General features: G+C 65.6%; 56 protein-coding genes, 1 tRNA gene and 1 pseudogene (2 of these 58 running past the window's edge). 27 read left to right on the top strand and 31 right to left on the bottom strand.

Annotation, left to right across the window (positions count from 1 at the left end):
* The 3 genes from J6500_RS02920 to J6500_RS02910 form a co-directional block, all read right to left on the bottom strand.
* Positions 1 to 992, bottom strand: partial view of a serine hydrolase gene (locus J6500_RS02920; RefSeq protein WP_225711163.1) — the 5' portion only. The gene continues 52 nt to the left of window position 1, outside the view; 992 of the gene's 1044 nt are visible here — the first part of the coding sequence; it begins with the start codon at positions 990 to 992; the stop codon falls past the left edge of the window.
* 533 nt (positions 993 to 1525) lie between these two features.
* On the bottom strand, positions 1526 to 2029 hold the full coding sequence (locus J6500_RS02915; protein WP_225711162.1) for a DUF417 family protein: 504 nt from the start codon (positions 2027 to 2029) through the stop codon (positions 1526 to 1528).
* 363 nt (positions 2030 to 2392) lie between these two features.
* Positions 2393 to 2587, bottom strand: coding sequence for a hypothetical protein (locus tag J6500_RS02910; protein WP_225711161.1), 195 nt, complete (start codon positions 2585 to 2587; stop codon positions 2393 to 2395).
* 227 nt (positions 2588 to 2814) lie between these two features.
* Between J6500_RS02910 and J6500_RS02905 the strand changes: the two genes are divergently transcribed.
* Together J6500_RS02905 and J6500_RS02900 are read left to right on the top strand one after the other, a co-directional pair.
* On the top strand, positions 2815 to 5043 hold the full coding sequence (locus tag J6500_RS02905; RefSeq protein WP_225711497.1) for a TonB-dependent siderophore receptor: 2229 nt from the start codon (positions 2815 to 2817) through the stop codon (positions 5041 to 5043).
* A 329-nt stretch (positions 5044 to 5372) separates the two neighbouring features.
* Positions 5373 to 6376 (top strand): annotated as a pseudogene (locus J6500_RS02900) (PepSY-associated TM helix domain-containing protein).
* Positions 6377 to 6449: 73 nt separating this feature from the next.
* Here J6500_RS02900 and J6500_RS02895 read toward each other — a convergent pair.
* On the bottom strand, positions 6450 to 7193 hold the full coding sequence (locus J6500_RS02895) for an SDR family NAD(P)-dependent oxidoreductase (protein WP_225711160.1): 744 nt from the start codon (positions 7191 to 7193) through the stop codon (positions 6450 to 6452).
* A 106-nt stretch (positions 7194 to 7299) separates the two neighbouring features.
* Between J6500_RS02895 and J6500_RS02890 the strand changes: the two genes are divergently transcribed.
* Entirely contained in the window at positions 7300 to 7926 is a 627-nt protein-coding gene (locus J6500_RS02890) for a TetR/AcrR family transcriptional regulator (protein WP_225711159.1), read from the top strand.
* Positions 7927 to 7989: 63 nt separating this feature from the next.
* Here J6500_RS02890 and J6500_RS02885 read toward each other — a convergent pair whose 3' ends face one another.
* Both J6500_RS02885 and J6500_RS02880 read right to left on the bottom strand, forming a co-directional pair.
* Positions 7990 to 8193 carry a hypothetical protein gene (locus tag J6500_RS02885; protein ID WP_225711158.1) on the bottom strand — a complete coding sequence of 68 codons (204 nt, stop codon included), beginning with the start codon at positions 8191 to 8193 and terminating at the stop codon, positions 7990 to 7992.
* A 1184-nt stretch (positions 8194 to 9377) separates the two neighbouring features.
* Positions 9378 to 9454, bottom strand: a tRNA-Pro gene (locus J6500_RS02880).
* A 67-nt stretch (positions 9455 to 9521) separates the two neighbouring features.
* Here J6500_RS02880 and J6500_RS02875 point away from each other — a divergent pair.
* From J6500_RS02875 to J6500_RS02860, 4 genes are read left to right on the top strand one after another with little or no spacing between them, the layout of a single operon-like run.
* On the top strand, positions 9522 to 10511 hold the full coding sequence (locus tag J6500_RS02875) for an L-threonylcarbamoyladenylate synthase (RefSeq protein ID WP_225711157.1): 990 nt from the start codon (positions 9522 to 9524) through the stop codon (positions 10509 to 10511).
* 31 nt (positions 10512 to 10542) lie between these two features.
* Positions 10543 to 11970, top strand: a complete 1428-nt coding sequence (locus tag J6500_RS02870) for an FAD-binding oxidoreductase (RefSeq protein ID WP_225711156.1) — start codon at positions 10543 to 10545, stop codon at positions 11968 to 11970.
* A gap of 14 nt (positions 11971 to 11984) precedes the next feature.
* Positions 11985 to 12422 (top strand): GNAT family acetyltransferase, encoded by a 438-nt coding sequence (locus J6500_RS02865; RefSeq protein ID WP_225711155.1) that lies wholly within the window; start codon positions 11985 to 11987, stop codon positions 12420 to 12422.
* 19 nt (positions 12423 to 12441) lie between these two features.
* Positions 12442 to 13023, top strand: coding sequence for an NUDIX hydrolase (locus tag J6500_RS02860; RefSeq protein ID WP_225711154.1), 582 nt, complete (start codon positions 12442 to 12444; stop codon positions 13021 to 13023).
* A gap of 493 nt (positions 13024 to 13516) precedes the next feature.
* Here the strand turns inward: J6500_RS02860 and J6500_RS32060 are convergent, their stop codons facing one another.
* Positions 13517 to 14359, bottom strand: coding sequence for a hypothetical protein (locus tag J6500_RS32060; RefSeq protein WP_312018190.1), 843 nt, complete (start codon positions 14357 to 14359; stop codon positions 13517 to 13519).
* On the opposite strand from J6500_RS32060, the gene J6500_RS02850 reads away from it, so the two are divergent.
* Together J6500_RS02850 and J6500_RS02845 are read left to right on the top strand one after the other, a co-directional pair.
* A complete protein-coding gene (locus J6500_RS02850) occupies positions 14339 to 15106 on the top strand; it encodes an SDR family NAD(P)-dependent oxidoreductase (protein ID WP_225711152.1) in 768 nt (255 codons plus the stop codon). The two genes, J6500_RS32060 and J6500_RS02850, sit on opposite strands and share 21 nt — an antisense overlap.
* Positions 15107 to 15278: 172 nt before the next feature.
* Positions 15279 to 15542, top strand: a complete 264-nt coding sequence (locus J6500_RS02845) for a helix-turn-helix domain-containing protein (RefSeq protein ID WP_225711151.1) — start codon at positions 15279 to 15281, stop codon at positions 15540 to 15542.
* A 3-nt stretch (positions 15543 to 15545) separates the two neighbouring features.
* Here J6500_RS02845 and J6500_RS02840 read toward each other — a convergent pair whose 3' ends face one another.
* Positions 15546 to 16538, bottom strand: coding sequence for a hypothetical protein (locus J6500_RS02840; protein ID WP_225711150.1), 993 nt, complete (start codon positions 16536 to 16538; stop codon positions 15546 to 15548).
* Positions 16539 to 16657: 119 nt separating this feature from the next.
* Here J6500_RS02840 and J6500_RS02835 point away from each other — a divergent pair, with 119 nt between their 5' ends.
* Positions 16658 to 17176: a collagen-like protein gene (locus J6500_RS02835; RefSeq protein ID WP_225711149.1), complete on the top strand. Its 519-nt coding sequence runs from the start codon at positions 16658 to 16660 to the stop codon at positions 17174 to 17176.
* Positions 17177 to 17188: 12 nt separating this feature from the next.
* On the opposite strand, the gene J6500_RS02830 is transcribed toward J6500_RS02835, so the two are convergent.
* Positions 17189 to 17404, bottom strand: coding sequence for a hypothetical protein (locus J6500_RS02830; protein ID WP_225711148.1), 216 nt, complete (start codon positions 17402 to 17404; stop codon positions 17189 to 17191).
* 86 nt (positions 17405 to 17490) lie between these two features.
* Positions 17491 to 17757 (bottom strand): DUF2277 domain-containing protein, encoded by a 267-nt coding sequence (locus tag J6500_RS02825; protein WP_225711147.1) that lies wholly within the window; start codon positions 17755 to 17757, stop codon positions 17491 to 17493.
* Between the two features lie 132 nt (positions 17758 to 17889).
* Between J6500_RS02825 and J6500_RS02820 the strand changes: the two genes are divergently transcribed.
* Complete coding sequence (locus tag J6500_RS02820) at positions 17890 to 18135, top strand: DUF2188 domain-containing protein (RefSeq protein WP_225711146.1); 246 nt, start codon at positions 17890 to 17892, stop codon at positions 18133 to 18135.
* A 161-nt stretch (positions 18136 to 18296) separates the two neighbouring features.
* On the opposite strand, the gene J6500_RS02815 is transcribed toward J6500_RS02820, so the two are convergent.
* Positions 18297 to 18986 carry an ArsR/SmtB family transcription factor gene (locus tag J6500_RS02815; RefSeq protein WP_225711145.1) on the bottom strand — a complete coding sequence of 230 codons (690 nt, stop codon included), beginning with the start codon at positions 18984 to 18986 and terminating at the stop codon, positions 18297 to 18299.
* A gap of 140 nt (positions 18987 to 19126) precedes the next feature.
* Between J6500_RS02815 and J6500_RS02810 the strand changes: the two genes are divergently transcribed.
* From J6500_RS02810 to J6500_RS02785, 6 genes are all read left to right on the top strand, one after another.
* Positions 19127 to 19528, top strand: coding sequence for a nuclear transport factor 2 family protein (locus tag J6500_RS02810; RefSeq protein ID WP_225711144.1), 402 nt, complete (start codon positions 19127 to 19129; stop codon positions 19526 to 19528).
* Positions 19529 to 19856: 328 nt separating this feature from the next.
* Positions 19857 to 20912, top strand: coding sequence for an alpha/beta fold hydrolase (locus J6500_RS02805; protein WP_225711143.1), 1056 nt, complete (start codon positions 19857 to 19859; stop codon positions 20910 to 20912).
* Between the two features lie 17 nt (positions 20913 to 20929).
* Positions 20930 to 21274 (top strand): MmcQ/YjbR family DNA-binding protein, encoded by a 345-nt coding sequence (locus J6500_RS02800; protein WP_225711142.1) that lies wholly within the window; start codon positions 20930 to 20932, stop codon positions 21272 to 21274.
* A 158-nt stretch (positions 21275 to 21432) separates the two neighbouring features.
* Complete coding sequence (locus J6500_RS02795; protein ID WP_225711141.1) at positions 21433 to 21786, top strand: hypothetical protein; 354 nt, start codon at positions 21433 to 21435, stop codon at positions 21784 to 21786.
* A 67-nt stretch (positions 21787 to 21853) separates the two neighbouring features.
* Positions 21854 to 22459 (top strand): MSMEG_1061 family FMN-dependent PPOX-type flavoprotein, encoded by a 606-nt coding sequence (locus J6500_RS02790; RefSeq protein WP_225711140.1) that lies wholly within the window; start codon positions 21854 to 21856, stop codon positions 22457 to 22459.
* A 142-nt stretch (positions 22460 to 22601) separates the two neighbouring features.
* Positions 22602 to 23015: a hypothetical protein gene (locus tag J6500_RS02785; protein ID WP_225711139.1), complete on the top strand. Its 414-nt coding sequence runs from the start codon at positions 22602 to 22604 to the stop codon at positions 23013 to 23015.
* A 94-nt stretch (positions 23016 to 23109) separates the two neighbouring features.
* Here the strand turns inward: J6500_RS02785 and bfr are convergent, their stop codons facing one another.
* Complete coding sequence (bfr, locus tag J6500_RS02780) at positions 23110 to 23598, bottom strand: bacterioferritin (RefSeq protein ID WP_225711138.1); 489 nt, start codon at positions 23596 to 23598, stop codon at positions 23110 to 23112.
* 135 nt (positions 23599 to 23733) lie between these two features.
* Complete coding sequence (locus tag J6500_RS02775; protein ID WP_225711137.1) at positions 23734 to 24003, bottom strand: (2Fe-2S)-binding protein; 270 nt, start codon at positions 24001 to 24003, stop codon at positions 23734 to 23736.
* Positions 24004 to 24348: 345 nt separating this feature from the next.
* Between J6500_RS02775 and J6500_RS02770 the strand changes: the two genes are divergently transcribed.
* Both J6500_RS02770 and J6500_RS02765 read left to right on the top strand, forming a co-directional pair.
* Complete coding sequence (locus tag J6500_RS02770) at positions 24349 to 24654, top strand: hypothetical protein (RefSeq protein ID WP_225711136.1); 306 nt, start codon at positions 24349 to 24351, stop codon at positions 24652 to 24654.
* Between the two features lie 298 nt (positions 24655 to 24952).
* Complete coding sequence (locus tag J6500_RS02765) at positions 24953 to 25237, top strand: hypothetical protein (RefSeq protein WP_225711135.1); 285 nt, start codon at positions 24953 to 24955, stop codon at positions 25235 to 25237.
* 194 nt (positions 25238 to 25431) lie between these two features.
* On the opposite strand, the gene J6500_RS02760 is transcribed toward J6500_RS02765, so the two are convergent.
* The 3 genes from J6500_RS02760 to ettA form a co-directional block, all read right to left on the bottom strand.
* A complete protein-coding gene (locus J6500_RS02760; protein ID WP_376707747.1) occupies positions 25432 to 26661 on the bottom strand; it encodes a lytic murein transglycosylase in 1230 nt (409 codons plus the stop codon).
* 109 nt (positions 26662 to 26770) lie between these two features.
* Entirely contained in the window at positions 26771 to 27349 is a 579-nt protein-coding gene (locus J6500_RS02755; RefSeq protein ID WP_225711134.1) for a TIGR00645 family protein, read from the bottom strand.
* Positions 27350 to 27514: 165 nt separating this feature from the next.
* Positions 27515 to 29164, bottom strand: a complete 1650-nt coding sequence (gene ettA, locus J6500_RS02750; protein WP_225711133.1) for an energy-dependent translational throttle protein EttA — start codon at positions 29162 to 29164, stop codon at positions 27515 to 27517.
* A gap of 274 nt (positions 29165 to 29438) precedes the next feature.
* On the opposite strand from ettA, the gene J6500_RS02745 reads away from it, so the two are divergent.
* Positions 29439 to 29678: a hypothetical protein gene (locus J6500_RS02745; RefSeq protein WP_225711132.1), complete on the top strand. Its 240-nt coding sequence runs from the start codon at positions 29439 to 29441 to the stop codon at positions 29676 to 29678.
* Positions 29679 to 29802: 124 nt separating this feature from the next.
* Positions 29803 to 30765, top strand: coding sequence for a D-2-hydroxyacid dehydrogenase family protein (locus tag J6500_RS02740; RefSeq protein WP_225711131.1), 963 nt, complete (start codon positions 29803 to 29805; stop codon positions 30763 to 30765).
* Between the two features lie 100 nt (positions 30766 to 30865).
* Here the strand turns inward: J6500_RS02740 and J6500_RS02735 are convergent, their stop codons facing one another.
* Complete coding sequence (locus J6500_RS02735) at positions 30866 to 32128, bottom strand: L,D-transpeptidase (protein WP_225711130.1); 1263 nt, start codon at positions 32126 to 32128, stop codon at positions 30866 to 30868.
* Between the two features lie 328 nt (positions 32129 to 32456).
* Between J6500_RS02735 and J6500_RS02730 the strand changes: the two genes are divergently transcribed.
* Entirely contained in the window at positions 32457 to 33323 is an 867-nt protein-coding gene (locus J6500_RS02730; protein ID WP_225711129.1) for a hypothetical protein, read from the top strand.
* A 180-nt stretch (positions 33324 to 33503) separates the two neighbouring features.
* Here the strand turns inward: J6500_RS02730 and sseA are convergent, their stop codons facing one another.
* The 3 genes from sseA to J6500_RS02715 form a co-directional block, all read right to left on the bottom strand.
* A complete protein-coding gene (sseA, locus tag J6500_RS02725) occupies positions 33504 to 34361 on the bottom strand; it encodes a 3-mercaptopyruvate sulfurtransferase (protein ID WP_225711128.1) in 858 nt (285 codons plus the stop codon).
* A gap of 94 nt (positions 34362 to 34455) precedes the next feature.
* The gene (locus tag J6500_RS02720; RefSeq protein ID WP_225711127.1) at positions 34456 to 34869 is read right to left on the bottom strand and encodes a rhodanese-like domain-containing protein; all 414 of its coding nucleotides are present in this window, start codon (positions 34867 to 34869) and stop codon (positions 34456 to 34458) included.
* A gap of 130 nt (positions 34870 to 34999) precedes the next feature.
* On the bottom strand, positions 35000 to 36175 hold the full coding sequence (locus J6500_RS02715; protein ID WP_225711126.1) for a vWA domain-containing protein: 1176 nt from the start codon (positions 36173 to 36175) through the stop codon (positions 35000 to 35002).
* Between the two features lie 323 nt (positions 36176 to 36498).
* Between J6500_RS02715 and J6500_RS02710 the strand changes: the two genes are divergently transcribed.
* Both J6500_RS02710 and J6500_RS02705 read left to right on the top strand, forming a co-directional pair.
* Positions 36499 to 37341 (top strand): AAA family ATPase, encoded by an 843-nt coding sequence (locus J6500_RS02710; protein WP_225711125.1) that lies wholly within the window; start codon positions 36499 to 36501, stop codon positions 37339 to 37341.
* A 79-nt stretch (positions 37342 to 37420) separates the two neighbouring features.
* Entirely contained in the window at positions 37421 to 38923 is a 1503-nt protein-coding gene (locus J6500_RS02705) for a flavin-containing monooxygenase (protein WP_225711124.1), read from the top strand.
* A 152-nt stretch (positions 38924 to 39075) separates the two neighbouring features.
* Here J6500_RS02705 and J6500_RS02700 read toward each other — a convergent pair whose 3' ends face one another.
* The 6 genes from J6500_RS02700 to J6500_RS02675 form a co-directional block, all read right to left on the bottom strand.
* Positions 39076 to 40719, bottom strand: a complete 1644-nt coding sequence (locus J6500_RS02700) for a GMC family oxidoreductase (protein ID WP_225711123.1) — start codon at positions 40717 to 40719, stop codon at positions 39076 to 39078.
* Positions 40720 to 40746: 27 nt separating this feature from the next.
* The gene (locus tag J6500_RS02695; RefSeq protein WP_225711122.1) at positions 40747 to 41340 is read right to left on the bottom strand and encodes a GNAT family N-acetyltransferase; all 594 of its coding nucleotides are present in this window, start codon (positions 41338 to 41340) and stop codon (positions 40747 to 40749) included.
* Between the two features lie 102 nt (positions 41341 to 41442).
* Positions 41443 to 42369, bottom strand: coding sequence for an SMP-30/gluconolactonase/LRE family protein (locus J6500_RS02690; RefSeq protein ID WP_225711121.1), 927 nt, complete (start codon positions 42367 to 42369; stop codon positions 41443 to 41445).
* A gap of 155 nt (positions 42370 to 42524) precedes the next feature.
* A complete protein-coding gene (locus tag J6500_RS02685) occupies positions 42525 to 43412 on the bottom strand; it encodes a 4-(cytidine 5'-diphospho)-2-C-methyl-D-erythritol kinase (RefSeq protein ID WP_225711120.1) in 888 nt (295 codons plus the stop codon).
* A gap of 256 nt (positions 43413 to 43668) precedes the next feature.
* Positions 43669 to 45456 (bottom strand): tetratricopeptide repeat protein, encoded by a 1788-nt coding sequence (locus tag J6500_RS02680; protein ID WP_225711495.1) that lies wholly within the window; start codon positions 45454 to 45456, stop codon positions 43669 to 43671.
* A 373-nt stretch (positions 45457 to 45829) separates the two neighbouring features.
* A complete protein-coding gene (locus tag J6500_RS02675; RefSeq protein WP_225711494.1) occupies positions 45830 to 47491 on the bottom strand; it encodes an electron transfer flavoprotein-ubiquinone oxidoreductase in 1662 nt (553 codons plus the stop codon).
* A gap of 192 nt (positions 47492 to 47683) precedes the next feature.
* Here J6500_RS02675 and J6500_RS02670 point away from each other — a divergent pair, with 192 nt between their 5' ends.
* A complete protein-coding gene (locus tag J6500_RS02670; protein ID WP_225711493.1) occupies positions 47684 to 48508 on the top strand; it encodes a uracil-DNA glycosylase in 825 nt (274 codons plus the stop codon).
* A 98-nt stretch (positions 48509 to 48606) separates the two neighbouring features.
* On the opposite strand, the gene J6500_RS02665 is transcribed toward J6500_RS02670, so the two are convergent.
* From J6500_RS02665 to J6500_RS02650, 4 genes are all read right to left on the bottom strand, one after another.
* On the bottom strand, positions 48607 to 50112 hold the full coding sequence (locus J6500_RS02665; protein WP_225711119.1) for a glycosyltransferase family 39 protein: 1506 nt from the start codon (positions 50110 to 50112) through the stop codon (positions 48607 to 48609).
* 251 nt (positions 50113 to 50363) lie between these two features.
* Positions 50364 to 51143, bottom strand: a complete 780-nt coding sequence (gene rnhB, locus J6500_RS02660; RefSeq protein ID WP_225711118.1) for a ribonuclease HII — start codon at positions 51141 to 51143, stop codon at positions 50364 to 50366.
* Between the two features lie 154 nt (positions 51144 to 51297).
* Complete coding sequence (locus J6500_RS02655; RefSeq protein ID WP_225711117.1) at positions 51298 to 51681, bottom strand: VOC family protein; 384 nt, start codon at positions 51679 to 51681, stop codon at positions 51298 to 51300.
* Between the two features lie 53 nt (positions 51682 to 51734).
* Entirely contained in the window at positions 51735 to 52901 is a 1167-nt protein-coding gene (locus J6500_RS02650) for a PA0069 family radical SAM protein (RefSeq protein WP_225711116.1), read from the bottom strand.
* 160 nt (positions 52902 to 53061) lie between these two features.
* Between J6500_RS02650 and J6500_RS02645 the strand changes: the two genes are divergently transcribed.
* Together J6500_RS02645 and J6500_RS02640 are read left to right on the top strand one after the other, a co-directional pair.
* Positions 53062 to 53631: a glycosyltransferase family protein gene (locus tag J6500_RS02645; RefSeq protein ID WP_225711115.1), complete on the top strand. Its 570-nt coding sequence runs from the start codon at positions 53062 to 53064 to the stop codon at positions 53629 to 53631.
* A 56-nt stretch (positions 53632 to 53687) separates the two neighbouring features.
* Complete coding sequence (locus J6500_RS02640; RefSeq protein WP_225711114.1) at positions 53688 to 54611, top strand: bifunctional helix-turn-helix transcriptional regulator/GNAT family N-acetyltransferase; 924 nt, start codon at positions 53688 to 53690, stop codon at positions 54609 to 54611.
* A 269-nt stretch (positions 54612 to 54880) separates the two neighbouring features.
* Here J6500_RS02640 and moaB read toward each other — a convergent pair whose 3' ends face one another.
* Positions 54881 to 55097: the 3' portion of a molybdenum cofactor biosynthesis protein B gene (moaB, locus tag J6500_RS02635; protein WP_225711113.1), read on the bottom strand. The gene runs 344 nt beyond the window's last position; the window shows 217 of its 561 coding nt (coding positions 345-561); the start codon falls outside the window, past its right edge; it ends in the stop codon at positions 54881 to 54883.

The following is a 55097-nucleotide window of genomic DNA, read 5'->3' as shown; positions in this document are numbered from 1 at the left end:
TATTCGCCGCGGTTGGCGAGCAGCACGATGCCGAGCCGCCGCGCCGGCACCAGCCCGACATAGGCCGAGGCGTTGTTGAGGCCGCCGGGCTTGTCGATGACGGTGACGCCGTCGAGCCGTACGTGCTCCCACGCCATCGCCTGCCCGAACCTCGCGTCGATGCGAAAGCTCTCGCGCTCGGTCATCTCCAGCGCCGTGCGCAGGTCGGGATCGATCACGGCGCCGCCGAGCAACGCGCGAAGCAGAATGCCGAGGTCGCGTGCCGAGGAGAACATCTGGCCGGTGCCGGGAAAGTCGTAGTAGCTCTGCTGGCTGCCCGGCGCACCGATCGCCATGCCCTGATCCGAATAGCCCTGCACCACGCGCTGCATGATCTCGGGCGGCAGGATCGCGCGATGGTCCTCGCCGCGCGCCGGAACGAAGGTCGAGGTCATGCCGAGCGGCTGCAGGATGCGGCTCTCGATCAGCGCTGCGATCGGCATCTGGTAGCGCCGCTCCAGCACGAGTTGCAGCAGGACGTAGCCGGCATGGGTGTAGATGCGCTGCTTGCCCGGCTCGACGTCTGCCGGCGGCGTCCAGGCATTGAGCATGGCGACAAACTGCTCGCGCGTAAAACTGTCGTTCGGCCACGGCGGATGATCGGTCGGCAGCAACAGCCCCGACGTATGCGTCAGCAGTTCGCCGATGGTGACGCGGCTGATATAATTGCCGTGCAGCTCCGGCAGATATTTGCTGACGCGATCATCCAGCCGCAATTCGCCGCGCGCGGTGCCGAGCGCGACCAGCGTCGCCTCGAAGATTTTCCGCAGCGACGCGAGATTGAACAGCGTGTCCGGCGTCACCGGCCGCTTCGCGGCGGCATCGGCAAAGCCGTAGGTGAAGAACGTGACCCGGCCGCCGGCATAGACCGCCGCCGCCAGTCCGCCCGGATCGGACGCCGTCGCGGTCGGCGCGAGCTCGCTGCTCACGATGTCCCTGATCTGCGCATCCATGTCGGAATCCGCGTGGGCGAACGGCAGCATGCCGAAGCAAATGGCAAGCAGGACCGCTGCGTGCCGGAGCAAGGACCGTGGTTGCATGAAGTTCAGGGCGATGCGCGATGCAGCCGGTTAAGCGAGCCAGACGGGTGATCGTGATGCAATCGATCGGAGTCTAGCCCCGCCACCCGACCTTCCGAATTCACGATTGCGCGCCTCGCGCGTTACCGTGCGCATGATGGGCGGCGCGGCGCCGCAACGGCGAGCAGAGCCGTCACGGCGACCGCAGCCGCCCTCCAGCGCACCAGCCACGGGGTGCCGGAACCGCAATCAGTTCAAGATGATGCACGATGGTCCGGGGGATGGGAGATGCCGGCCAAGGCAAAGCAACCCGGGCGCCTGCGAGGCCGGCCATCGGTATTTCGGGCGTGGTCACATTCAACTCCCAACCGGGGATGTTTCTCAGTAGCAACAATTCGTCAATCGAAGGTTGCATAGGTCAGTTGCATTCGATCAACAGTCGGCGGAGCGCGCCAGTTAGGTCTGCGTTAACCATCACCTCGCGCGGTTGCGCGCAGCCGAATGGCAGAGCGCGGCAGGGAGGCCAGCAGCAGCAAGATGCAGACGCAGAGCAGGACGATGTCCTTGAACAGGAATTCGCCGGCCAGGTTCCAGGCCATCGGATCCCACGACACGCTCCATGTCACGACGCCCGGCGTCGTGAAGAAGAACGACCAGGTGATGGCAAAGGTCACGACGCCCATGAAGGAACCGATCGCCGACAGCAATGGGCTGAATGCGCCGGCGGCCAGCAGCACGGCGATACCGAGCTCGGCGACGCCCAGCACATAGGCCTCGCCACGCAGGCCGAACACCGACAGCCACGAGATGAACGGGCTGTTGGTGATGAATTGGGCGATGCCCTGCGCCGACTGCGGCGTGAACTTCTGCATGCCGAACGACACGAAGATCACCACCATGACCCAGCGCAGGATCGCCAGTGGACGATAGGAGCCCTCGCCGCGTTCGGCGATGTTGAACGACAGATTCATTGCGGACGATTCTCCCCTTGCTGCAACCCCGGCCTCCGCGCCCTGGCGCGCTCATGGCGGGTCTACGCAAGGGCATGCGTCCGCGTTACGCGAAGGATGATCGGCGGCTTTCACGATGGTGTGCGTGCGACGTGCACGCACCGCAACGCTGAGATTGCCGCCGCCGGTTCCATGCTGTGTTGAATCCCGGCAACACACTCGAACAAAACGCACGATCAGGCCGATTGCCTCTTTTGAATCACGACTGCGCCGCATCGCGCTTCCAATCCTTGGCGCGGGCGGCCAAAAACACGTGATTGGGGAAAACTTCATGCAGCAGGGACCGTTGGGCGCAAGGCGCGCAGACCAATCTGGTTACGTTCTTCACTTCCAGCTCGCCAGCAATGGCACCAGACGCGCGTGCAGCCTGACGATCCATGCCGACAGCGCCGGCGAAGCGGCGCGGATCTTCCGCGAGAACTGGACCGAGATCGAATCGATGGCGCGCGGCGGCATCAGCACCGGCACGGTCGGCTCGGCATCCGTCAGCCTCGCAATGTCCTGACGCGCACGCAACACTGGAAAATCTAGAGCGATTCAAGATCGAGCCCGGTTAGAGCGATTCAAACTGGGCGCGGTTCTTTTTGCGCGCTGCGGCTGCTAGACGCGCCGGCGTGGACGAACGCCTGCGTGGAAAGTAAGACGTGATTGATCTGGTTGATGGACGGCCTGTCGGACTCACTCGAAATTCCGCCGACAGAAGGCGCAGCCGTCTCCTGATCGGCGCCGCATTCCTGTTTGCCGGCATGTCCTTCTCGGTAGCGTCAGCGCGCGCTCAATCGAATGTCGCGCTGCCGCCCGTCACCGTCGAGGCTGTGCAGAAGCGCAAGCCGGCAAGCGCGGCGTCACCTGCCGCGAAGCCCAGGCGGGCAGCCGCCGCCGCCCGCCAGCGCAACGCCGAGCCGGCACCGCCGACAGCGTCGCAGCGCGCCGCGGCGGCGGCCGCGGTGCTCAACGAGGCCAAGCTCCACTACCGCGCAATGCCAAGCTCGACCACGCTGCGCAGCGGCGCCTCGCCGCTCGACACCTCGCAAACCGTCAACGTCGTTCCCGAGCAGGTGCTGAAGGATCAGCTGCCGCGTAACCTCGACGACGCGCTCGCCAATGTCTCCGGCGTCACCCAGGCCAACACGCTGGCCGGTACCCAGGACGCGGTGATGCGCCGCGGCTTCGGCGACAACCGCGATGGCTCGGTCATGCGCAACGGCATGCCGCTGGTGCAGGGCCGCAGCCTCAATGCCGCGGTCGAAAGCGTGGAGGTGCTGAAGGGGCCGGCTTCGCTGCTCTACGGCATCATGGATCCCGGCGGCATCGTCAACACCATCAGCAAGCGGCCCGAGCTCTATCAGCACGGCTCGGTCACGCTGCTCGGCTCGAGCTACGCCAACTCCAGGACCGGCGCCGACGGCACCATCGACATTACCGGCCCGATCGGCGAGCGCGGCCTCGCCTATCGCTTCATCGGCTATGGCGTCAGCGAGGACTATTGGCGCAATTTCGGCCGCCACCGCGAAATGCTGGTCGCGCCGTCACTGGCCTGGTACGGCGAGAATACGACGGTCCAGCTCAATTACGAGCACCGCGAATTCATCACCCCGTTCGACCGCGGCACCGCATTCGTCAACAACGCGCCGCTGGCGATTCCCAAGACGCGCCGGCTCGACGAGCCCTTCAACAACATGTGGGGCACATCCGACCTGATCCAGGCCTCGGTCGAGCACTGCCTAAACGAGAACTGGAAGCTGTTCGCCGCCTACAGCTACAACACCGAGACCTTCAGCGCCAACCAGCTCCGCATCACCGGCGTCGATGCCAAGACCGGCATCGAGAAGCGCAGCAACGACGGCACCTGGGGCTCGCTCAGCAATGCCAGCTACGGCACGTCCTATCTGCAGGGCAATGTCTGGCTCGGCAACATGCGCAACGAGATCCTGTTCGGCGGCGACGGGCAGTATCGCACCATCTATCGCGACAACCTGATTCGGCAGGCGACGCCGAACTTCAACTTCTACAATCCGGTCTACGGCCTGATCACGCCCGGTACGACGATCTCGGCCGCCGACAGCGCCCAGACCGACAAGCTCGGCCAGTGGTCGCTGTTCTTCCAGGACACGCTGCATGTGACCGAGCGCTTCGCGCTGGTCGGCGGCATGCGCTACATGGATTACGACCAGCTCGCCGGCAAAGGGCGACCGTTCGTCACCAACACCAACGTCTCCGCCGACAAGGTGCTGCCGCTCGGCGGCATGATCCTCAAGCTCACCGACGAAGTGTCGCTCTATGCCAGCTATACCCAGTCGGCGAAGCCGAACTCGACCATCGCGGCGCTCGCCAATGGCGGCGGCGTGGTGCTCGGCTCCAACATCGCGCCGGAGGAAGGCACGCAGTACGAGACCGGCGTCAAGTTCGATCTCAACAAGCGGCTCTCCGGCACCGTCGCGGTTTACGACATCGAGAAGCGCAACGTGCTGGTCAGCCAGCTCGATCCTTCGACCGGCCTCAACGTCTACACCGCGGCCGGCAAGGTGCGCTCGCGCGGCGCCGAGGTCGACGTCACCGGACGGCTGACCGAGAATTGGAGCATGATCGGCAGCTATGGCTATACCGACGCCCGGGTCACCGAGGATCCGACCTTCGCCGGCAAGCAGCTGCAGAACGTCGCGCTGAACACCGCCTCGCTCTACCTGGTCTACGATTTCGGCACCGCCCTGCCCGGCCGGCTCCGGCTTGGCGGCGGCGCGCGCTATGTCGGCGACCGGCCCGGCGATGCCGCGAACACGTTTGTGCTGCCGTCCTATACGGTGGCGGACATCTTCGCGACCTATGAGACCAAGGTCGACACATTCCCGGTGATCTACCAGTTCAACGTCAAGAACCTGTTCGACAACGTCTACTATCCCTCCGCCGTCAGCAATCTGAACGTCGCGCTCGGCGACGCGCGGCGCTTCTCGCTCTCGGCGACGGTGAAGTTCTGACGGCGTCCGCGGGATAGGCATTCGCTCGGGCGGCGAGGCCGCCACGAAGGTCGGCCGAGCGCCCACATGAAGGTATTGTGAACGCTGCCGCCCCGGTCGTTGCGAGCGCAGCGAAGCAATCCATGGGTGCGCGCATGAGGAGGGATGGATTGCTTCGCTCGCAATGACGGAGATGGAGCAACGCCCCTTCGACAGCAAGCTGGATCGATTCCAAACTAGCCCTGTGGCATCGCGGCGCGCCGTTGGGTAGGGTCCCGGCGCGCTGTTGAAAAGGCGGCGACTGCAACGAGCCCGCTGGTTCCAGTGCCCTCCCCAATTCAGTCCCCGTCATGAGCAAATCCGCGATCAAGGCCGCGTTGCTGCAGGTCCATTCCGTCGTCGGCCTCGTGCTCGCGCTGCTGTGGGCCGTGGTCGGGATCACCGGCGCAACGATGGCGTTCGAGGATGAGATCCAGGCCAGCCTGAACCACGACATCATGCGCGTCGATTCGAGCGCAACGCCACGGCTGACGCCGGACCAGCTGATCGCGCGGCTGCGCACGGCCGGGGACTTCGGCAAGGCATCCGCCGTGACGATGTCGAGCGATCCGGCGGCCGCGGCGCGCATACGATTTGCCCGCAGCGAGGACGGCACGCGGCCATCCTCGGTCTATGTCGATCCCTATGACGGGCACGTGCTCGGCTCGCCGCGGGCCGAGGATTTCTTCGCCACCGTCCGCAAACTGCATCGCTGGCTGCTGCTGCCCGGCGACGGCAATGGCTGGGGCCGCAAGATCACCGGAACGGCCGCGATCTGCCTGATCGTGATGTTGATTTCAGGACTCGTGCTGCGCTGGCCGCACCGCGTACGCAGCGTCAGGATGTGGCTGAAGCCGAATCTGGCGCTGCGCGGCCGCGGCCTGCACCGCTCGCTGCACGCCGTGATCCCTTCGATCGCGTCTGGTCGGCATTTCTGCAGCAGGAGGGCGGCAGCTACGGCCGGGCGCTGCTGACGATGCCGGGCGGCGACGGCACCATCGTGCGCGTCAGGTCATGGGCGCGCGATGCGTCGCTCGACAGCGTGCGTGACGAATTCCGCATCGATGCCGTGACGGGACGCGTGATCTCGGCGGACCGCTACGCCGACAAGACGTTCGGCGAGCGCGTCCTTGCCGGCGTGCTCGACATCCACCGCGGCGCCATCCTCGGCTGGCCGGGCAAGCTCGCCTTCATGCTGGCCGCTGCCACCATGCCGCTGTTCACGGTCACCGGCTATCTGCTCTATCTGTCGCGCCGCCGCCATCGCCGCCTCGCGCAGCGGCCGCCGATCGGCCACCTGGTTCCGGGCGAATAGGGCGCAGCAGCGACTGCGGTTGCCGTTGCCAGTGCGACAAGCGCGTAACAACGCGCCTGTCGCGGCAGCAGCGTCACGCGTTGGCGCCGCCGTCGATGGTCAGGCCGGCACCATTGACCGAGCCGGCTTCAGGCCCGGCGACGAAGGCGACCAGCGCCGCGACGTCCTCGGCCTTGCCGTAGCGCTTGATCGCCATGCGGCCACGCTGTGCCTCGGCGCCCGGTCCGTCGACCGGATTCATGTCGGTGTTGGTCGAGCCGGGATGCACGATGTTGACGGTGATGCCGCGGCCGCCCAGGTCGCGCGCCAGCCCCTGGGTCCAAGCGATCAGCGCCGACTTGCTCATCGAATAGAGGCTCATGCCGGCATCAGGCACGCGGGTCGCGAGGTTGCTGCCAATATTGATGATACGGCCGCCCTCGCCCATATGCGCGGCTGCGGCCTGCGAGGCGACCACCACCGCCCGCACGTTCACCGCGAGCGTGGCGTCGATGTCCTCCAGCGTGAGGTTTTCGATCGGCCCGCCGCGGAAGATGCCGGCATTGTTGACGAGGATGTCGAGACCGCCGAATGCCTTGGCGGCGGCTTCCACCGCGCCGCGCACGGCCGCGGCATCGGCGCTGTCCGCCTTGAGCGCCAGCGCGCGCCGGCCCTGCTGCTTGATCTCGCCGGCGACCGCTTCGGCACGGTCGGCCGAACGTTCATAGGTGATGGCGACGTCGGCGCCCTCGGCCGCGAGACGCTTTGCGATCGCGGCGCCGATGCCGCGGCTGCCGCCGGTGACGAGGGCGCGTTTTCCTTGCAGTGACTGGGTCATGGGAGACTCCCTGGTTATATCTGTAACGATTGACACATAAATAAGAACCGTTGCGCCGGGACGTCAAGTGAATTATTTAATGAATGACACAGAAATGGAGGGAACCATGGCCGACCGTGGCCGTCCCCGAAGTTTTGACAAGGATGCCGCGCTGGCCCGCGCCATGGAGGTGTTCTGGCTGAAAGGCTATGAGGGCGCCTCGATGGCGGACCTGACCACGGCGATGGGGATAGCCTCGCCGAGCCTCTACGCCGCGTTCGGCGGCAAGGAGGAGCTGTTCCGCCAGGCGCTCGATTATTACGTCAGGAACGAGGGCGACCTGATCTGGGGCGCAGCGATGCGCGCCCATACCGCCTACGACACGGTGGAAACCTTCCTGATGCAGACCGCCCGTGTCTTCACCCGTCGCTCGCGTCCCCCGGGTTGTCTCGTCGTGCTGTCGGCGCTGCATCCGGGGGAGCATTCCGAGACGGTGCGCCGCGAACTCGTCGAGCATCGCGCACAGACCGTGAAGGATCTGCGCGAGCGATTGCGCCAAGGCGTCGCGCGCGGCGAGATCTCGCCCGCGGCCGATCTCGATGCGATCGCCAAATATTACGTGACGGTGCAGCAGGGCATGTCGATCCAGGCCCGCGACGGCGCCAGCCGGCAGCAGCTCGAGCTGATCGCACGTGCCGCCCTCGCCGCCTGGCGCCCGCTCACCGCGCCGGCAGAGGTCGCGGCCAGCGGTTGAGCACCACTTATCCTGTATGCTGCGGCGATCTACTATGAAGGCATATCTGTTTGAGTTGCCCCTTCAACCCGTGAGTTGGCCTGATATTCTCTGGGCAAAAAACGGCGTCTTTTCTGCCTTCAGACTTGCCTCACCAACGCGAATTCTCTTGTGCTGGCGATGGGGCGGCATCAATTTTCCGCCATCGACTATGACGCCGGTTATTTCGGCGGGGCGCTCCACATAGAGGTTTTCCTTGTGATAGCGAAGACCGGCGCCACGGATCACCCGTCTGATCCGAGGGCCACATCGATCTTCGGATCGATGCATGATGTCGACGTCCGCAGCGCCCGCCCCCTGTGAATGCTCGCTCCGGCCCCGACAGATGCGACAAAGTAACCCGACGGGCAACCCGGCTTAGCTCCACAAGCCACCCAGTCACCCATTCTTATTTTCCGAATTTCCTCTTGACGCGCTCCCCAACTCAGATGTTCAATGTGCCCGTCTCACCCGATCGAGGGGCGCTGCGCATCGTCACGGTGTTGCGGTGAGATGCGGTGGACGTCGCGCGTGTCAGTGACGACAGCACGCGAGGCGGACGGTGAAGTCGTGCAGGCCGGACGCCCTGGTGGCAGGTGTCCTCTCGCTCGATGCAATTGCGTCTTGCGAGGGCGGTGACAACAAAGCCCAGTCTCGCCGGGGTAAGCACGTATAAGCCGTAACCCATCGCGCAGGGAAAGCCGGGTTGTTTCCGGTTACACCTGTGGTCCTACCCCCGAGCTTACTACCCATCGCTCGGGGCCCATGGGTGCGATCGGCACCCGGCTTTCCCTGCGCCCTCTGCTCTCGGAGCGGCGAAACGAAATGCAAAACTCGGGCAATTCATGTCGCGAGAACGTGGAATTATGGCTCAGCAGTTACGGCTCACGATCAGCGCGCATCTTTCTTCAACTCGATCGCGACCTGCGAGAGCCACGAGCCAGGCGCATCCATGACGAACGACTGGTGGCTGCCTTTGGTCTTGATTTTCACCAGCGCGGCAACGTCTCGCCTTCAATTCGCGCCTCGATCAGCCCGTCATCGGTGCTGGTCCCCGTGATCTTGCCGCCCTGCCGGTACTCGCTCTCGAACCCAGTTGCCCGAGAGCTGCGCACCGTTCTGAACGATGTTGGCCGACAACGTCATCTTGTAAGCATCGCTGGCGCATCTGAGATCCCGGCTGGACGCCCTGCCCGTTTTGGTGACGCCGTAAGGAGAGCGGATACTGAGCATGACGAACGGCCGTTGCCCACCCAGCACCAACGCCTTTACGAATTCGGCCGGGACGCCAGGAACCGGACGCGTCGCAAATCCCGCGCGACCGCTGCAGCAGAAGCTGCTATGACAACGAGGTGAAGCAGCTGGTGAGATCGAACAGGCGTTGGCGATTGACTTGGGAACCGCCGGCAATCAAAAAACGCCTGAAAAATGAATGGTCGGAGTGGCAGGATTCGAACCTGCGACCCCTGCGTCCCGAACGCAGTGCTCTACCGGGCTGAGCCACACTCCGACTAAGAGCCGGGCTTATAGCGTCGGGTTTCAGGGACTGCAAGGCACCCTTTGAGGATTTAGTCACCGTGGATACAGGTCTGAAAACGCACGTTTTGCCCGCTGGCGCCGCCGCCACTGCCACTGCGGCAGGGGTGCTGGCCGAGGGCGGCCTGGTGGCATTTCCGACCGAGACGGTCTACGGCCTCGGCGCCGATGCCGGCAATGCCGGCGCGATCGCCCGCCTCTACGAGGCCAAGGGCCGGCCGGCCTTCAATCCGCTGATCGCCCATGTCGCCGACCTCGCCGCCGCGCGGAGGATCGCGCTGTTCGACGGCCAGGCGCTGCGGCTCGCCGAAGCCTTCTGGCCGGGACCGCTGACCCTGGTGCTGCCGAAAGCCCTTTCCTGCCCGGTGGCGGAGCTGGCTACCGCCGGGCTCGACACGGTCGCGATTCGCGTCCCCGCCCACAAGGTGGCCCGCGACATCATCAAGACCTTCGGCGGCGCGGTGGTGGCGCCCTCGGCGAATCTCTCCGGCCACGTCTCGCCGACCACGGCGGAGCATGTGAGCGGCGACCTCGCCGGCCGCATCGACCTGATCATCGACGGCGGCCCGGTCGAGGTCGGCGTCGAATCGACCATTGTCGGCTGCTTCTCCGATCCGGTGCTGCTGCGGCCCGGCGGGCTGACGCGCGAGGAGATCGAGCGCGTGCTCGGCCATCCCTTGCAGTCGCCGCCGCAGGACGCCGAGAGCGAAGGCCAGCCGGTCGCGCCCGGCATGCTCGCCTCGCATTACGCGCCGCGCACCCCTGTTAGGCTCAATGCCAGCGACGTCCATGTCGGCGAGGCGCTGCTGGCGTTCGGGCGCAGCAAAGTCGCGCGCAGCGAATGCGCCTCCGTGGTGATGAACCTGTCGGAGAGCGGCGATCTCGCCGAGGCTGCCGCCAATCTGTTCGGCTACCTTCGTACGCTCGACAAGCGAAACGCCGATGCGATCGCAGTGGTGCCGATTCCCGAGGACGGTCTGGGCGAAGCCATCAACGACCGCCTGCGCCGTGCCGCGGTCGGACGGAGCTAGATTTCTGCGTGAGTGAAAGACCAAGAACAAGATGAACATCGCAAAGCCTGCCGTGCCGCCGCTTTCGCCCGACCTGATCGAGAAATTCCGCGCCATCGTCGGCGCGAAATACGCGGTCACCGACGCCGCCGACATCAAGCCCTACGTCACCGAGGAGCGCGACCTGTTCCATGGCCGCTCGCCGCTGGTGCTGCGTCCCGGCTCGACCGCCGAGGTCGCGGCGATCTGCAAGCTCGCCAGCGAGCACCGGATCGCGCTGGTGCCGCAGGGCGGTAATACCGGCCTGGTCGGCGGCCAGACGCCGCACAATGGCGAAGTGGTGGTGTCGCTGCGACGGCTGGACAAGATCCGCGACATCGACGTCGAGTCCAACACCATGACCTGCGAAGCCGGCGTGGTGCTGCAGATCGCGCAGCAGAAGGCGGCCGACGTCGACCGGCTGTTCCCGCTGTCGCTCGGTGCCGAAGGCAGCTGCACGATCGGCGGCAACCTCTCGACCAATGCCGGCGGCACCGCGGCGCTCGCCTATGGCGTGGCGCGCGAGATGGCGCTCGGGCTCGAAGTAGTGCTGGCCGACGGGCGGGTGCTGAACGCGCTGTCGAAGCTGAAGAAGGACAACACCGGTTACGATTTGCGCAACCTCTTCATCGGCGCCGAGGGCACGCTCGGCATCATCACCGCAGCGACGCTGAAGCTGTTTCCGAGGCCGCGCGCGGTCGAGACCGCCTATGTCGGACTGCAATCGCCGGCCGCGGCGCTAAAACTGCTGTCGATCTCGCGCAACGAGGCGGCAGGCGCACTGACCAGCTTCGAACTGCTCGCCGACATCGCGGTCGACTTCTCGATCCGCCACGGCATCGACATCCGCGATCCGCTGACCACCAAGTATCCCTGGTACGTGCTGATGGAGCTGTCGTCGTCGCGCGACGACGCCCGCGACACGCTGGAGGCGATCCTCGCCAAGGGGATGGAGGAGGGCATCGTCGACGACGCCGTGATCGCGGCCAATCTGAGCCAGCGCCAGGCGTTCTGGAAGCTGCGCGACGAGATGTCGGCGGCGCAGAAGCCGGAGGGCGGCTCGATCAAGCACGACATTTCGGTGCCGGTCGCGGCCGTGCCCGCCTTCATCGAGGAGGCCAATGCGGCCGTGGTGAAGCTGATCCCGGGGTCGCGGCCGGTGCCGTTCGGCCATCTCGGCGACGGCAACATCCACTACAATGTCAGCCAGCCGATCGGAGGCAATGCCGCCGATTTCCTGGCGCGCTGGCACGACGTCAACGCCGTGGTGTTCGAGATCGTGCTGCGAATGGGCGGCTCGATCTCGGCCGAGCACGGCATCGGCGTGCTCAAGCGCGACGAGCTGCCCGACGTCAAGGACAAGGTCGCGATCGAGCTGATGCGCTCGATCAAGGCGATGCTCGATCCGCTCGGCATCATGAATCCGGGCAAGGTGCTGTGACGGCGCAGGCGACCATGACGCCCCTTTCGATTGCTCCGATCACCGACGACGACGTCGCCGATGTCGTCGCGCTCTGGCAGGCGTGCGGCCTCACCCGGCCGTGGAACGATCCCGCCGCAGACATCGCGCTGGCGCGTCGCGGACCGGCCTCGGCCGTGCTGGTCGGCCGCGACGACGGCAAGATCGTCGCGACCGCGATGGTCGGCCATGATGGCCATCGCGGCTGGGTCTACTACGTTGCTGTCGATCCTGGTCGCCAGGGCAAGGGCCTTGGCCGCATCATCATGTCCGCGGCCGAGGACTGGCTGCGCGCGGCCGGCGTGCCGAAGCTGCAACTGCTGGTCCGCCGCGAAAATGCCAAGGCTGGCGCGTTCTACCAGTCGCTCGGCTATGAAGAGTCGACCTCGGTGATGCTCGCCAAATGGCTCGACGGCCGCGACCCGACACCGTGAGCAGCGTTGGGGTTTCCGCATGAGCATTGCCGACCGCGTTCGCATCAAGGATGTCGAAACGCTCGCCAAGGGCCGCTACGAGCTGAAGCGCGCGCGATTCGATTATCGGCGCGCCAACGGCGAATGGCAGACCCAGTTGCGCGACGTTTTCGAACGCGGCAGCGGTGCTGCGCTGCTGCCCTACAATCTCGCTCGCCGTACCGTCGTGCTGGTGCGCCAGTTCCGCTTTCCGGCCTTCGCCAACGGCTATGACGGCCTCCTGATCGAGGTTGCCGCCGGCATGCTCGAGGACGCCGAGCCGGAGGCGCGGATTCGTGCCGAGGCCGAGGAAGAGATCGGCTACCGGCTGACCCACGTGCAAAAGGTGTTCGAGGCCTTCACCAGTCCGGGCGCGGTGACCGAGAAGCTGCACTGCTTCGTCGCCGAATACGACGCTGCGATGCGCATTGGCGACGGCGGCGGACTTGCCGACGAGGGCGAGGACATCGAGGTGCTGGAGCTCGGCATCGACGAGGCACTCGCGATGATCGCCGACGGGCGCATCGTCGACGCCAAGACCATCATGTTGCTGCAATACGCAGCACTGCATCTGTTCCGCTGAGGTTTAGCGCATTCGTGATGGCAAGGCCGCTCAGATCGGCGTTCGCCATCAAGCCGACCTCGTGACCGGTCCGGAGCCGCCGATGATCCAGCCCGCCTTGTAGATCGTGAGCGTACGAAACCGCTGTCGGCCCGCGCCGCCGAAACGAAGGCCCGCGAACACCGTCGCGAATCGCAGTTCGCGGACTGTAGCGCTAGCATGTTCGATCGCGCAATTTGGGACGTTCACGGCCGCAACTGGCACCTCATCCGCGTTGAACCTGTTCGCGGGAATGCAACACTCACTGCATGTCCGGGGCGATCGGCCCCAGAGCTCCGACATTGCCTTGCGGAGCGTACCATTTTCAAACCGGAGATTTCCCCATGCGCCGCCTTACGATTGCCTGTGCCGCCGTTGCCGTCACTGTCTCTGCGCTCGCCGCAGCGAGCCCTGCCAGCGCCTCGCCCTATCACCTGATCCGCTGGCAGGACACCGGCTTCTGCCAGATCTGGGATCAGGGCATTCCGACCACGCCGTGGCCGGCGAATTTCTCCGTCGTCAGCGTCGAGCTGCCGACCTTCGATGCCGCGTTCGCGCTGAAGACCGGCCTGCTAAGCAGCGGCACCTGCACGTTCTGAGCCGCATTCGACATTGGTGAGCGTGATGCGGGCAAAGCACCAGCCTTGCCCGCTTCGCGCTTGTCGCGAGGGAGAACCGTTTCGCAGTTTTCCGGATCATGCTTTAGCGATGCTTCATCAGCGCATCGCGCGCCGCGGCAAGCTCGCGGAACGCGGCGCCGTTGCCGCCGCCGTCGGGATGCACCGTCTTGGCGGCGTGCTTGAACGCCTGGTGGATCTCCGACGGGCGCAAGGTGGCGATTGAGCGGCAGGCCGAGCAGTTGGCGGTATTGGTCTTCCTGCGTCACCCCCCTCGGCATCAGGCCGCGACGGCCGAACCGCGGCGCGGCCAGCATATGCAGCGCATCGCTGATGAGACCGAGCCGGCGCAGCGCCATCGCGCGGGTGCGGCGGTCGGCGGATTTTGCCGCCGCCTGGCGCAGGATCGGCAGCACCTGTGCGGCTGCTTGCCGCAGCGTCTCGTCGACATCGGTGGCGGCGATCTCGGCCACCATTCGGGCCATCTGGCCATAATCAGGATCGCGCGCCTCGCAAAAGCGCTCGATCGCAAGTTTCCACTGTCTGACATGCGGGTCCATGTGCTGAACCTGTGTTATCCGAATCCGGATGACAGCAACGCGCAAACGCGGCTTGGCGTTTCGCTTGGCGCAGTTTTGAATAGTGTTGTCGACAACGCTCCAATCAAACGAGGAAACGCCATGCCCCTTCTCGACAACCACATCGCCGTCATCACCGGTGCGGGCTCCGGGATCGGGCGCGCCATCGCGATCGGCTATGCACGCGAGAGGGCGCGCGTCGTGCTGCTCGACCAGAACGGCGACGCGGCGGCGGAGGCGGCGAACGAGATCCGCGGCAATGGCGGCAAGGCGGAAAGCTTTGCGCTCGACGTGACCAATCGCGACGCCTGCATCGCGATGGCCAGGCAGGTGGCCGAGAAGGTCGGCGCGGTCTCGATCCTGGTCAACAATGCCGGCATCGCCCGCCGCAACGGCATGCTGGGCGCGGACGAGGCCGTGATCAAGGATTGGGAAGACATCATCTCGATCAATCTCACCGGCGTTTTCAACGTGACGCACGCCTTCCTCGCGCCGCTGCGCAAGAACAAGGGACGCATCGTCAATATCGGCTCGATCCAGTCCTTCGTGCATCTGCGCACGCCGAGCTCGCCGGCCTACACCGCCTCCAAGCATGGCGTGCTCGGCTTCACCAAGGCACTCGCCGCCGAGCTCGGCAAGGACGGCGTGCGCGTCAACGCGATCGGCCCGGGCTTCATTGAGACGCCGCTGAACGAGAAGGTGCGCGCCACCAATCCCGATCTGGTGAAGGTGTTCATGGACCACACCCCGCTCGGCCGCCCCGGCAAGGCGGAGGACATCGTGGGTCCTGCGATCTTCCTCGCCTCCGACATGTCGGCCTACGTGTCGGGCTCGATCGTGATGGTCGACGGCGGTTATCGGACTCTATGATGCCGCAAGCCGCAATCGTGGCGATTTCGGGGTATTTTTGTTGACCCACAGCGAGGTAGGGACGCGTTAAGGAGCTGTTAACCAAACTGGCACACCGTGAAACCACCGGCTTGGGGTAGTTGGGTACTCGATCCGCTTCATCGATGAAGCGGGCGTTGGTCGGGAGGTTATCATGTCCTACGCGTTCACCCTGGCTTCGCGAGAAGCGGCGCCGCCATCGCTGGCGCCAAATGAAATCGTTCCATTGCTGATCGGCGCGACCGTCGAGGAGGTCGAGCGGGAACTCGTGCTGCAAACCCTGGCGCGCTGCGACGGCAATCGCACCCGCGCCGCGCGCGTGCTCGGCCTGTCGGTCCGCACCCTGCGCAACAAGATCCGCGAGTATTCCGCCGACGGCATCGACGTGCCGCCGTATTGCGAGAACGCGGCGAGCTAACGGTCAGATCGACAGGTCGATCGCAAGGCGCCGCCAGCGCGACAGCAGTACGCTATCAGCGGGATTGAGACAGGGCGCGAGGGCCACGTCGGCCGCCGCGCTCTGTCGGAGCGTCCGCGCGACCAGCGACGCCGCATAATGCCAATAGCCGCGCCGGCCAGACGGCTCCTCGGCGACGAGCGACTTGGCGAGGATCTCGACATAGATCGCCTCGACCGTCGTCTGCCACAACTCGCCTGCGCTGACCGCCGCAGGCGATGCGTTGCTCCGCGCCTGCCAGATCAGCCAGTAGTCCTCTTCTGCACCGGCCCACGCCACATGCGGCAGCGAGGCATCGAGACATGGCGAACGGCAAGAGAGCGGCCGCGTCGTGCGCGCATCGCAGAACACCGAATGGCCGAGCGTGTCGTACCAGCGCAGCCGGAGGAATCTGCGGATTGCAGCCTGCTCATTCGCCGCGAGCTGCCGCCTGCCGGTGCGTTCGAGATCGCAGATGATCGCGTCCAGATGATCGCGATCGAACGGCTCGACCTCGAGCGCCACGCCGGCATTGTCCGGAAACAGCTCATCGAGCATGCCGACCATCTCGCGATAGAAACTCCGCGCCAGTCCGCCGCCGCGCCACGCCTTCGCCACGCCGACATAGTTGCAGAAGATCAGGCGGCTGGCGTGGTCGTAGGTGAAGAAGCCGAGCCCGATCGCGCGCTCGGCGGCGCGCAGAATGAAGCAGCGCGAGTCGAGGCAATATGAGATCTCGCGGCCGTCGAGCACGAACTGCTCGCGCCGGCCGACGTCCTCCGACAAGACCCAGCGTACGATGTCGTCGGGACTGTCGCGCTCATTCGCCGGAAACAGCTCCTGGTAAAGATCGAGCACGCCGGTAGCGCGAAAGCTCGCTTCGTCGCGTACATCGTCGCGCGTCACGACGATGTCGAGCGTCTGCGGCCGCGATTGTCCGCCCACAGCTTCGCCGCGCGTGTCCATCAGCAGCCGCAACGCGCTCTCCCTCGCCGCCGGCCTGTCACATTATGACTGTTGATCGCGCGGGCGGGCCGAATTGAAGCCGTCATCCAACCTCTGTTACAAGCGACTCCGCATTTCGACGGAGCATATCAGTGGCTGACGACACAATTTCGCGCGCCCGCGGCCCGCAAGGGCCGCAGGGCCGCCAGGGCGAGCCGGGACGTCCGGGTCCGCAGGGACATCCGGGACGGCCGGGACCGGAAGGCCCGCGCGGCAAACCGGGTCCGATCGGCAAGCCCGGTCCGGTGGGCAAGGCCGGCCCCCCAGGCAAGCCGGGAGCGCCGGGCAAAGCGGGTCCGCAGGGCCCGCGCGGCGAGCCTGGTCCGCAAGGGCCGCAGGGACCGGCAGGTCCGCGCGGCGAAGCCGGCCCACCCGGCGAGTTGCCGTCGATCGACCAGGTGATGCCGTGGCTGCACATGATCTTCGACGCTTGGGAGGACTACAAGCGGACCAAGGAGCGCGAAGCCGCCGAGCAGGCCGAGCGCGATGCGATTGAACGCGCCGCAGCGGAGGCGATCGCCCTCGACGTCGATGCCGATGGCTTCGACGACGATGACGACGCGGACGATCACAAGAAAAAGAAGAAGCACCGAAAGAAGGACAAGAAGTAACCCTTCGCGCGCTCAGCGGTCCGCGCCGGGATCGCCGGGCGGACCGAGCTGGATGTGCTGCAGCACCCAGCGCATCGCGTAGTGCCAGCCGACGCCGGCGAATGCCCCGCAGATCGACAGGACGATGACGTTGTCGCTGTCGATCGCGCCGCTCGACCACAGCATGCCGCAGGTCCACAGCACGGCGAATGCGATCGAACAGAGCGCGAGCGGGACGGCGGACTTCATTGCGGTGCTCCGGAGCCGGGTGAATGGCGACCATGCCCGTCGCCGCGCCGCCGCACCGTGAGCCGGCTCACGGATCGCCAACGGCCTCAGCCGAAACGCAGCCGCGAACGCTCCTTGGCCTTTTCCGCTTCGACCTCGCGGTCGCGCGCCGGCGCGGTGGTGTGCAACGAGGTGAGCAGCCGCCGCGCCGCCGCGGAAACTTCGGTCACGGCGAGGTTGAAGGCCGCCTCATTGGCCTGAGACGGCTTGTTGAAGCCGGACAGCTTGCGCACGAATTGCAGCGCCGAGGCGTGGATCTCGTCCTCGGTGGCGGGCGGCTCGAAATTGAACAGCGTCTTGATGTTGCGGCACATAATGGTCTCCCTCCGTCCCCGGCTGCCGGGGCGGCTTTCCGGATCATGCTCCAAGGACGATCGGCTGCTGCAAAATACGACATCGTGGTCTATTCTGGCAGCCCCATGGTCCACGGCGGAGCGAGGTTCCCGATGAGCCACGTGACCTACAAGGTCGTCCAGCACGACGGCGGCTGGGCCTATACCGTCAACGGGGTGTTTTCAGAGCCGTTTCCCACCCATGCAGCCGCGCTTGCCGCGGCGCGGCGCGTCGCGGCCGAACAGCGCGTGCCCGGCCGTACCGAGGCGATCCAGTACGAGACAGCGGACGGCAAGTGGCTGACCGAGACCGCCGACGGCAATGACCGGCCGGAGACCGAGGTCGAGGATGGGCGCTAGAGTTCCCCATCGCAAGTGCGCTTTGCCAAATCTCGAAAAACAACCCCATGCAAAGGAGCCGGCGCTGGCGGCGCTCGACAAAGCGACAGGACAAAGCGACTTGATATGTCGGGCAGCTCAGGAATATTCTTCCAATATTCCGAAATTGCCCCCGCGCCAGACTAGAACGGCACCCGCACGCCAAGCCGGTCGAAGAAGGCGCGTCCTCGATCCGTGATCCGCAATGCACGCGGGATGCGATGCGGCGCAACGCAGCGCGTCTCGATCAGGCGCGCAAGAACGGCGTTGGCGAACGGGCCGGCGAGATGCGGAACGCGCTCGGTCCAGTCGTTGCAGAGCCGGCAATGCGGCTGCCGCGCGGGATCGAAATCGATCTGTTCGGCGCGGCACCAGGCCAGCCCCTGCCCGGTCACCTCACCGCTGCGGCCGTCGACGAGGACGAGCCGGCGACGGATCAGCGCATTCGACAGCAGCACGCCGAGCTGGCCTGCCAGATGGCGATAGCAGGTGCGCGATTGCCTGAGCTGCTCGGCCGGCAGCGCACGCTTGCGCGTGGCGCTGGACTTCGCAGCCAGATCGACCAGGCTCTCGATCAGCGCCGCGACGTCGTCGTCCCGGATCCGATAGTACCTGAACCGGCCCTGCGCCCAGACAGAGAGCACGCGCGCATCGACCAGCTTCTGCAGATGCGCGCTCGCGCTCTGCGGCGAGATGCCGGCCACCGCGGCAAGCTCGCCCGCCGGCAGCGCCTTGCCGTCGGCCAACGCGCTCACCATCGCCTCGCGTGCCGGATCGCCGAGCGCCTCGGCGATCCGGGAGAAGCCGGTCTGCACCGATCGGGATGACTCCATGTCAGCGTCCTCCATACCGACCGCAACGTCCTATCCGCATTCGCCAACTAACGAAACTCATTTCAGCTTTTCCTGAAACAACGAGGCCTCTTCATGGGCTGCAATCCGCGCCTATCCGACAGAAGAGAGAAGGAACCGCCATGACAAGCAGCAGCAACGACGCGGAACGCATCTACCGGCTCTGGGACGAAGCGCTCGGCAACAAGGACCTTGAGGGCGCTCTGGCGCTCTATGCGCCCGATGCGTCGATCGAGAGCCCGCTGGTTCAGCATCTGATGCAGACGCGCGAGGGCATCGTCCGCGGCACCGACGCACTGCGCGTATTCATCACGCGGGTGTTCCAGACGAACCCGCCGCAGCGCCGGCGCTTCAAGCAGGGCTTCTTCAGCGACGGCCGGATCCTGACCTGGGAATATCCGCGGCAAGCGCCGGACGGCGACCAGATGGACCTCGTCGAGGTGATGGAGATCGAGGGCGGCCTGATCCAGCGCCACCGGGTCTATTGGGGATGGTATGCGCTGAACGTGCTGAGGGAGAGCTAGAACGGGATGAAGTTTATGTTCAATCGATTTGACCGCGGCTTCGGTCTACCTCTCCCCGACGGGAAGAGGTCGATTTGCGTAAGCAATCGGGTGAGGGGCCGCGGCTCCAACGAGAGACCGTACCCCCCACCCGGCGCTGCGCGCCGACCTCTCCCAAGGGAGAGGTGAACCAACACTGCCGTTCCGACCGAACCTAGTCTCATTAGGCTCTAGCTAGCAGAACACGTTTTCGCCAGCCGCGTCGCGCGCCTCTCGGACGGCTCGCGCCGTCATGCTAGGCTTGCATCCAAGCGGCTGGACAAAGGCGCCGCGCTTGGGGAGAAGCAGAATGATCCGTTGCTGCGCGGCGCTGGTGGCCGCTTTGGTCTCGATGTCGGTACAGGTAATGGCTGCTGATGACTCCGCGCCCAGGGAAGGCGAGTGGATTGCGAAGGACTTCAAGTTCCACACCGGCGAGGTGATGCCGGAGCTGCGGCTGCATTACACCACGATCGGCGCGCCGACCGGACAGCCGGTGCTGGTGCTGCACGGCTCCGGCGGCTCGGCCGCCGCCATGCTGACGCCGACCTTCGCCGGTGAATTGTTCGGCCCCGGCCAGCCGCTCGACGCGGCGAAATACTACATCATCATCCCCGACGGCATCGGGCACGGCAAATCGTCCAAGCCGTCGGATGCGATGCGGACCAGCTTTCCGAAATACGACTACAACGACATGGTCGACGCGCAGTACCGGCTCGTCACCGAAGGCCTCAACGTCAAGCACCTGCGGCTGGTGATCGGCAATTCGATGGGCGGCATGCACACCTGGATCTGGGGCGTGCGCTATCCCAGGATGATGGACGTGCTGGTGCCGATGGCCTCGCAGCCGACCGCGATGGCAGCGCGCAACTGGATGCTGCGGCGGATGATGCTGGAGACGATCCGCAATGATCCCGACTACAAGGATGGCAACTACACCAGTCCGCCGCGGATGATGAAATACGCCATCGCCGCCTATCGTTTCGCCAGCGCCGGCGGCACGCTCGGCTATCAGACGCTGGCGCCAACGGCGCCGCAGGCCGACAAGATGGTCGACGAGCAGCTGGCGCTGCCGATCACCGCCGATGCCAACGACTATATCTATCAGTGGGAAGCCTCGCACGATTACGACCCGTCCGCCGGAATGGAGAAGATCGAAGCAACCCTGCTCGCGATCAACGCCGCCGATGACGAGCGCAATCCGCCGGAGACCGGCGTCACCGAAGCCGCAGTGAAGCGGATCAAGCACGGCAGCATCTACCTGATCCCGGCCAGTACCGAGACGCGCGGCCATCTCACCACCGGCAACGCCAAATTCTATGCCAGGCAATTGCAGGAGGTGCTGCAGACGGCACCGCAGATGTGACGGTCGGGACCGGCCGCATGTCGCAAGCCCGCTTCCGCAAGATCGCGCTAGCCTGCCCCGAGGCGATCGAGGGTGGGTATCAGGGCCTCGCCGACTTCCGCGTCGGCAGACGCATCTTCGCCACGCTGGGCTATCCCAATGAGGCCTGGGGCATGGTGAAGCTGACGCCGGAGCAACAGGCGATGGTGGTCGCAGCGGAGCCGGAGATCTTCCGGCCCGCGCCGAACAGCTGGGGCAAGCGCGGCAGCACCAATGTCCGGCTCGCGAAAACCGACGTGACCACGCTGCGCAGCGTGCTCAAGATGGTGTGGAGCAATGTCACGGCAAAGCCGGCAAGGACGGCGCGCAGGACATCGTCCTGAGCGCTGCGCGTCTCGCACTGCATCAAGTTTCGCTGCACTGCTTCGCCGATTCTTTGAGCATGCAACCTCCGCGCGGTTCGTGTCCAATCGAGCGAACCACGGATTCGCGCGCGGCAAACGTTGCGCGGATGCTGCACCAGATATCGCGGAGGAATGCAATGCGACGGCTCGCGCCCATCGCGCTGCTTGCGTGGCTCGCTCTGTTGGCGGGCGCGGCGCTCGCGTTCGACAACGGCCAGTATGACAATGTGCCTCCCGACGTCCGCGCCTGGTTCAAAAGCGTGATGGCACCCAACGGCGTGCCCTGCTGCGATATCTCCGACGGCCATCGCACCAGCTACGAGGTCCGCGGCGGCGCTTATTGGGTGCCGATCGAGGGCGAATGGATGCTGGTGCCCGAGCGCGCCATCATCCGCGATCGCGGCAATCCGGTCGGCGAGGCGGTGGTGTGGTATGCGCACCATCGCGGCGCCATCGTCATCAGCTGCTTCGTTCCGGCCGACGCAGTCTAGATGGCGTCGAAATGACGGCGGGCGCATATGGTGCTAGTGTCGCGTGCAACAGCACCGGAGACCTGCCGTGACCGACCTTGCCGCTTCCGACCTCGCCACGATCTATCCACAGCCGACTGCGCGCGTGATCGCGAAGGCCCGGCCGGAGATCGACCGTCACGCGAAAAAATTCATCGCGATGTCGCCGTTCTGCGTGCTGGCGACCTCCGCCTCCGACGGCAGCGTCGATGCCTCGCCGCGCGGCGGCACGCCGGGCTTCGTGACCGTGGCCGGGCCGAACGAGATGCTGATGCCGGACCGCTCCGGCAACAACCGCATCGACAGCTTCCGCAACATCGTCGAAGGCTCCGGCTTCGTGCAACTGATCTTCTTCGTGCCCGGCATCGACGAGACGCTGCGCGTCGGCGGCAAGGGCCGCCTCTCCGCCGATCCGGAATTGCTCGCCGCGATGATCGAGTTCGGCAAGCCGCCGCGCGCGGTGCTGCGCATCGACGTCAAGGAAGCCTATTTCCACTGCGGCAAGGCGCTGATGCGCTCGAAACTGTGGGCGGCGGACAGCCGCCTCGAACGCAAGGTCTTCCCGAGCATCAGCGAGGTGATCCACGACCAGACCACGCTCGGCGAGCCGGAGAGCCAGGAAGCCGTCTACGAGCGCTACAAGACCCAGCTGTGACGCGACACGGCGCGGCCTGCCGCCGTTTTGAATCGCAACCGTCTGTTAACCTTAATTCTTAACCATTAGTTAACTATGGGTTTGCGGGCGCAGCGCGGCGCGGCCTAGCGTCCGCACAATGCGTAATCGAGTGGTGCGTGCCATGGCGTATCGAACCTCTGCGGTGCTTGTTGCGTCGATCGGCGTTGCAGCGCTGATGCTTGGCTCCGCGACCGAAACCTTCGCCAGATCCGGAACGGCACCGCGCGGGGCCTTTGCCGGTCCGCATCCCGCGTTCCGCCACGGCGGCCGGGTGCCCGGAGGCTTCTTCCCGCTTGCCGGCGGATACTATGGCGGCCCGTACTATCCCGGCGAGCCGGTCGCGCAGGCCGCGCCGGTGATCCCGAACGACATCCGCTACACCTACACCTATGACGTGCCCTGGGACTGGGCGCACCGCTATCCGCCGAACGTGGTGCCGTCGGATCGCCCCTACGTGTCGAGCTGCCCGACCGAGAGCGTCGTCGTTCCCGGCCGCGGCGGCGACCGCACCGTCAACATCACCCGCTGCTACTGACGATCTGAGCCAGCCCGATCCGAAATCGAAAAGGCCGCCCCGAGGGCGGCCTTTCTGCATTGCGGCTAAGGCCTTGCTGATCCGCGCGAGTCCATCAGGACTCGTCGCCCTTCAGATGGCCGACGTGCTTCTGGGTGTAGAGCTCGAGGCCGATGCGCTTGATCAGGTCGAGCTGGGTCTCGAGGAAGTCGATATGGTCTTCCTCGTCCTTCATCAGCTTCTCGAACAGGTCGCGGCTGACATAATCCTTGACGCCGTGGCAGTAGGTCGCCGCCTCCTGGTACAGCGTGCGGGCGCTGATCTCGGCCGCCAGATCGCACTCGATGATCTCCTTGACGTCCTGGCCAATCCGCAGGGGGTCGAGTACCTGCAGGTTCGGGAAGCCGTCGAGGAACAGGATGCGGTCGACGAACTTATCGGCGTGCTCCATCTCCTCGATGGACTCCTTGCGCCAGACCTTGGCCATTTCCATGAGGCCCCAGTTGCCGAGCATCCGGTAGTGCAGCCAGTACTGGTTGATGGCGGTCAGCTCGCTGCGCAGCCCCTTGTTCAGATAGTCGATGACCTTCGGGTCGCCTTGCATGATCCACTCCACCTTTCGCGGCCGGATCGGCCGGAATCTCAATTTAGAACGCTTCTAAATCAGGTTGCCGGCACAAGCAACCACTTCGCGCGCCACAGCGCGTGGAAAACCGGGATTCCGATCGATTGGAAGGGGTCAGTAGGCCGCGAGGGCGAAGTTCGCCGGCTCGGCGTCTCCGTTGGCGGCGGGAGGATGGCTATGCGGGCAGCCGGCGCAGCATGCCTTGGCGCAGGGGCCCAGCGCCTCGTCGATGATCGCCTTGATGGTGCGGGCGCAGCGGCCGCATTCGGCACTGCAGCCGAGGCAGCCATAGACCTGCTTGGCATGCCGCGTGTCGGGCCCGCCCGCCTTCACGGCATTGCGGACATCGTGGTCGCTGAGGACGTTACAGGAACAGACAATCATCAGGGCTGGCAGGTCGGTCGGTGATGCTGACCATTATCGATATTGTCCGGCCCGCCGGGATGCAAAAGGAAAAACCGCTTTTTGAAGCAATTCCAAACTGATGCAGGATTCATTCTGGAACGAGTCTAAACTGCCGTTCGACTGCGATTCATCGCGCGCGAGCGCGGCCACAGGTGCCCGGCGGTACATTTCCCGGTGTTGCGCCCACCGGATTTTCCATAAGCTTGCCGGGTTTCGGCGCCCAAATACGGCGGGCTTGTTCATTGATCATTCAAGCGGAATATGGAACTTTCGAGCCAGACAGACCGCTTGCTGTCCTTTGCTCATCAGAGAAAGGTGAAGGCCATGAAGAAAACCCTGCTGGCGCTTTGCGCCGTCGCCACACTGGCGGTTTCGGCAGTGGCGGTGCCCGCTCCGGCCCAGGCACAACGTGGGGTCGCCGCCGGCGTCGCCGCGGGATTGATCGGCGGCGCCATCGTCGGCGGCGCGATCGCATCGCAGAACGGCTACTACGGCCCCGGCTACTATGCGCCCGGACCGGCCTATGTCGTCGACCCCGGCTACGGCCCGCCTCCCGGCTGCTTCTGGCAGCGCCAGCGCTTCTGGGACGGTTACGCCTGGCGCGTGCGCAACGTCAGGGTTTGCGACTAGACCTGTCCTGACGCGTTTTCCTTTACGCGAACTGATATCCACTTCGCTCGAAAACGCTCTGACCGGCTCGTTCATCTTGATTAATTCGAACCAGATGGCCCGGAAAACCGACTGCTTTCCGGGCCATCTGTTTCCGGTGGCCAGAAAAAACCGCTTTTTCCCGCCATGAGCCTGTGAACGTTTACTTTCGATTGACTGTTCTGCGCTGTTTAGCAAGACAGCAGTTCGAGACCAGCGTGCGAATCACCCAAACCCCGGCGCCGAACCATGGCGCCACACTTCCAGGAGAGCCAAAGACATGAAGAAGACTTTAGCTGCCCTTGTCGCCGTCAGCACGATCGCCGGTTCGCTGACCGTTGCTGCTCCGGCCGCCAAGGCCGGCGACGGTGCCGTCGCAGCCGGCGTTGTCGGCGGCCTGGTCGGCGGTGCCCTGCTCGGCGGTGCGATTGCTGGTGCCCGTCCGGCGCCGGTCTATGTTGCGCCCGCTCCGACCTACGTCGAAGAAGCCCCCTGCCGCTGGGTTCGCGAGCGGTTCTGGGACGGCTACGGCTGGCGCTTCCGCCGCATCCAGGTTTGCGATTGATTGCTGGCGCTGATTTCTGCTTTCGAAAACCCGGCCCTCGCGGCCGGGTTTTTCTTTGCTCATAGATGCGCGCTAAAGCGCGATGAGATTGGGTTAGATCGTCGTCGCGCTTGAGCTCCTTGTTTGAGCATGGTCTCCGCGCAAGCGCTTCGCGCTTGTCGCGCGGGAAGACTGCTTTTCCGGACCATGCTTAGTCAGCGCGCTGCGCTCATCGCGCGCAGCACCGCTTCGCTCGGCCAGCAATCGACCTTCAGCCCAGCCTGCTTCTGATAGGCGCCGAGCGCGGCGCGGGTCTGCATGCCGGCCTTGCCGTCGAGCTTGTCCTTGTAGAGGCCGATCCGGGTCAAATGCCGCTGCATCGCCTCGACATCGGTGGAGCGCAACTGCTTGGTTGCGGCCCATGGGGTCGCGAACGGCAAGGGGGTCGTCATGCGGTCGGCGAGATGGCCGACGAACAGCACGTAGAGATCGGAGAAATTGTATTCCTTGATCACGAAGTAGTTCTGCGTGGTCAGGAAGGCGGGACCGTAGATGCCCTCCGGCTGCAGCAGCGAGGCCGGCTGCGCCTGTTCGGCGGCACTGAGCTTCTGCCCACGCACCGGCACGAAGCCTGCGCGCAGCCATTCGCCGATCGGCTTCGTCACCTCGGGCACGCCCATCGTGCAATCGACATTGCCGGGTGCCGTCACCTCGTAAGCCCAGCGCACGCCGGGCTGCCAGCCCTTGTTGACGAGCTGCTGTGCGGCGGAGGCGAGCGCATCCGGCACCGAGTGCCAGATGTCGACCTTTCCGTCGCCGTCGAGATCGACGCCGTGCTTGTAATATTCCGACGGCAGGAACTGGGTGTAGCCGGTGGCGCCGGCCCAGGACGACGTCATCTCCTTGCGCGTCACCGCGCCCTCGCCGAGGATCTTCAGCGCGAGGATGAATTCATTGCGGTACTGATCCTTGCGGCGGCCGACATAGGCCTGCGTCGCCACCACGCGCAGCGTGTCGTAGGGCAGCGCATAGCGGCCGTAATCGGTCTCGCGGCCCCAGATCGCCAGCACGACGGTGGCCGGCACGCCGAAGCGCTTCTCGATCGTATCGAGCGAGGCGCGATACTTCTGCAGCAGCCGCTGCCCCTCGGCGGCGAGCCGCGCGATCGAGGCTTCCCTGACGTAGTCCGCAGGCACCTGCACGAACTCGGCCTGCGCCGGCGCGCCGGTCTTCGGACGTCCGGGCAGGATCAGATCGGGCAGCTTGTAGTCAGGCTCGAGGCGGCGCGTCTCGCGGTCGAAGGTCGCGCGCGAGACCCCCGCGGCCTGCGCCTCCGGCCACAGCGAGTCGATGAATTGGGTGAAGGCGGCGTCGGCGGCACGCGCGGGCGAGACGAAAGGTAGAGCCAGCAGGAGCCCGAAGGCGAGCGCGCGGAGCAATGTCAAATCCAGCAGCCTGTTCGCAGCGGTGCTTTGGGCGCCGCGGGCGCCCGCGATGGTCGTGCCGTGCTTATCACGGCAACGGATCGCTGTGAACCGCCGCGAGGCCGCGGGGCTAATGCCCGGCGCCCTGCTTGGCGCCCTCGATCGAGTCGTTCGAGAGCTTGTCGACGATGGCGATGCCGATCGCCGACAGGATGAAGACGCAGTGGATGATGGTCTGCCACATCACGCCGGTCTCGGTGTAGGTGCTCTTGCCCGACGCCAATGCACCCGCCTCGATGAAGGTGCGCAGCAGGTGGATGGAGGAGATGCCGATGATTGCCATCGCCAGCTTGATCTTCAGCACGCTGGCATTGACGTGGCTGAGCCATTCCGGCTCGTCCGGATGACCCTGCAGATTGAGCCGCGAGACGAACGTCTCGTAGCCGCCGACGATCACCATCACGAGCAGGTTCGAGATCATGACGACGTCGATCAGGCCGAGGACGGCCAGCATGATCTGCTGCTCGCTGAAATCGAAGGCATGGGCGAACAGGTGCCAGAGTTCCTTGAGGAACAGCACGACGTAGACGCCTTGGGCGATGATCAGGCCGACATAGAGCGGCAATTGCAGCCAGCGCGACCCGAAGATCAGCATCGGAACGGGACGCAGGCCCTTCGCTGAGACCGGCGCGTCTGACGTGACGGACATGTTGGAGTGCTCGCAGGATTGGAGTGCGGAGCGCTCTATCTACGCAATCCCGCCGATTTGAAAAGCGACAACTGGCCGCAGAACGCGCCGCGATGCGGTCACGATCCTTGCAATGAGGCTACAGCCGGATGCGGCGCGATGTCCGCGTCCGACCGCACCACCGGATCACCGCGTCAGCTTCTTGTACTTCACGCGGTGCGGGATGATGCTGTCCTGGCCGAGCCGGCGCATCTTGTCCTTTTCGTAATCCTGGAAGTTGCCCTCGAACCATTCGACATGGCTGTCGCCCTCGAAGGCCAGGATGTGGGTCGCGATGCGGTCGAGGAACCAGCGATCGTGGCTGATGATGACGGCGCAGCCAGCAAAATCCTCCAGCGCCTCTTCCAGCGCGCGCAGCGTATCGACGTCGAGGTCGTTGGTCGGTTCGTCGAGCAGCAGCACGTTGGCGCCGGACTTCAGCATCTTGGCCAGATGCACGCGGTTGCGCTCGCCGCCCGACAGTGCGCCGACCTTCTTCTGCTGGTCGGCGCCCTTGAAGTTGAACGCCGAGCAGTAACCGCGCGAATTGACTTCCTTCTTGCCGAGCAGGATCAGCTCGTTACCGCCGGAGATCTCCTCCCACACCGTCTTGCTGCCGTCGAGCGCATCGCGCGATTGGTCGACATAGCCGAGATGCACGGTTTCGCCGATCGTGATGGTGCCCTTGTCCGGCCTCTCCTGCTTGGTGATCATCTTGAACAGCGTGGTCTTGCCGGCGCCGTTGGCGCCGATCACGCCGACGATGCCGCCGGGCGGCAGCTTGAAGGTGAGATCGTCGATCAAGAGGCGATCGCCATAGCCCTTGCTCAACCCTTCGAAGTCGACGACGTTGGCGCCGAGCCGCTCGGCCACCGGGATGATGATCTGCGCGGTCTGGGTCTGCTTCTCGCTCGCCTTCTTGAGCAGCTCCTCGTAGCGCTGGTAGCGCGCCTTCGACTTGGCCTGGCGCGCTTTCGGCGAGGACGCCACCCACTCCTGCTCGCGGGCCAGCGTCTTCTGGTGCGCGACCTCCTCGCGGCCTTCCTGCTCGAGGCGCTTCTGCTTCTGCACCAGCCAGGACGAGTAGTTGCCCTCGTAGGGGATGCCGCGGCCGCGGTCGAGCTCGAGGATCCAGCCGGTGACGTTGTCGAGGAAGTAGCGGTCGTGGGTCACGATCAGGATCGCGCCGGGATAGTTGCGCAGATGGCCTTCCAGCCACGACACCGACTCGGCGTCGAGATGGTTGGTCGGCTCGTCCAGCAGCAGCAGCTCCGGCTGGTCGAGCAGCAGGCGGCACAGCGCGACGCGGCGGCGTTCACCGCCCGACAGTTTTGTGACGTCGGCATCGTCGGGCGGACAGCGCAGCGCGTCCATCGCCTGGTCGACCTTGCTGTCGAGATCCCACAGGCCCTGGGCCTCGATCTCGTCCTGCAGTTTTGTCATCTCGTCCGCGGTCTCGTCCGAGTAGTTCACGGCGAGCTCGTTGTAGCGGTCGAGGATCGCCTTCTGCTTGGCGACGCCCTGCATGACGTTTTCGCGGACGGAGAGCTTGGCATCGAGCTGCGGCTCCTGCTCGAGATAGCCGACACGGGCGCCTTCGGCGACCCATGCCTCGCCGCTATATTCCTTGTCGAGCCCCGCCATGATCTTGAGCAGCGTCGACTTGCCCGAGCCGTTGACGCCGAGCACGCCGATCTTGGCGTCCGGGTAAAAGCTGAGGTGGATGTTGTCGAGCACCTTGCGGGTCGGATAGCTCTTGGTCAGACCCTGCATGAAATAGATGAACTGGCGCGCCATCCGCTGTCCCTGAATTCGATCCGATTTGTGGAAATTTTGCTGCCGCCGATGTAACGGCCGGCCCCTGAAAGCGCAACCGCAGGGGAGGCGTTTTCAGCCCTTTCGCGAGCGGCGGTAACGGGTCCGACACCATGTCCGCGCGGGTCCTGCCTTGTGTGCACCGGATCACGACAATTGAAACCATCTTTTAATAAATCAGGCCAAAACTCGTCTCGAACGCCGAAAACGGCGTTTTTCGCGGCAAAACCGCGACCGAAACAGCAGAGGCCGTGTCATGGCTACCATCATCTCGGCATCTCCCCTGCATCCGACCCGGAGCGTGGCTGCGCTGTTCGCCGAATTCCGCGCCTTCTGGCACGCGTTCGCCGCCAAGGCATTCAGCACCTACCGGCCGGAACTGCACTATATGCGCGGCCCGGGCCCGGCCTGTCGCGCCAAGCAGATGGCGCTGTCGCCCGCCGTGCAATCGATGATCGCGGACATCCGAACCGCGAAGGCGCACAAGCCGTCCTGATCCACGTCACAATCGCCGGTTTTTGAAGCCGACTCCGCTTGCGCAGCTACCGATTGCGCGCGAGCATGACGGACTCTCGACGGCTCGTTTCGCGCCGTCCTCCTCGCCATGAACGGACCTGCCAATGACGCGGCTCAGCTGTGCAATCCTCGACGACTATTTCGATCTCGCGCTCTCGGTGGCCGATTGGCCTGCGATCAAAGACCGGGTCGACGTCACCGTGTTCGACAAGCCGTTCGCGGACGAGGCCGACGCCGCCAGCAAGCTGAAGGATGTCGAGATCATCTGCGCGATGCGCGAGCGCACGGCGTTCCCGCGCACGCTGATCGAGAAGCTGCCGAAGTTGAAGCTGCTGATCACCTCGGGCATGCGCAACGCTGCGATCGACGCCGAGGCGCTCAAGGAGCGCAAGGTCGTGTTCTGCGGCACGCAATACAGCCAGGATCCGACCGCGCCGCTGACCATGGGCCTGATCCTGGAACTGACCCGCGGCATCGGCCGCGAGAATGCGCGGATGCATGCCGGCGAACCCTGGCAGACCTTTGCCGGCACCGAGATCGAGGGCAAGACGCTCGGCATCATCGGCCTCGGCAAGCTCGGCAGCAAGGTCGCCGGCATGGCCAGGGCGTTCGGCATGAACGTCATCGCCTGGAGCCCCAACCTGACGCCCGAGAAGTGCAAGGAGGCCGGCGTCGGCTACGCCAGCAAGGAGGAGCTGTTCGCAACATCAGACATCATCACCATCCATGTCGTGCTGAGCCCGCGCTCGCGCGGCCTGGTCGGCGCCGCCGATATCGCGCGGATGAAGCCGTCCGCCTATCTCGTCAACACCGCGCGCGGGCCGATCGTCGACGAGGACGCCCTGCTCGCGGCGCTGCGCGACAGGAACATCGCCGGCGCCGGGATCGACGTGTTCGCGGTCGAGCCGCTGCCGACCAATCATCCGCTGCGCAAGCTCGACAATGTCGTGATCACGCCGCATCTCGGCTACGCGACGCGCGAGAGCCTGCAAACGCACTACCAGCAGATGGTCGCGTGCCTCGACGCCTTCACCAAGGGCAACGAGCCGCCGCGCCGCCTCGCCTGAAGCTAGCGCGGCCTCGTATCGGCAACGCAATCGCAGACGGCTTATTGCAACAAAAAAGGCGCGCTCGAGGCGCGCCTTTTCCAAATCGATCTGGAGCGGCCTAGCGGACCGTCACCGGTGCGGGCAGCGGCTGCACGGTGGTCGGCTGGGTGCCGGGCAGCGGAGCCTGCGGCGCCGCGGAGGCCACGGGGCCGCCACCGGCCGGAGCTGCGGACGCCGTAGCCGCTCCCGGCGCCGAACCGCCCGGCAGCACCACCACGCGGGTGCCGACCTTGGCGCGCTCGAACAGGTCGGAGACGTCTTCGTTCAGCATGCCGATGCAGCCCGACGAGACGAACTTGCCGATGGTCGACGGCTGGTTGGTGCCGTGGATGCGGTACACGGTCGAACCGAGATACATCGCGCGGGCGCCGAGCGGATTGCCGGGTCCGCCGGCCATGAAGCGCGGCAGATAGGGCTGACGCTCGATCATCTCGGTCGGCGGATGCCAATCCGGCCACTCGGCCTTGCGGGTGATCTTCTGCACGCCGGTCCAGGTGAAGCCGTCGCGGCCGACGCGAACGCCGTAGCGGATCGCCCGGCCGTTGCCGAGGACGTAGTAAAGATAGGTGTTCGGCGTATCGACCACGATGGTGCCCGCGGGCTCCTTGGTGGCGAACGCGACTTCCTGGCGCCGCAGGTTCGGCGGCAGCTGTGCCGGGCCGTCTTCCGGCTGCTCGTCCGGCGGCAACGCCGCGAGCTGGACCGGCTTGCCGTCGGCCCCGATCGGGGCCTGCTGCGGCGGCACCGTGCCGGTGACGCCAACGGCTTCCGGCGGCCGTATGCCGTTGCGATCATCGCCGTTCGGCGTCGCGCCATAGACGACGTTGGCGGCCGGAACGGAATTGTCGGGATAGGCCTGCTGCTGCGCAGGCGGCGCACGGTCACCATAGATCACCGGCGGCGGACCCATCGGGCGGCCGTAGCGGGGATCGTCGGGCGACATCACGGGGCCGGTCGGCGCGCGGTCGGAGTAGACCGGCGGCGCATTCATCGGACGGCCATAGCGCGGATCGTCCGGCGACATCACGGGACCGGTCGGCGTGCGGTCGGAGTAAACCGGCGCAGCGTTCGCGGGACGGCCGTAGCGCGGATCATCCGGCGACGTCACCGGGCCGGGCGGCGGCAGCGCAGCCGAGTTATGCGGCGCATCGTCATCGTCGAACGCATCGAAATCCGGCATGCTGCCGGGCGAATAGGGCTGCGGAGCCGCGGAATAGACCGGAGCCTGGGACGCCGGATAACGCTGCTGAGCATGCGCGAGCGAGGTTCCCGCCGCGCCGAGCGCCGCCGCGGCGCAAATCGTCAGAATGCGGTTGATCATCATTGCTCTTGTATAGTCCCCAAGCCACACCGGACCGTTAACGGCCCAATGACGGAAGATAGCGGCGCATTCAAGACAATTCCGCGAAATCCGGTCCAATACGGGCATTTTGTGATGTCACGTGACGCTGCGGCAAAGATGTCTCACGGATCAGGAAACGCTGTCCACGTGCCTGAAGTCATCAATCGCGCGCATTTTGTAACAAACAGTCGCCAAGCGTTGCGATATCCTCGAATCGGCCTGATTCGCGCCCGCGACGCCGGCTTTTCGTGTGGTCACCGCGTTCCCTTCGACATCAAGACCTCCCGCAGAGGGGGAAACCGCGTCCATGCTGCCCGGCCTTCGTTTCCTGTTCGCCGCGATCGTGCTGGCGACGTCGCTCTTGGTGTTCGGGCTGGGCGCAGCGGCGCTGTTGCGCGCTGCGCATGAGGAATTCGCCAGCATTCCGGCCCGCCGGGTCCCGCCCGAGCCGCAATTCGCACAAGCGCCGGAGGCCCCGCCAATGCTGGCCATGGTGCGTGTCGAGCCGCCGCCCGCTGCCGGCGCGGATACGGCGCCTGTTCCGGCACCGACGCCAGCCGCTGCGACGATGCCCGAACCTGCGGCTGACGCGCCGCCTCCCGCGGAGCCCGAGAAGATCGCTGCCATAGCGGCGGACGAGCCAGCGCCGGCTGCCCCGAAGCAGGAGACTGAGGTCATCGTGGAGGCGCTGCCGGCACAACCGGCCGAGGCCGCTCCACAGGCTCCGAGCGCAGACCCTATTCCGGGCCCGCAGCCCACTCCATCCGTTGCCGAGGCCGCGCCGCCGCCCGCCGAAGCCAAGGTCGCTGCGATTGTCGAACCGCCTGCGGTGGTCAGCGAGCCGGCACCTGCCGCGGTGATGCTCGCGCCGCCGCCCTCACCCGAGGCGCTCGCGGCCGCATCCAGGATCGCGACGCTCGGCGGACCGGAGGTCGTCGTTGACCCGCCGGCGGCGCCCAAAACTGTCGAGAAGAAGACGGCCGAGAAGCAGACAGCGGAGAAAAAGAAGGCTGCCGCGAAGAAGAAGCCCGAGCGGAGCGAGGCCAAGCGAGCCGCAAATCGGAGAGAACGCCAGCGGATCGCCCGGGCACGAGCGGCCCGGCAAGCGGTCGTTCAGCAGCAGCAGCTCGATCCGTTCGGCCAGCCGACGACCATGCCGGTTACCCGGCGCTAGCGCCGCGATCTCGGTTCACCGCTCCCCGCCGGGGAAGAGGGTCGGCGCGTAGCTCCGGTTGAGGGCTCTTGCTCTCTCGATAGACCGTAACCCCTCACCCGATTTGCTGCGCAAATCGACCTCTTCCAAGGGAGAGGTGAACCGAACCAGAGGCCCAACCGATCATCACACCCTGGCCGGTCAGGCCGGGCCGGTCGCGATCGGCGGGCCGCTCGCCTGCCCCCACTCCGACCACGAGCCGTCGTAGAGCGCGGTGTCGGTGATGCCGAGCCGGTACAGCGCCAGCGTCAGCACGCCGGCGGAGACGCCGGAGCCGCAGCTCGTCACGATCGGCTCATCGAGCTTGACGCCGGCGCTGGTGAACGCTGTGCGCAGCTCGTCGAGCGGCTTCATCGCGCCGGTCGCGGCATCGAACAGCAGATTGTAGGGGACGTTGCGCGCGCCCGGGATGTGGCCCGAGCGGATGCCCGGCCGCGGCTCCGGCGCGCGGCCCTCGAAGCGGTCGGCGGCGCGCGCATCGATCACCTGCTCCTTGCGGCTTTCGACATTGGCGATCAGCTGCTCGATGCTGCGCACGCGCTTCGCATCGTAGCTCGCCTTGAACGTCGCGGGCTTCGGCTTCACCTCGCCGCTCTCGACGCTGCGGCCCTCGGCGCGCCACTTCTTCAGCCCGCCATTGAGGATGCGCACGTCGCGGTGGCCATAGGACAGGAACATCCACCACGCGCGCGGCGCGGCGACCCAGCCGCCGGCATCGTAGATCACGACCGTATCGGCATTGCTGACGCCAAGCCCGCCGACGTCGCGGCCGAATTGTTCGGCGCTCGGAAACATATGCGGCAGCGGGTTGGAATGATCCGACACCGCGTCGACGTCGAAGAACACCGCACCGGGAAGATGCGCGGCGAGATAGTCGTCCTTCGGCAGCGGCAGCACGCCCGGCAGCTTGAAGGTCGCGTCGAGCACCTTGACATTGGCATCACCGAGATGCGCGGCCAGCCACTCGGTGGAAACAAGCGGATCGTCGGCAGTGGTCATCTTACGTGTCTCTCCATCGTCATTGCCGGACTTGATCCGGCAATCCATCTTGCCTTGAAGCGATGGACACGCGGGTCAAGCCCGCGTGTGACATCTAGCCCTTCTTCTTCGGCTCCCATGCCTCGATCGGCCCGCCGGCATCGCGCCAGGCGGCGAAGCCGCCGCCCATATGGGCAACCGGCTTCAGGCCCATGTCCTTTGCGGTCTTGGCAGCGAGCGCGGAGCGGAGGCCACCGGCGCAGTGGAAGACGAACTTCTTGTCCTGCTGGAAGATCGGCTTGGCGTAGGGGCTGTTCGGATCGATCCAGAACTCCAGCATGCCGCGGGTGCAGGGGAACGCGCCGGGAATCCTGCCGTCGCGCTCGATCTCGCGGGGATCCCTGATGTCGACGATCACGACATCGTCCTTGCCGATCAGCGTGATCGCATCTTTTGCGACGATGGTCTCGATCTCGGCATTGGCCTCGTCGATCATCGCCTTGATGCCGCGGTGGATGGTCTGGGGCATGGCGCTCTCCCTTTGTCTTGCGTTCTTTGCCACGTCATTCCGGGACGCGAAGCGAACCCGGAATCTCGATCGAATTTCATCAGATCGAGGTTCCGGGTTCGATGCTTCGCATCGCCCCGGAGCGACGAGGTTACCGCACCAGTTCCTTCATCGCATTCTCCAGACCCTCGATCGTGATCGGATACATGCGCTCGGAGAAGATACGGCGGATGATGGTGGTGGATTCCGAATAGTCCCAGTGCTTCTGCGCCACCGGGTTGAGCCACACCGCGTGAGGATAGGTTCGGATGATGCGGTCGAGCCAGACCGAGCCGGCCTCTTCGTTGACGTGCTCGACCGAGCCGCCGGGCACCATGATCTCGTAAGGAGACATCGAGGCGTCGCCGACGAACACCACCTTGTAGTCGTGCGGATACTTATGCAGCACGTCCCAGGTCGGCGTGCGATCGGTGAAGCGCCGCTTGTTCTGCTTCCAGACGCCTTCATAGAGGCAGTTGTGGAAGTAGAAATATTCCATGTGCTTGAATTCGCTCTTGGCGGCCGAGAACAATTCCTCGACCTGCTCGATATGCGAATCCATCGAGCCGCCGACATCGAAGAACACCAGCACCTTGACCGCATTGCGCCGCTCGGGCCGCATGTGCACGTCGAGATAGCCGTGGTTGGCGGTCTCCTTGATCGTGGTGTCGAGGTCGAGCTCATCAGGCGCGCCGGTGCGGGCGAACTTGCGCAGGCGGCGCAGCGCGACCTTGATGTTGCGGATGCCGAGCTCGACATTGCCGTCAAGATCCTTGAACTCGCGCTTGTCCCACACCTTGACGGCGCGGTTGTTGCGGTTCTTCTCCTGGCCGATGCGGACGCCTTCGGGGTTGTAGCCATGAGCGCCGAACGGCGAGGTGCCGGCGGTTCCGATCCACTTGCTGCCGCCCTGATGGCGGCCCTTCTGCTCCTCGAGGCGCTTCTTCAAGGTCTCCATGAGCTTGTCCCAGCCCATCGCCTCGATCTGCTTCTTTTCTTCCTCGGTGAGATATTTCTCCGCGAGCTTCTTCAGCCACTCCTCGGGGATCTCCGCCTTGTCCATGGCGTCGAGCAGGCTCTCCAGCCCCTTGAACACGGAGCCGAACACGCGATCGAACTTGTCGAGATTGCGCTCGTCCTTCACCAGCGCCGAGCGCGACAGATAATAGAAATTCTCGACCGACTGGTCGGCGATATCGGCGTCGAGCGCTTCCATCAACGTCAGATATTCCCGGAGCGTGACCGGGACCTGGGCGTCGCGCAGCGATGTGAAGAACTGCAGGAACATGATTACTTAAATCGCCCGCCCTGCCGGTGCCGTCAAGGGCATGCAGGGCGCGACCGCAGCGTGCTTGCGTCGTCGCTGCCGGGTGACAGTCATTCCGCAGGGCGGAAACAGTACGCTTGACATACCATGCGCATGGCGCCGCTGCGCTGCGGAATCCGGCCTAGACCGCCCTGCTTTTTCATCTAGTATGACACCTGACTAGTATGACACCTGACTAGTATGACACCTGACAAGACATTGGACAGGACCTCCGACCGCTGCGAGAGCGGTCGTTTCATGTCGGGCGCCGCGCGGCCGACGAACGAACCAAGGCAAGCAGATAGATGAAATTCACGGGTACAAAGGATTACGTTGCCACCGATGATCTCAAGGTCGCCGTCAATGCCGCCATCGTGCTCGAGCGCCCGCTGCTGGTGAAGGGCGAGCCCGGCACCGGCAAGACCGTGCTGGCCGAGGAAGTGGCGAAAGCGATCGATGCGCCGCTGCTCACCTGGCACATCAAATCGACCACCAAGGCGCAGCAGGGCCTCTACGAATACGACGCGGTGTCGCGGCTGCGCGACAGCCAGCTCGGCGATGCGCGCGTCTCCGACATCAAGAACTACATCAAGCGCGGCAAGCTGTGGGACGCCTTCACCGCCGAGAAGCGCCCGGTGCTGCTGATCGACGAGATCGACAAGGCCGACATCGAATTCCCCAACGACCTGCTGCTCGAGCTCGACCGCATGGAGTTCTACGTCTACGAGACCGGCGAGAACATCAAGGCGAAGCTGCGCCCGATCGTGATGATCACCTCGAACAACGAGAAGGAGCTGCCGGACGCCTTCCTGCGCCGCTGCTTCTTCCACTACATCAAGTTCCCCGACGCCGATACGATGAGCCGGATCGTCGACGTGCACTTCCCCGGCATCAAGAAGCGGCTGGTGGAAGAAGCGCTGCGCATCTTCTTCGACGTCCGCGAGGTGCCGGGCCTGAAGAAGAAGCCCTCGACCTCGGAGCTGCTGGACTGGCTCAAGCTGCTGCTGAACGAGGACATCACGCCGGAGATGCTGCGCGAGCGCGATCCGCGCAAGCTGATCCCGCCGCTGCATGGCGCGCTGCTGAAGAACGAACAGGACGTGCACCTGTTCGAGCGGCTGGCATTCCTCAGCCGCCGCGAAGTCTAGTTCCGAGACAGCCGGACGCCGGGGCCATCGCTCCGGCGTTTTGTTTTCCGAAGACCAACCAACAAGAAGACCAGGGAAGATGAACGTCCAGACCCAGATCCGGGCCGCCGAGCCCGTCACGACAGAGCATTTCGACGTCCTGATCGCCGGTGCCGGCATCTCCGGCGTCGGCGCCGCCTATCATCTCAAGACGCAATGCCCGGGCACGACCTTCGTCGCGCTCGAAACGCAGAAGACGTTCGGCGGCACCTGGTCGACGCACCGCTATCCCGGCATCCGCTCCGACAGCGACCTGCACACCTTCGGCTACCGCTTCAAGCCGTGGACCAGCGCCCCGATCGCGAGCGCGGCCGAGATCCTGAAATACATGGGCGAGGTGATCGAGGAGAACGGCCTCGCCCCGCACATCCGCTACCGCCACACCATCACCGCGGCGAATTGGTCGAACGAGACCAATCTCTGGACCATCGACGCCACCCGCATCGATACCGGCGAGCACCTGCGCTTCACCGCGAACTTCTTCTGGATGTGCCAGGGCTATTACCGCCACGATGCCGGCTACACGCCGGAATGGACCGACATGGCGAAGTTCAAGGGCACGATCGTGCATCCGCAGACCTGGCCCGACGATCTCGACTACAGCGGCAAGCGGGTGATCGTGATCGGCTCCGGCGCCACCGCTGCGACCTTGATCCCGGCGATGGCCAAGGATGCCGGCCATGTCATCATGCTGCAGCGCTCGCCGACCTATTTTCGCACCGGCCGCAACGCCATCGAGATCGCCGAGGAGCTGCGCAAGCTGCAGGTCGACGAGGCCTGGATCCACGAGATCGTCCGCAGAAAAATCCTGTTCGAGCAGGACGCCTTTACCAAGCGCACCTTTGCCGAGCCGGAGGGCGCCAAGAAGGACCTGCTGGCGGCGGTCGAGGCCGTGCTCGGCAAGGACTACGACATCGCCACCCATTTCACGCCGAGCTACCGGCCGTGGCGGCAGCGCATCGCCTTCGTTCCGGATGCCGACCTGTTCCACGCCATCAAGGGCGGCAAGGCCTCTGTCGTCACCGACGAGATCGAGCGCTTCACCGAGACCGGCATCCTGCTCAAGTCCGGCAAGCAGCTGGAGGCCGACATCATCATCACCGCGACCGGCTTCCACCTCTCCGCCAATGGCGGCATCGACTTTGCGATCGACGGCAAGCCGTTCGACTTCAAGGACACCGTGACCTATCGCGGCATGATGTTCACCGGCGTGCCGAACCTCGTCTGGGTGTTCGGCTATTTCCGCGCCAGCTGGACGCTGCGCGTCGACCTCGTCGCCGACTTCGTCTGCCGCCTGCTCAAGCACATGAAGGCGACCGGCGCCAGCAAGGTGACCCCGGCGCTGCGGCCGGAAGACCACAACATGCCGCTGCTGCCGTGGATCGATCCGGAGAACTTCAATCCCGGCTACATGATGCGCGGCATGCACCTGCTGCCGAAACGCGGCGACAAGCCGGAGTGGCAGCACAACCAGGACTACTGGGCCGAAAAGGACGAATTCCCGCTGATCGACCTCAAGGACAAGGCGTTCGTCTACGGGTAGCTGCTTGACTTCCCCTTCTCCCCGCTCGCCGGGACAAGGTCGGGATGAGAGGGACTCTCCACGCACCGAACTCGCGGAGAGTCCCCCTCACCCGAAATTCGCGTCCGCGAATTTCGACCTCTCCCCGCAAGCGGGGCGAGGTAAGAAACGCCTCACGCATATTCCGGCAGCTTCGCCGCGGCTTCGGGCGTCTTGCCGCGGATGATGTCGGAGGCCTTGTCGGCGATCATCAAGGTCGAGGCGTTAAGGTTGGCGGAGATCATGCGCGGCATGATCGAGGCGTCGATCACGCGCAGGCCCTCCATGCCGTGGACCCGGAGCTGGTCATCGACCACGGCCCACGGCGCGTCCGCGGGGCCCATCCGGCAGGTGCAGCCGGGATGGAAGGTGGTGGTGCCGCGCTCGGTCGCGGCGGCGAGCAGCTCCTCGTCGCTCTGCACCTTCGGGCCGGGGAAATCCTCATACGCGTAATACGGCTTGAGCGGCTCGGAGGCGAGCAGCCGCCGCGCCAGCTTCATGCCGGCGACGACGACGCGGCGGTCGATCTCTTCGGCAAGATAGTTGGTCTGGATGATCGGCGGCGCGAACGGATCGGCGGAGCGGATGCGGACATAGCCGCGGCTCTCCGGCCGCTGCTGCCAGGAGGCAACGGTCATGCCGGGCTCGTCCTCGAGCTGGCCCTGCACGCCTTCCTTGTAGCTCGCCGGCGTGAAGGTGAGCTGCAGATCGGAGCTCTCGGTGGTCTCGCCGGAATGCCAGAAGCAGTACACCATGGTCGGCGACAGCGACAGCAGGCCGCGCCGCGTCGTCGCCCATTTCAGCGCCTCGCCCCACAGGCTGAAGCCGCGGCGCAGCTCGTTGATGGTCTTGATGTTCTTGACCCGCGCCACCGAGCGCGGCGCGTAGTGGTCCTGCAGGCCTTCGCCGACACCGGCCAGCGCATGCACCACCTCGATGCCGTGCGACTGCAACAGCTCGGGCGAGCCGACGCCGGAGAGCTGCAAGAGCTGCGGCGAGTTGTAGGCGCCGCCGGAGAGGATGACCTCCTTGTTGGCGCGGATCTCCAGCGGATCGCCATATCTTCCGCCGCGGTTATAGCGCACGCCGACCGCGCGCTTGCCCTCGAAGATGATGCCGGTGACATGCGCATGGGTGCGCACGTCGACATTGGGCCGCCGCCGCGCCGGATGCAGGAACGCGGTCGCGGCGCTGACCCGGCGGCCGTTCAGGATGGTGCGCTGGCAGTACGACACGCCCTCCTGGATCTGGCCGTTGTAATCGGGGTTGCGCGGAATGCCGAGCGAGACCGCGCCCTCCATGAAGGCCTCGCAGAGCGGATCCTTCCAGTCCATCGTGGTGACGGTAAGATTGCCGTCGCGGCCGCGATAGGTGTCGTCGCCCTCACCAATGCGCCGCTCCATCCGCCGGAAATACGGCAGCACGTCGGGATAGCCCCAGCCGCGATTGCCGAGCTGCGCCCAGGTGTCGAAATCCTGGCGCTGGCCGCGGTTGTAGATGTGGCCGTTGATCGAGGACGAGCCGCCGAGCGTCTTGCCGCGCGGCGCATAGATGCTGCGCCCGCCGGTGTAGGGACCGACCTCCTGCTGATAGGCCCAGTTCACGCTCTTCATATGGAATGTCTTGATGAAGCCGGCCGGCAGATGGATGTAGGGATGCCAGTCGCTCGGCCCCGCCTCCAGCACGCAGACCCGCGTGCCCGCGTCTTCGCTCAGCCGATTGGTCAGCACGCTCCCGGCGGAGCCCGCGCCGATGATCACATAGTCGAAGCTTTCCATCGTCCCGTTTCTTGCGCCGACGCGACGTCACCGCGGCTTATCGTTGAGTTGATAATTCAGATGCGCCTTCACCGTCGGCCATTCGCTGGCGATGATGCTGTAAACCACGGTGTCGCGCAACGTGCCGTTGGGCGCGATCTGGTGGCTGCGCAGGATGCCGTCCTGCTTGGCGCCGAGACGCTCGATGCCGCGCCGGCTCTGGTGATTGAAGAAATGGGTGCGGAACTCGACCGCGATGCAGTCGAGCTTCTCGAACGCGTGGGTCAGCAGCAGCAGTTTGCACTGCGTGTTGACCGCGCTGCGCTGCACACGCTTGGCGTACCAGGTCGAGCCGATCTCGACGCGGCGGTTCGGCGTGTCGACATTCATGTAGGTCGACATGCCCGCGATCCTGCCGTCGGCGTCGAACACCGTGAACGGCAGCATCGAGCCGGCTTTTTGCAGGCCGAGCCGGCGGTCGATCTCCCTGCTCATGTTCTCCGGCGTCGGGATCGCGGTGTACCAGAGGTTCGAGAGCTCGCCGTCCTTCACCGCCTCGGTGAGCCCGGCAAGGTGATCGTGCGATAGCGGTTCGAGCCGCGCATGCGCGCCGCGCAGGGTGACCGGTTCAAGCCAGGGCATTCTGGGTCCTTTCCGTCATTGCGAGCGAAGCGAAGCAATCCATTCCTTCCGCGTATGTGGTGGCATGGATTGCTTCGCTTCGCTCGCAATGACGTTGTTAGATCACTTGTTCAAAAAATTCAGAGGCAATCCGCCCCGCGGCCAGTCCATCGCAATCAGCTCGCCCTTGCCCGACAGCGTGATGTAGGCCGTCTTCAACTCGGGGCCGCCGAAGGCGATGTTGGTGGTGACGCGGTCGCCGGTCGGCACCTGCTCGACCAGCGTGCCGTCCGGCGCGATCACCGAGATGCAGCCCGAGACCAGCGTCGCGACGCAGACGTTGCCGTTCGCTTCCACCGCGAGCGAATCGAACATCTGATAGCCGCCGAGGCCCGCGATCGGCTTGCCGCGCTCGCCGCGATAGATGATGTCACGCGGCTTGATGGTGCCGGGCTCGGAGACCTCATAGGCCCACAGCCGCGCAGTCGGCGTCTCCGCGATGTAGACGGTCTTCTCGTCCGGCGACAGGCCGATGCCGTTGGCCGGCAGGATGCCGTGCACGGCTTCGACGATCTCGGCCATGCCGGGCTTCAGATAGTAGAACGCGCCGACATCCATGTCGCGGGCGCGGCGCTTGCCGAGATCGGAGAACCACAGGCCGCCTTGCCTGTCGAACACGAGGTCGTTCGGGCCGCGCAGATCGTGCTCGCCGCACTTGGTCACGACGGTCTCGACCTTGCCGGACTGCAGGTCGACGCGCTGGATCGAGCCGCCGAGATAATCCTCCGGCTGCGGCCCCGGCATGATCATGTTGCGGGTCGGGATCCAGGAGAAGCCGCCGTTGTTGCAGATATAGATCTTGCCGTCGGGACCCAGCGCGGCGCCGTTCGGCCCGCCCGGCACCTTGGCGACGATTTCCTTGCGCCCGTCGGGATACACCCGGGTCAGCCGCTGGCCGCGGATTTCCACCAGCACCACCGAACCATCCGGCATGACGACCGGACCTTCGGGAAATTCCAGATCGGTGGCGAGAACACGGATATTGGCCATTTCATCCTCCCGGCTTGTTTGGCTGCCGGCGGATTCCAGAACGGCCCGCACGCGCAACGGTGTTGTTCATCCCGTTATGGCAAAGTGGATTCGGCTTGCCAAGCAAGCGGCCCGCAAGGCTGCCCGGCGTTGCGGTGGAGGACGGGCTTGCTATTTCAGCTCAGCGTGCCCGCGTGCACCCACCAGCCGGGCTGGGCAGCGCGGAGCTTGTCGCCGGCGGCGGCTGCATCGGCGTCGGTGGCGAAGATCGCAAAGCAGGTGGCGCCGGAGCCGGACATGCGGACGAGACGGGCGCCGCGGGTCTCGCGCAACGCCGACAGCACGTCGCTGATGACCGGCTCGACGCGCGCGGCGGGCGCCTCGAGATCGTTGGTGCCGCTCGCGAGCGCGGCGATCCATTCGTCGATCGCACAGCCGGAAGCGGGCCAGGACGGCGCCTGCATCGCGACATCAGTGGCACCGATCAGAAGCTCGCCGTGGCGCAGGCCGAGCGCGTTGAAGACGTCCTTGGTCGCGACCGGCACGCGCGGATTGACCAGCACGCAGGGCATTGCCGGCAGATCGAGCGGCAAGAGGCCGTCGCCGACGCCAGTCATGTCGCAGGCGCGCGAGGCGACGCACACCGGCACATCGGCACCGGTCTGCAGCGCGACCTCCATGATCCTGGAGTCGTCGAGCGACAATTCGTTGAGCCGCGCCAAGAGGCGCAGCGCGGCCGCGGCATCCGCCGAGCCGCCGCCGATGCCGGCGGCCACCGGCAGCACCTTCTCCAGCGTGAAATGGCCGACCTCGAGGTTGGCGACGCGCTCGCCGAGCAGCCGCGCGGCCTTCAGCACCAGATTATCCGAGGTGTCGCCGCAGGCATCGGCCAGCGGGCCCGCCATCGTCAGCGCCAGCTCCGGGCCCGGCTCCAGCGTGACGCGATCGGCGCAGTCTGCGAACGCGACGACGCTCTCCAGATCGTGAAACCCGTCGGTGCGCCGGCCGACCACCTTCAACGTCAGGTTGACCTTGGCACGTCCCACTTCAACTAGCGCCGGCACGGCGGGAAACCCCTCAAAACAAACATCGTGATGCGATTACAGGAAATCGCCTCACGATCATATCCCTTTGTTTGGTCGGATATTCCGGCACTCCTCGTCATGCCCGGGCTTGACCCGGGCATCCAAATGAAGAGCGTTCGCGAAGGATGGATGGCGGGGTCGAGCCCGGCCATGACAGTGAGAAAAACGTCGATGCCCGGAGCTAGCCGGGCATGACCATCTCATCCAGACTCACCGAGCCTGCGCCCAATCCCGACTAACCGCCCTTGCCGTCGTCGTCCTTCTTCTTGTCGGCGGCGGCGGCCGCCGGCGAGGCGTCGTCGGGCAGGCCGTTGTCGATCTTGGCTTGGATCTTCGGCAATTCGTCCGGCTCCGGCTTGAGGTCGCGCGCATGAGCCCACTGGAATTTGGCTTCCAGGGTGCGGCCGACGCGCCAATAGGCGTCGCCGAGATGGTCGTTGATGGTCGGATCTTCCGGTTTCAGGTCGATGGCGCGCTCGAGGTTCTTCACCGCCTCCTCGAAATTGCCGATGCGGTAGTAAGCCCAACCAAGCGAGTCGACGATGTAGCCGTCGTCGGGGCGCTGCTCGACGGCACGCTTGATCATCTTCATGCCTTCGTCGAGGTTGATACCCTGGTCGATCCAGGAATAGCCGAGATAGTTCAGCACATGCGGCTGCTCGGGCTGCAGCTCGAGCGCCTTGCGCATGTCGGCCTCGGCCTTGTTCCACTGCTTGGAGCGCTCCTCGCAGATGCCGCGATAGTAGTAGGTGACCCAGGCGTTCTTGTCCCCCCCAGGCGGCAGCGCGTCGATCGCCTGCGAATAGGTGGTGGCGCAATCGGCGAACTTCTTGCGGCCGCGCTCGATGTTGCCGAGCGCAAGGATGGCCTCGATGTCCTTGGGGAACTCCGTGGTGACGTCCTTGAGGATCTTGATCGCCTCCTCGCTGCGGTCGGCGGCGTCGAGATTGGTCGCGAGCTGGATCTGCGCGTTGCGCTTCAACGGCGAGGATGCCGGCATCCGCTCGTAGATCTTGATCGCCATCTGCGGCTTCTTCACCGATTCATAGAGGTCGGCGAGCGACAACAGCGCCATCGGGTGGTTGGGCTGCAGATAGAGCGCGAGCTGCAGATAGACCAGCGCGAGGTCCTCGCCGCCGCGCCGGGTCAGCGTCGCGCCGATGCCGTAGAGAGCCTCGGCGGCGCCGGCCTGCGGCGTCTCGACCAGCGGCGGCAGCTTCTTGCCGGCCTTGGTCTCCTTGATGCCTTCCAGCACCAGCGGGTGACGCGGCAGCTTCTTGTCGAAGGCCTCGTAGAGCGCGGTGGCGGCGGCAGCGTCCTTGTTGCGCGAGGTCCAGCGCGCATATTCGTCGACCGTGCGCAGTGCCGTGTCGTCGAGCTTGTAGGTGCGCTCGAGGCGGGCGCCGGCCTCCTTGTCCTTGCCGGACAGCTCGAGGATCATCGCGGCGTGCAGGTCCTTGAAGATCGGATACCAGTCCGGTCCGGCCAGCTTGTCGATCGAGGCGATCGCTGCCTTGGAGTCGCCGGCGCCATAGGCTGCCCAGGACGACAGCAGAGTCGCCACGAGGTCGGTGATCGGACCGCGGATCGACTGGTTGATGTTGGTCTGCGCGGCGGCGTATTTCTTCAGCTTGAGATCGCGCACACCGACGACGAGGCGCGCCACACGGTTGGCCTTGTCCTGGGTCAGGATGCGGTCGGCGAGCTTCACCGCCTCCTCGATGTCGCCGTCGGCGAGCGAGGAGATGAAGGCGCGGTCGAGCAGCTCGGAATTCTTCGGATCGGTGCGCAGCGCCGAACGGTAGAACGCCGCGGCCGAAGTCGCATCGCGCTCGACGCTGGCATGGCGGGCCGCCAGATAGCTGCCGGCCGTGGTCAGCGACTTCAGGTCGTTCTTGGTCGGGAATTGCGCGGCGTTGTCGGAGGGATGGTCGGGCGTTTGGGCCGCGAGTTGCGCTGGGGCGACGAGCGCGGCAGCAGCAACGACGGCAATGGTCAGGCGGTTGAAACGGGAGAACAGCATCACGGTCGCCTTGCTCCAGGGATTTACGGCCACGACGGATTTACGGCCACGATCTCAGTCTCGAAACTGCGAACCCAAGCGGCGGCGTCGGCCAGCGACAATGCCGCTTTTGGCGCGCAACCGCAAGGATAGGCACGATGAATCATTTGGCAGATGAGGCCTTTAGGCCCGCCGATCCAGCCAGCCCCACCGCAAGACGCCGCTACTGTGGCGGTATCGTGGCCGGCCTGCGCACGATCGCGTTGGGAAACAGAGTTCGCGCGAGGAAACACAAGGGGTTGCCGCGCGCTCAGTTCCACCTCTCCCCTCAACAAGGGGAGAGGCGACGCGGAGTTTGTGACAGAAGCCGCAGCGTCCTCACGCAAATGTGCGCCTACATCGCCTCGTAGTTCGGGCCGCCGCCGCCTTCCGGCGGCACCCAGGTGATGTTGCCGTTGGGGTCCTTCACGTCGCAGGTTTTGCAGTGGACGCAGTTCTGGGCGTTGATCTGGAAGCGCGGGCCCGAGCTTTCCTCGACCCATTCATAGACACCAGCCGGGCAGTAGCGGTTGGAAGGCCCGGCGAATACGTCGTGCTCGGAGGTCTTCTGCAAGTTCATGTCGGCGACCTTGAGATGGACCGGTTGGTCCTCCTCATGGTTGGTGTTGGACAGGAATACCGACGACAGCTTGTCGAACGAGATCTTGCCGTCCGGCTTCGGATAGACGATCGGCTGGTGCTGCTTGGCGGCATCCAGCGTCTTGCGGTCGGGTTTGGTGTGCGGCAGCGTGCCGAACAGCGAGAAGCCGAACAGCGAATTGGTCCACATGTCGAGCGCGCCGAGGGGAACGCCGAGCAAGGTGCCGAACTTCGACCACAGCGGCTTGACGTTGCGGATCGTGAACAGGTCCTTGCCGACGGCGGAATCGCGCCAGGCGTTCTCGTAGGAAGTCACCTCGTCATTGGCGCGGCCTTCGGCCAGCGCGGCGGCGACATGCTCGGCGGCGAGCATGCCGGTGCCCATCGCGTTGTGCACGCCCTTGATGCGCGGCACGTTGACGAAGCCGGCCGCGCAGCCCACCAGCGCGCCGCCCGGGAAGGTCAGCCGCGGCACCGACTGGTAGCCGCCTTCGGTGATGGCCCGCGCACCATAGGCGAGCCGTTTGCCGCCCTCGAACACATCGCGGACCGAGGGATGGGTCTTGAAGCGCTGGAATTCGTCGAACGGCGACAGATACGGATTGTCATAGTTCAGATGCACGACGAAGCCGACCGCGACGCGGTTGTCGTCGTAGTGATAGAGGAACGAGCCGCCGCCGGTGGAATTGTTCAGCGGCCAGCCGAACGAGTGCTGGATCAGGCCCTTCTTGTGCTTGGCCGGATCGATCTGCCAGACTTCCTTCAAGCCGATGCCGAATTTCGGCGGCTCGCTCTTGGCGTCGAGCTGGTACTTCGCGATCAGCTGCTTGGACAGCGAGCCGCGCGCGCCCTCGGCGAACAGCGTGTACTTGCCGAGCAGCTCCATGCCGCGGGTGTAGGAATCCTTGTGGCTGCCGTCCTTGGCGATGCCCATGTCGCCGGTGGCGATGCCACGCACCGCGCCCTTGTCGTCATAGAGCACTTCGGCGGCGGCGAAGCCCGGATAGATCTCGACGCCGAGCGCTTCCGCCTTTGGCGCCAGCCAGCGGCAGACATTGCCGAGCGAGCCGATATAGCAGTGATGATTGTCCATCAGCTTCGGCATCGCGAAATTCGGCAGGCGGATCCGGTTGTCGCCGAACATCCAGTAGAAGTGGTCGTCCTTGACCTGGGTCTTCAGGGGGCAGTCAGCATCCTCGCGCCAGTCCGGAATCAGCTTGTCGAGCGAGATCGGATCGATCACCGCACCGGAGAGGATATGCGCGCCGACCTCGGAGCCTTTCTCCACCACGACGATCGACAGTTCCGGATTGATCTGCTTGAGCCGGATCGCGGCCGACAGGCCCGAGGGGCCGGCGCCGACGATGACGACGTCGAATTCCATGGATTCGCGGGGAGGAAGTTCTTCGCTCATGATCTGGTCTCAGCCCATCGAGAACGCTTCTAAGCTTTTCAGGGCCGTTGTTTCCGATTTTTGACGGCAGGACAACCACGGAATTGCGCTTCCAGAGGCATGCACGGGACCGAAGCCGCCCTGCGGCCCTGATCCTTTGCGAAAACCGGCCTGCATTTTTCCCGTTCATGCTCTAGATTGCGCAATATCATGGTCGTGATGCCCGAACCCGCCCCTACATTGCAGCAATTGCTGGCTTTTTACCTCGAGGCCGGGGTCGATTGCGCGCTCGCCGACGAGCCGATCAACCGCCTGGAGGGGGTCGACCCGGTTCCCGCGCCCGCCGCGCCGCGGCCGGTTGCCGCGCTCAACCCGCTGCGGCCGCCGCCGGCGATGCCGGCCGTTCCGCGCAGCGAAATCGTCGCCGCGCCGGATGCGGCGATCGCCTCCGCCCGCGAGGCGGCACGCACCGCGCCGACGCTGGAGGCGCTGCGCGCGCTGATGGAGACGTTCGATGGCTGCGCGCTGCGCCACACCGCGACCAAGCTGGTGTTCGCCGACGGCAATCCGCAGGCGCGCGTAATGTTCGTCGGCGAAGCGCCGGGCCGCGACGAGGACATCGAGGGCCTGCCGTTCGTCGGCCGCTCCGGAAAACTGCTCGACCGCATGATCGCGGCGATCGGGCTCGACCGCAGCAAGGCCTATATCGCCAACGTGATCCCGTGGCGGCCGCCCGGCAACCGCACGCCGACGCCGCAGGAGACGCAGATCTGTCTGCCTTTCATCCAGCGCCAGATCGAGCTGGTGAATCCCGACGTGCTGGTGACGCTCGGCAATCCCTCGACGCAGGCCCTGCTCGGCACCCGCGAAGGCATCATGCGCACGCGCGGCAAATGGCTCGACTACGACACCGGCACGCGCAGCATCCGCGCCATCGCCACGTTCCATCCGGCCTATCTGCTGCGCTCGCCGTCGTACAAGAAGATGTCGTGGCTCGACCTGCGCGCCATCGCGAAGGCGCTGGTACAGGTGAGCGCGTGAAGCCGTAGCCCGGATGAAGCGCAGCGCAATCCGGGAATCTTGTCGCGGATGCTGACCCCGGATTTCGCTTTGCGCTCCATCCGGGCTACGGAACTGCACTACCCCTTCGGCCGCACGATGGCCCAGCCGATCCGCAGCACCGGCAGCCGGCCGTTGACCAGGCGGTCGAACGCGCGCGGCACTTCCGGCACGAGGCCGGGAAAACGCTGCGCGAGCTCGGGCGGCGGCGTGCCGGCGGTGTCCTGCGCGCGCCAGACCACAACGCCGCCGGTCTCGTTGAACTTCGCGATCGACAGCCACGGCGTCCGCTGCGGCGTGGCATCGAGCAGCAGATGCGGACGGCGCGCCGCCATCGCGATCAGGCTGGCGATTTCAGGATCGCCGGCGACCGCGCGCAGGCGCTGATTGGTGCGGCGCTCATAGCTGTCGTCGAAGAAGCGCCCGATCGCGGCCGAAGGCAGCGAGGTCTGCAGTTCCGTGGTGCTGGTCCAGGGCAGGAACAGCGCCGCGGCCACCGCGACCGCGGCAGGTGCTGCGACGGCGCCCGCCCACACCGAACGCAGCAGCCGCTGCCGCCGCAGATGAATCAGGTCGCCGGTCGCGACCACGACCGCGAGCCCCGACATCAGGAGCGCAACGCCGGCGCCGCCGAACACCTGACCGAGATTGAACAGGCCGGCGATGAAGCTTCCCGCGATGGCCGGCGCGAAGGCGAAGAAATAGACGAATCGCTGCGCCAGCGGCCCGACCGCCGGTCGGTAGATGACCGGCGAATCGTCGCCGCTGCGGGCGAACCAGCGCGAATTGAGGATCACCAGCAGCACGATCGCTGCGGTCGCCACGATCAGGCCGCCAAGCACGACGCCCCACCGCCTGGCGCGGGCAGCGAGATCGGCCAACGCAGGCAGCGCCGGCAACGCGATCGCGTCGGCGCGGATCAGCCAGATCAGATAGGGCAGCGCCAGCACGATGATGACGAGCAGCGCGTAGAGCGGATCGATCGCGTGCAGCGTGCGCCGTCCGCGTTCGGTCGCGAGCGCAAAGGCGACCACCAGCAGGATCATGCCGATCGCGGCCGGCGTCGTCAGCAGCAGCAGGCCGCAATCGATCGACCAGGCGAACCAGGCGCTGCGCCGGTTCTGCCCGATCAGTTGCCAGGAGTGCAGCAGCAGCAGCGCCCACAATGGCCGCGCCAGGATCAGCGGGCCAAACTCGACGCTTGGCGAGGAGAACACCACCACCGTCATCGTCAGCAGCACCGCCAGCACGCCCTGCGGCCCGCCGACGACGGCGCGCGCCAGCCGGTAGAAGGCGATGAAGGTGACGATCTCGCAGACCTGCGCGAGCAGATAGACGCCGAAGATATGGTTGCCGGCGGCGCGGTAAGCGATGTCGGCGAGCCAGAACGCCAGCGGCGGCCCCAGCTCGGTGCCGACCTGATATTCGCGGCCGAACGCCAGCACTGTGGCGAGATCGCCGGGCGGGCTGCCGTAGAAGATCAGCGGCAGCAGCAGCCAGATCGCGGCCTGCGCCAGCACCACGACCCACACTACGAGGCGCGGTCGGGCGCGGATCAGTTCGACAACCAGGGAGGTAAACCGCATGAAACGCCTGAAATGCCCCAGCCAGCCGTGTCAGCGGCGTCGTCTTGTCCCGAGCGTTTGATAGACGGCGGCTGCGGTGGAGGCAACCGGCGTACGATGGGCCGGTGCTGCAAACCCAAGTCGGGTGTCATGTCCCGCGAAGGCGGGCATCCGCCGCGGCGGCGCGGCTCCAGCGCTGCTGTCTCTCGGATACTAGATCCGCCCGGTCGAGCCGAGCGTGACGGTTGTGGGCGGGTGAGAGCGCCGCGAACCTACGCCGCTGCGAACGCGACGGCTTCGCTTTCCGGATCGATCGTGAACAGGTCGGGCGTTGCCGGTTCCGGGAAATGCTTCAAGCGCGCCGCGACGACGGGCGCGAAGAAGCTGCGGTGATGGGCGCTGGGGCCGAGCCGGTCAAGCGCCTCGAGATGTTCCGGCACGGCGTAGCCCTTGTGCTGCTCGAAACCGTAGCCCGGGCAATCCAGCGCCAGCGCGCTCATCAGGCGGTCGCGCGTCACTTTGGCGATGATCGAGGCGGCTGCGATCGAGGCGACGAGGCCGTCGCCGCCGATCACGGCCTCGCAGTCGCACGGCGTGGCGAGCTTGTCGCGGCCGTCGACGAAGACGTGTTTCGGCATCTCCGGCAGCGCATGCACCGCGCGGGCCAATGCCCACAGCGAAGCGCGCAGGATGTTGTCGCGATCGATCCGCGCCCGCGACGCCACCACGACCGAATAGGCTGATGTGGCGCAGATCTCCTCGAACAGCTCCTCGCGGCGCTCGGCGGTCAGGCGCTTCGAATCGTCGAGGCCTTTTGGAATCCGATTAGGATCCAGCACCACGGCGGCGGCGACCACGGGACCTGCGAGCGGACCGCGCCCGGCCTCGTCGCAGCCCGCGATCGGCCAGATGCCGCGCTTGATCAGCGCCCGCTCGCGCCGGAAGCTCGGCCGCACGATGACGCGCTTCTCCGGCTTGGCCGATATGGCCGGCTTCTTCGCCGGGGTCTTGGCTGCGCTCTTGGTCGCGTCTTTGGATTTGTCCCGAATCATGCGCCGATCGTGATCGAGCAAGGTCCACGGCGCAACCAGGAACCCGGCGTCCTTCCCCGTTATTCAGCGCAGCTCGCTCTCCTTCACCTCTCCCCGCTCTTTGCGGGAAGAGGTTCGGCGGACAGAAGAGTGCGGGGCGCGAGAGCAGCTTCTGCTAATCCGGCAGCGACGCCCGCCGGTCGGCGCCGATTGTAAAGCCCGGGGCGCGCACCACTTCCCAGGCATGGCCGTCGGGATCGGCGAAATAGCCGCAATAGCCGCCGTAACTGGTCGGCTGTGCGGGCTTCAGCAGCTTTGCGCCCTTGGAGAGCGCGAATGCCATGACGGTATCGACTTCCGCATCTTCGTTGCAGTTCCACGCCAGCGCGACACCATGGAACGCGGCCGGCCGCGGCTGATCGGGCAGCGCAGCGTCGGCGGCGAGCAGATGCCAAGGGAACAGGCCGAGCACGGTGCCGCCGGTGTCGAAGAAGGCGACCTCCTCGCCTTGCAGTTTCGTAGCCCGGATGAGCGAAACGATATCCGGGACCGACCTCACCGCGGAGAGACCTTCCCGGATGCGCTTCGCTCATCCGGGCTACCGGTCCTGCCTTAGAACAAACTCAACTGCTGGCCGTTGCGCTTCGGCTTGGCGAAATGGTCGGTGGTCAGCTTGGTGCGGCGCTTGTTCAGCCCGAGCTTCTCGCAGGCGATTTCGAATCGACGGCCGATCATCCAGGCCATCGGGCCGGTGCCCTTCATCCGCGTGCCCCATTGCGAATCGTAGTCGCGGCCGCCGCGCATGTCGCGGATCAAGGTGAAGACGTGGCGGTAGCGGTCCGGATAGTTCGCCATCAGCCATTCGCGGAAGAGATCGCGGACCTCGAGCGGCAGCCGCAGCAGCACGTAGCTCGCCTCCTTGGCGCCGGCATGCGCGGCGGCATCGAGGATGCGCTCGATCTCGGAATCGTTCAGCGCCGGGATCACGGGCGCGACCATCACAGTGGTCGGGATGCCGGCGTCCGCGAGCCGCTTGATCGCCTCCAGCCGCTTCGGCGGGGTGGACGCGCGCGGCTCCATCGTCCGCGCCAGCTTCGGATCGAGCGTCGTCACCGAGAGCGCGACTTTTGCCAGGTTGCGCTTGGCCATCCGCGCCAGGATGTCGATGTCGCGCGTCACCAGCGCCGACTTGGTGACAATGCCGACCGGATGAGCGGCGCGCTCCAGCACCTCGAGGATGCCGCGCATGATCTTCCGCTCGCGCTCGATCGGCTGATAGGGATCGGTGTTGGTTCCGATCGCGATCATCCGCGCCTCGTAGCCGGGGGCGGCGAGCTCCTTCTCGAGCAGGTCGGGCGCGTCGGGCTTGGCGAACAGCTTTGACTCGAAGTCAAGCCCCGGCGACAGGCCGAGATAGGCATGGGTCGGCCGCGCGAAGCAGTAGATGCAGCCATGCTCGCAGCCGCGATACGGGTTGATCGAACGGTCGAAGCCGATGTCGGGCGAGTCGTTGCGGGTGATCACCTTGCGCGAGGTGTCGAGCGACACGCTGGTCTGGAAGGGCGGCAGGTCGTCGAGGCTTTGCCAGCCGTCGTCGAAGGCGACCCGCGCCTCGGCCTCATAGCGGCCCGAGGCGTTGGACTGCGCACCGCGGCCGCGCCGCCGCTCGCGCTCGATCGCAACCGCGATCTCGGGAAAAGGGGAAGGCGCACCCGCCGGGTTATCGGAGGGCGCCGTTGCCGGCGGGTGCCTGAGGGCATGAGAGGATGCTCTGCTCATGCCGTGAAGCTAACACAGCCTGAGAACAAATCAAGAACATGAGCGTAGAAATTCCACAGGCCCCGTGGCGCAAAAATCTGCAGGCGAGAATGCTGCGCTCAATATGACAAGGTGATAACACAGCGGCGTTTTTCGAACTGTTTGAGCCATCGAAGCCGCCATGCTGAGCGTGATCATCCCGACCGACGGCGTCGAGCGCACCGCAGTCGCGACCCTCGCCGCGCTGGTGCCGGGCGCGGCTGCGGGAATCATCCGCGAGGTGCTGCTGGTCGATCGCACCGGGACCGACGTGATGGAGCGGGTCGCCGACGTCGCCGGCTGCCGCTTCCTCCGGTTCGAGGGCACGCGCGCCGCGGCGCTCGCCGAGGGCGCCCGGCAGGCCCGCTCGCCCTGGCTGATGTTCCTGCATCCGGGCGCCGTCCTCGATCCCGGCTGGATCGACGAGACGACCCAGTTCATCCAGATGGTGGCGGCCAGCGGCAAGGACCGCGCCGGCATCTTCCGCTATGCCCGTTCGCCCTACGCCGACCCGGGCCTGCGCGACGGCCTGAAATTCGTCAGCCGGATGATCGCCGGTCCCTCCGCCGAACAGGGCCTCCTGATCGCGCGCGATCATTACGAGCGGCTCGGCGGCTATCGGCCCGACGCCCGCCGCTCCGAGGCGCGGCTGCTGCGCCAGCTCGGCCGCTCCTCCCGCACCATGTTGCGCAGCCGGATCATGGTCGCCTAAACAATACTTGCCAAAGTCAAATGATTATTTGACAATGGCAAGTATTGAGGAGCGTCATGACCGACATCATGGACCAGGTCGCCGCCGTGCGCGGCTTCAACCGTTTCTACACCCGCAAGCTCGGCGTGCTGGACCAGCACCTGCTGCACTCCCCGTTCTCGCTGAGCGAGGCGCGGGTGCTGTACGAACTCGCCCATCGCGAGGATGCGGCGGCGCGGGATATCGGGATCGAGCTCGGCCTCGACGCCGGCTATCTCAGCCGCATCGTGCAGAAATTCGACGACGACGGGCTGGTCGCGCGCAAGCCGCTGCCGAGCGACCGCCGGCAGATCCGGCTCAACCTCACCGCCAAGGGACGGCAGGCATTCGCGAAGCTCGATCGCGCCTCCCACGACGAGGTCGCGGCGATGCTCGGCGGCCTCGACGACGCCAAGCGCGCGGCCGTCGTCCAGGCGATGGGCACGATCGAACGGTCGCTGGAGCCGGAAGCGAAGAAGCCGGCCGGCTTCCTGCTGCGCAGCCATCGTGTCGGCGACATGGGTTGGGTGGTGTCGCGGCAAGGCCGCGCCTATGCGGAGGAGTATGGCTGGGACATCAGCTACGAGGCTCTGGTCGCCGAGATCTGCGCGCAATTCATCAGATCGTTCGATCCGGCGCGCGAGCATTGCTGGATCGCCGAGATCGAGGGCGAGCCGGTCGGCTCGGTCTTCCTCGTCAACGGCGGCGACGGCGTTGCAAAACTGCGCCTCTTGATGGTGGAGGAGAAGGCGCGCGGGCTCGGCGTCGGCCGCGCGCTGGTCGAACAGTGCATCCGAACCGCGCGCGACAACGGCTACACGAAGATGACGCTGTGGACCCAGAGTATTCTCGTGGCAGCACGCGGCATCTACGCCCGCGCCGGCTTCCAGCGCGTAAAGGAAGAGAAGCACCACAGTTTTGGTGTCGATCTGGTCGGCGAGACCTGGGAGCTCAAACTGTGAAGCCGCAGCGCCGCGAAGCCGCGCGGCGCGTGACGGCGGAGCTCATCACCTTCCATGCGCGCCGGGCCCACGCGCTGCGTGCCGAGGCGTATCGGAATGCGGTGCGGGCGTTGTGGCGCGCAGTGCTGAGATTGGTCGGCGGCAGGTGATCGGCTCCTGCGCAAAGAGTCCGTAGCCCGGATGCAGCGCAGCGCAATCCGGGACGGTGCCGCGGGAGAGACTGCCCCGGATTACGCTGCGCTGCATCCGGGCTACGGACGGAAGAATGGCTACGCGCTGGCGCCCTTGGCTTTCGGGCGGCGCAGATGCTCGTCCAGCCGCGGCATGATCTCGACGAAATTACAGGGGCGCGTGCGGTAGTCGAGCTGTGCGGCCAGGATGCCGTCCCAGCCGTCGCGACAGGCGCCGGGCGAGCCCGGCAGGCAGAAGATGAAGGTCGCGCCGGCGACGCCGGCGGTGGCGCGGCTCTGGATCGTCGACGCGCCG

The organism is Bradyrhizobium semiaridum (genome assembly GCF_020329505.1).
In the GTDB taxonomy this organism is placed as follows: Bacteria; Pseudomonadota; Alphaproteobacteria; order Rhizobiales; family Xanthobacteraceae; genus Bradyrhizobium; species Bradyrhizobium semiaridum.
This window is presented reverse-complemented; position numbering and strand designations above follow the sequence as displayed.

Excerpts from the sequence above, each read along its gene's own strand:
- J6500_RS02650 (WP_225711116.1), bottom strand. The coding sequence starts at position 52,901 with ATGAGCAGAGCATCCTCTCATGCCCTCAGGCACCCGCCGGCAACGGCG.
- J6500_RS02830 (WP_225711148.1), bottom strand. The coding sequence starts at position 17,404 with ATGAAGTCCGCCGTCCCGCTCGCGCTCTGTTCGATCGCATTCGCCGTG.
- J6500_RS02695 (WP_225711122.1), bottom strand. The coding sequence starts at position 41,340 with ATGCCCTGGCTTGAACCGGTCACCCTGCGCGGCGCGCATGCGCGGCTC.
- J6500_RS02895 (WP_225711160.1), bottom strand. The coding sequence starts at position 7,193 with ATGACCCAGTCACTGCAAGGAAAACGCGCCCTCGTCACCGGCGGCAGC.
- J6500_RS02690 (WP_225711121.1), bottom strand. The coding sequence starts at position 42,369 with ATGGCCAATATCCGTGTTCTCGCCACCGATCTGGAATTTCCCGAAGGT.
- J6500_RS02720 (WP_225711127.1), bottom strand. The coding sequence starts at position 34,869 with ATGCCCCAGACCATCCACCGCGGCATCAAGGCGATGATCGACGAGGCC.
- ettA (WP_225711133.1), bottom strand. The coding sequence starts at position 29,164 with ATGGCGCGCCAGTTCATCTATTTCATGCAGGGTCTGACCAAGAGCTAT.
- J6500_RS02805 (WP_225711143.1), top strand. The coding sequence starts at position 19,857 with ATGATCCGTTGCTGCGCGGCGCTGGTGGCCGCTTTGGTCTCGATGTCG.
- J6500_RS02775 (WP_225711137.1), bottom strand. The coding sequence starts at position 24,003 with ATGATTGTCTGTTCCTGTAACGTCCTCAGCGACCACGATGTCCGCAAT.
- J6500_RS02865 (WP_225711155.1), top strand. The coding sequence starts at position 11,985 with ATGACGCCCCTTTCGATTGCTCCGATCACCGACGACGACGTCGCCGAT.
- J6500_RS02870 (WP_225711156.1), top strand. The coding sequence starts at position 10,543 with ATGAACATCGCAAAGCCTGCCGTGCCGCCGCTTTCGCCCGACCTGATC.
- J6500_RS02785 (WP_225711139.1), top strand. The coding sequence starts at position 22,602 with ATGGCGTATCGAACCTCTGCGGTGCTTGTTGCGTCGATCGGCGTTGCA.
- J6500_RS02820 (WP_225711146.1), top strand. The coding sequence starts at position 17,890 with ATGAGCCACGTGACCTACAAGGTCGTCCAGCACGACGGCGGCTGGGCC.
- bfr (WP_225711138.1), bottom strand. The coding sequence starts at position 23,598 with ATGCAAGGCGACCCGAAGGTCATCGACTATCTGAACAAGGGGCTGCGC.
- J6500_RS02755 (WP_225711134.1), bottom strand. The coding sequence starts at position 27,349 with ATGTCCGTCACGTCAGACGCGCCGGTCTCAGCGAAGGGCCTGCGTCCC.
- J6500_RS02745 (WP_225711132.1), top strand. The coding sequence starts at position 29,439 with ATGGCTACCATCATCTCGGCATCTCCCCTGCATCCGACCCGGAGCGTG.
- J6500_RS02845 (WP_225711151.1), top strand. The coding sequence starts at position 15,279 with ATGTCCTACGCGTTCACCCTGGCTTCGCGAGAAGCGGCGCCGCCATCG.
- sseA (WP_225711128.1), bottom strand. The coding sequence starts at position 34,361 with ATGACCACTGCCGACGATCCGCTTGTTTCCACCGAGTGGCTGGCCGCG.
- J6500_RS02740 (WP_225711131.1), top strand. The coding sequence starts at position 29,803 with ATGACGCGGCTCAGCTGTGCAATCCTCGACGACTATTTCGATCTCGCG.
- J6500_RS02815 (WP_225711145.1), bottom strand. The coding sequence starts at position 18,986 with ATGGAGTCATCCCGATCGGTGCAGACCGGCTTCTCCCGGATCGCCGAG.
- J6500_RS02825 (WP_225711147.1), bottom strand. The coding sequence starts at position 17,757 with ATGTGCCGCAACATCAAGACGCTGTTCAATTTCGAGCCGCCCGCCACC.
- J6500_RS02735 (WP_225711130.1), bottom strand. The coding sequence starts at position 32,128 with ATGATCAACCGCATTCTGACGATTTGCGCCGCGGCGGCGCTCGGCGCG.
- J6500_RS02700 (WP_225711123.1), bottom strand. The coding sequence starts at position 40,719 with ATGGAAAGCTTCGACTATGTGATCATCGGCGCGGGCTCCGCCGGGAGC.
- J6500_RS02800 (WP_225711142.1), top strand. The coding sequence starts at position 20,930 with ATGTCGCAAGCCCGCTTCCGCAAGATCGCGCTAGCCTGCCCCGAGGCG.
- J6500_RS02795 (WP_225711141.1), top strand. The coding sequence starts at position 21,433 with ATGCGACGGCTCGCGCCCATCGCGCTGCTTGCGTGGCTCGCTCTGTTG.
- J6500_RS02730 (WP_225711129.1), top strand. The coding sequence starts at position 32,457 with ATGCTGCCCGGCCTTCGTTTCCTGTTCGCCGCGATCGTGCTGGCGACG.
- J6500_RS02645 (WP_225711115.1), top strand. The coding sequence starts at position 53,062 with ATGCTGAGCGTGATCATCCCGACCGACGGCGTCGAGCGCACCGCAGTC.
- J6500_RS02640 (WP_225711114.1), top strand. The coding sequence starts at position 53,688 with ATGACCGACATCATGGACCAGGTCGCCGCCGTGCGCGGCTTCAACCGT.
- J6500_RS02770 (WP_225711136.1), top strand. The coding sequence starts at position 24,349 with ATGAAGAAAACCCTGCTGGCGCTTTGCGCCGTCGCCACACTGGCGGTT.
- J6500_RS02850 (WP_225711152.1), top strand. The coding sequence starts at position 14,339 with ATGCCCCTTCTCGACAACCACATCGCCGTCATCACCGGTGCGGGCTCC.
- J6500_RS02680 (WP_225711495.1), bottom strand. The coding sequence starts at position 45,456 with ATGCTGTTCTCCCGTTTCAACCGCCTGACCATTGCCGTCGTTGCTGCT.
- J6500_RS02665 (WP_225711119.1), bottom strand. The coding sequence starts at position 50,112 with ATGCGGTTTACCTCCCTGGTTGTCGAACTGATCCGCGCCCGACCGCGC.
- J6500_RS02890 (WP_225711159.1), top strand. The coding sequence starts at position 7,300 with ATGGCCGACCGTGGCCGTCCCCGAAGTTTTGACAAGGATGCCGCGCTG.
- J6500_RS02810 (WP_225711144.1), top strand. The coding sequence starts at position 19,127 with ATGACAAGCAGCAGCAACGACGCGGAACGCATCTACCGGCTCTGGGAC.
- J6500_RS02905 (WP_225711497.1), top strand. The coding sequence starts at position 2,815 with ATGTCCTTCTCGGTAGCGTCAGCGCGCGCTCAATCGAATGTCGCGCTG.
- J6500_RS02860 (WP_225711154.1), top strand. The coding sequence starts at position 12,442 with ATGAGCATTGCCGACCGCGTTCGCATCAAGGATGTCGAAACGCTCGCC.
- J6500_RS02710 (WP_225711125.1), top strand. The coding sequence starts at position 36,499 with ATGAAATTCACGGGTACAAAGGATTACGTTGCCACCGATGATCTCAAG.
- J6500_RS02765 (WP_225711135.1), top strand. The coding sequence starts at position 24,953 with ATGAAGAAGACTTTAGCTGCCCTTGTCGCCGTCAGCACGATCGCCGGT.
- rnhB (WP_225711118.1), bottom strand. The coding sequence starts at position 51,143 with ATGATTCGGGACAAATCCAAAGACGCGACCAAGAGCGCAGCCAAGACC.
- J6500_RS02715 (WP_225711126.1), bottom strand. The coding sequence starts at position 36,175 with ATGTTCCTGCAGTTCTTCACATCGCTGCGCGACGCCCAGGTCCCGGTC.
- J6500_RS02915 (WP_225711162.1), bottom strand. The coding sequence starts at position 2,029 with ATGAATCTGTCGTTCAACATCGCCGAACGCGGCGAGGGCTCCTATCGT.
- J6500_RS02705 (WP_225711124.1), top strand. The coding sequence starts at position 37,421 with ATGAACGTCCAGACCCAGATCCGGGCCGCCGAGCCCGTCACGACAGAG.